Raw genomic sequence first — 42,033 nt, 5'->3', positions numbered from 1 at the left:
TCATTTGTCTTTTTTCCATAAAATAAACAGCAAATTTCACTACTTTGCTGATCTTATCCTATGCCATGGGCTGTGGATAAGCAGCCTTTAAAAACCCCTTTTGAAAAAAAATTCTGGTTTTGCAAGAATTTCACCTCATCTGACACTCGCTATTTATCCTAAATGGATTTAATTGGCTTCATTTTGATTCTTTTGAAGAGAATCAATCAGTAGAATATATTGTCATGGAGTCTGTTCTTTATGTCTCACCCTCTTTATTCTGATAATAAACACGTTTCTTTACGCTCTCTCTTACAATCCTATCGTGAACAGGCAACTTCAAATACTCTACGAGGGAAAGTGTTTGAAGATTTTGTGACAAAATATCTTATGCATGCCCCTCTTCATTATGGACGCTATGAAAAGGTAGAAACCTATTATGAATGGGCAAAAGAGCATGGGGAAGATGGGCGTGATATCGGCATTGATCTGGTTGCTAAAATTCGTGATGAAGAAGGATATGCCGCTATTCAATGTAAGTTTTATAGTGTAAATCATCAAATCAAGAAGGAAGATATTGATAGCTTTATTGCTGCCTCGGGAAAAAAGATCTTCACACGCCGTATTCTGGTTGATAGCACCGAAGGTAATTGGAGTAACAATGCCGATCTCACCTGTGAAGGACAAGGAGTCCGCATTCAACGGATTAATCTTTTTGATCTGGAAAACAGTCAAATAGATTGGTCAACCTTTGAAAGCAAAGGGGAAGCTACTCTTAAGAAAAAAGAACCGAAAAAGCTTTTAGATCATCAACAAGAAGCGCTTAAAGCTGTTTGTGACGGTTTACAAGAAGCAGACCGCGGCAAGCTGATTATGGCGTGTGGAACGGGAAAGACCTTTACCAGTCTGAAGATAGCAGAAGCTCTTGCTGGTCAAGGTAAACGTGTTTTATTCCTTGTCCCCTCTCTTTCTTTAATGTCACAAACAATAAGAGAATGGACAGCAGATACAGCAATACCCTTGCGTTCCTTTGCGGTGTGTTCTGATACACAAGTTGGCAAGCGTCGTAAAGCCCAAGATGATGCTGCCGAACTCGATGTCTCGGATCTCGCTCTACCAGCAACAACAGATTCTCAAAAGCTTGGAGAAAAAGCCAATAAGACTTCTCCTGATGCCATGACAGTGGTCTTTGCTACCTACCATTCGATCCAAGTGATTTCGGATGCGCAAAAAAACCATGATTTACCCGAATTTGATCTAATCATCTGTGATGAAGCCCATAGAACCACTGGGGCTTCATTGGGAACAGAGGACAATGAATCTGATTTTATCAAGGTTCACGATAACAGCATCATTCAAAGCAAAAAACGTCTGTATATGACAGCAACGCCCAAGATCTTTACCGATGATGCCAAAAAGAAAGCCAATGAGATCAATGCCGTTCTAGCATCTATGGATGATGAAGAGCTCTATGGAAAAATCCTTTATTCTTATAGTTTCTCCCATGCTGTAAAGAATGGACTTTTAACGCCTTACAAGATTATCGTTTTAGGTGTTGATGAAGGAGAAGTGAGTAAATCTATCCAGCATCTGATGACAGATGAGAATTATGAACTTATTCTTGATGATAGAACAAAGATCATGGGTTGTTATCAAGCTCTTACCAAAATGGATCTGAAAATTGATCTTGGAGATGATACAAGCCCCATGCATCGGGCTTTGGCTTTTTGTAGAAATATTGATACTTCTGAACGCATATGTAGAACATTCAACGATGAAGAAGTTAAGAAAGATTTACGTGATCTTCATGAAAACCATAAAAATATTCCTCCTCTTAACTGTCAAGTAGATCATATTAATGGAAAATCTGGTGCCAAAAACCGTACGATAAAACTTGATTGGTTGAAAGAAGATGCGGGTGAGAATGTCTGCCGTATATTAACCAATGTACGCTGCCTTTCAGAAGGTGTTGATGTTCCTTCCCTTGATGCGGTTATGTTTTTACACCCGCGTAAAAGCCAAGTCGATGTGATACAAGCAGTGGGACGTGTGATGCGTCGTGCAAAAGGCAAAAAGATGGGTTATATCATTTTGCCGGTTGGTGTTCCTGCTGGTGTTTCACCAGAAGAGGCATTAAAAAACAATAAGAGATACAGTGTTGTCTGGCAAGTTCTCAATGCTTTGCTTGCCCATGATGAGAATTTTAGTAAAACCCTTAACCAGATGGTCTTAGGACAAGACGTAAGCTCTATCATCGACATTGTTACAGTTTCTAAAAAGACCGAATTAGAGAATGTCACCACGGTTATTGACGAAATCACGCTCCACGAAAAATCAGAAAAATCCGGACTTCGTATTGGGACACAAGCTCATGAACCGCAACATAGTCATAGCGTAACAGGAAGATTACCCTTTTTTGTTGAGTTTCCCAATGCTCTCAAAACACTGATTGTTAAAAAATCTACTATGAGTGATTATTGGGGCATTTGGGCGAACAATGTTGCTGAGATTGCACAAAACCATATCACACGCCTTCAAACTCTGCTTTCTGATCAAACAAGCGGAGCTTATCATGCCTTTGATGCGTTTCATAAGGAATTAAAAAACAACTTAAACAGTGAGATAAAGCAAGAAGAAGCGATTGAGATGTTAGCGCAACATCTTGTAACGCGTCCCGTGTTTGAAGCTTTGTTTGAGGGCAATGAATTTGTGCAAAACAATGCCATTTCGCAAGCAATGGAAAAATCTTAACAGAACTCGATAAAACAAATATTGAAGAGAAAACGAAAGATCTTGATAAGTTTTACAACAGTGTCACGTTCTGTACAGCAGAGATTACCAAAACTCATGCAAAACAGAATCTTATTATAAACCTTTATGAAAGTTTTTTTGTAGTGTAGCTGCAAGAATTTGTTTAACTCTTTATTTGAAGAAAAAAGAGTTAACTCTATAGGAATCAAAATTCCAAAATATTGCTTATTTTGTTAAATCTGATTTTTAGAACGTGGGTTAGGAATATTCTGAAAGTCGTTTTCAGAATCAATCACTTCAGGATTATAAAGACTATTTTCTCCCGTTAAAACATAAATCCAATAGCAGATCTTCGAGTTAACAGAAAACTTTTCGATTATTAAGGTAGCACATTGATTATCACAGTTAAAATCGTATCTCCCTTCCTCTAAAAATTTATCAGCATCATTGATATTAACTAATTCTGAGGCTGGATCTATTTTATATTTATAAGAAAGGAAGTTAATGGTATTCATAAAGTTAACATAATTACAATGTCTATGTCTTATCAGACGGCAGGTGTTGCCTAAGTTATCTTAGTGACAACGGGAGGGTAGTGTATCCCAAATATACTGCGTCGTTTAGAATCGTTTGGCTGAAAATTAAGGCTATAAAATTTTAATTGCAAAAGCAATACGAGTTTTAGAGAACTCTGCAGTGAAAGCTGCTTAGATTTTTAGAATATGGGCCCCCTTCTCGGCTTTTAAGTGGAGGAGAAATCAGTGCATTGAACGAAGCATGGCATCACGTAAAATGGCGTTAATCCGCTTTTGATATCCTTTCCCTTGACTTTTAAAGTCACGCGCTAGCACGTCTGAATCCACACGCACTGTTGTGACAGTTTTGGGTGGTTTATAGAATGGATTGCGAACGGCATTTTTCCAGAACACATCATTGAGTGACGGAATATCACTATGATCAATTGCACTGTCCGGCATTGCAGCCAGTTTATCAACTTCAACTCTCTGTTTATCTGTCAAAGGTGATAAGTTACCTACATCAATTTTATAACGAACTTTCTTCTTTATAACGTTTCTTTTCTTTCGAGTTGGCTCGTCGTGCTGAAATAATACGGATTACCTCTATGCCATCTTTATCGTCATGGACAGTATGCGCTACGAATATTAATAAAAAACCATCCATGAGCCATAAAGCTTGCTCACCATACTCTCGTTTTCAATACGGTCTTGTTTAACCATAGTGAATGGGGCTGCAAAAACACTTGCAGCTATTTCAAAACTTTACACGGTGCTTTCTAAGATTACTTTTTGTTTTAGCTTCATTCCATTCAAATCTCATTTTTATACCTTATATTAATACATTTACTTATATTAACACATTTATAAGGGTATTATATACATCAAGAGTTTTAGATGAACACTTAATTATCCATGTTTTTGTACAATTAATATAATAATAATTTAAAAATTAGTGATTAATTAACTAAAAATATTAAAAAAATAATAAATTATTCTAAGGCTTTATGCATATAATATGCAAATCGAATAAAACTTACAAGCATGTTGAATAAAATGATATTAATTGGCTATTTGGGAGCTGCTCCTGAAAGCAAAAATGAATTTTGGTGCCGAAACATTCAATTTTCGTATGGCTATCTCTGAGAGCTATGCAGATAAAAATACCAATAAAAAGTAGACAAAACAAAATGGTATTCCGTGGTGCTTTTTAAGCTACATACATTTGGCAAAACTTGTTCTTCAGTACAGAACTGCCCCTTTTTCCGAATGAATGAGAGGAACGGTTTTTTTAATGGTCAACGCTACAAAGGATGCAATCAGCACTTTCAAGAAACCACTAACCAAAAAACCTAATGAACTTATTAAAACTGTCAGCAAAGGGACCTGTGTCATATAAGCCACCCATGGTATTCCAAAAGAATAGACTATCCCAATGCCACCCACAGTATTTATCACAAATAATATTATAAAATTTAACCGGTGCCAAAATAATTCTACCATAAAGCCAATAAAAAATGCAGCAAATGGAAAACTAATCAGATAACCACTCGTAACTCCTGAAAAAACACTAATTCCACCACGACCACTAGGCAATAGAGGTAACCCAATCGCAATAAGAACAAGGAAAAGAAGTGATGCTAAAGCTCCCCTTTTCGCTCCAAGTATAGAGCCTGCTAACATCGGAGCCATAGACTGAGCTGTAATAGGGACGCCCAGCAAAAAAGGAAGATAAATAGGAGGAAAAAGACTCAAAACAGCGTAAATAGCGGCAAATAAAGCAATATAAACTAAATCTTTTGTATTCACTGAATTATTCCTTCACTAGGGAAATGCTTTCGTTATTGTTGTACAATTAATAAAAAGTATCAGATTTATAAAAGTACACTTTAAATGCCTTAGATATAGAGAAAAATACTATAATAATTTATTTTAATAACATCACTTATATGAATCATATTAGATTCTACAGTGTTTAATTACATCATAAATTACTATAGTTAAATTCAATAATAGTGATATATGAATATTATATAATAACAATATAACAAAATAATACATTTATTTTAGTTATTATGCTTTGAATGAATGAGAGGAACAGATCTTTTAATCGCGAGTGCAATAAAGGATGCAATCAATACTTTTAAACAATCGCCTATCAAAAAAACTGATGAAGCCATTAAAACCTTCAGTAAAGAAACTTTGGTCATATAAGCTGTCCATGGAACACCAAAAGAATAAACTATCCCAATGCCACCAAAAGTATTTATTATAAATAATGTTATAAAATTTAACCGCTGCCAAAAAAACTCTACCATTAAACCAATAAAAAATGCGGCAAATGGAAAACCTATTAAATAACCACTTGCAATTCCTGAAAAGACACTGATTCCACCACGACCACCAGGCAACAGAGGCAATCCAATCGCAACAAGAACAAGAAAAAGGAGTGACGCTAAAGCACCCCTTTTTGCCCCAAGTATAGACCCTGCTAGCATCGGTCCCATCGATTGAGCCGTAATAGGTACCCCTAGAAGAAAAGGAAGATAAATAGAAGGGAAAAGGCCCAAAATAGCATAAATAGCGGCAAATAAAGCAATATAAACTAAATCTTTTGTATTCATTTGATTCTTCTTTTACTATAAAAACTTTTATTATTATGAGATGCTATATCAATAGTATCAGCATCATAAGAACGCGCGTCCAATGCTTCAGCCACTTCTGAAGCCATTCTTATGGTTCGTATAATTAAAGGTATCGCAAGAGCAACAATGTTAGTATTAAGTCCTCGTGCTTGCTGTGCTTCATGTACCTCATTAAACTTTTCACCCAAAAGAGGAATAAACCTGATCGCCATAGAGATAACCATACTCACTTTTGATGGATTTATACCAAAACAACGAAAGGGCTGGAGGCCTGCTTCAATTGCATCCACCATATCTGACACTTTTGTTGTGAATGAAATAACTGATGATAAAGAAAAGAGGATAACAAGACGTAATATGACCTCAACCCCCGTAAGCCAACCGCTAAAAATAGTTTGAAATACAAATAGAAGAACTAAAAGCAATCCCATCGATTTAAATTGCTTTATCACAGTTTTGAAAGGGATTTTGGCGACTCTATAGAATAAGATGACCAACAATAAAAATAAACCAAGAAGCGCTATGGAAGAAACCATTATTATAAAAGTTCCACAGGCCGTAAGAAATAATAACTTAACTCCAGGACTTAACCTATGAATAAATGTATCCCTCGGAATATATAAACCGATCATGACATTCTTCTTATATACTCCTTTATAGCAACAAAAGGTACATCATCAATTGCTATCTCCCCCTTATCAAAAACCAGCACTCTATCAAACTTTTTCAAAAACTCTAAATCATGCGATACAACTATTGCCGTTTGCGGTAATTCTTCTATCACTTGCGTAACGCGATGCTTATTTCGCAAATCAAGTAATGTCGTCGGCTCATCAAAAATAATGTAGTCTGGTTTCATTGCAACTACACTAGAAATAGCAACAAGTTGTTTTTGCCCACCACTTAATAAATGGACAGCGTGATTTCTGAAATCTTGAAGTTCATAGCGCTGTAAAATTTCATCTACACGCTCCTTAATTTCATCTTTATTAAGCTTTAAATTTTTGAGACCAAAGGATAAATCCTCTTCAACTAATGGTAAAACAATCTGATTATCGGGATTCTGAAAAACAAATCCAACTTTACGTTTTACTGCTTTTGCATCGCGTTTTGTATCAAGCCCATCAACGCTTACAAAACCATGAGATGGTAATTGGAGCCCATTAATAAGGCGAACAAATGTACTTTTTCCAGAACCATTCGCACCTATAATAGCAACTCGTCTTTCGGTAAGCTGTACAGTAATATTTCTTAAAACACACAAATCACCAAAAACTTGTGTTACCTTATCAAATTTTATAATCCCCAAGGTTTATTCCAATCAATCCCTTTTATTAGCTCTTCTTTCTCTATCGCTTCAGTTTATAACCTAAAAGTAATAACAAGCACCATAGAGGAATAATAATGACTGCCAAACTCATATCAGGCATCTGTACAGGAATATATGCTTCAAGAAAAGGCAAGCTTATTCCTATCATATCAAAAAGTCGAGTCATCAATCCATTTTTCCCAAAACCACTGACAAACATAATGCAAAATAATAAAACAAGAAAGCAGAGGCAAAGATAGTTAGCGTAAGGATATAAACCAAACGCATAAATAAAATCGCCCTTTCTGTTCTTATGGGCATTGCGAAATTTCAAATGAACAATAACAATAATAGCCCAAGTAATCACTGCTGCTGCAGTTGCAAGAGCCATGATCCGCATGAAACTATTATCAGGAACAAGAGCATTAACAACGACAATCAACGCCGTACATAATGAAGAAAAAAGGATAGCAATATAAGGAACACGAGCAGCACTCAGTTTACTAAAAATATGTGGTGCATTTTTTTGTACAGCTAAACTATAAAGCATACGGCCATTAGAATAAATGCCACTATTGTAAACAGAAATAGCAGCCATAATCACCACAAAATTCAAAATATGACCAGCAGCAGGAATTCCTATAGTCTCGAAAATTGTGACAAAAGGACTACCATTTTTTCCAATCATATTCCAAGGGCTGATTATCATAATAATGCTGATAGATCCAATATAAAAAATTATAATCCTCCACATAACTTGACGGATAGCCGCTGGAATTGTTTTTTGTGGATTAGATGCCTCTCCAGCAGCAATACCAATAAGCTCCGTTCCTCCAAAAGAAAACATTACTACAGAAGTTGCTAAAACAACCCCTACTGCTCCATAAGGGAAAAAACCACCATGGTCCCAAAGATAATGAATATTCGCTTGATTTTCCCCTAGTCCAGTGACAATGAGAAAAATTCCAAAAATAATCATACCAATAACAGCAGCCACTTTGATCAAAGCGCAAACAAATTCAAATTCTCCATAAAAACGAACATTAAACAAATTAACAAATGTAACAAATAAAAGAACAATGAAAGATGTCTTCCAATGATCAATCAAAATCCAATGATCAAGGTAAAACCCTATCACTGTAAGTTCAGCCATGCTCACAAGAATATAAAGAAACCAATAATTCCAACCTGTTATGAAACCAGCTAATCTCCCCCAATATTTATAAGCAAAAAAACTAAATGCTCCTGAAGACGGTTCTTCTACTGACATTTCACCAAGCATTCGCATAATGAAATACATAATAAGCCCGCCGACAAGATAAGATAAAATAACTGAGGGACCAGCTAATTGAATTGCCTCGGTTGACCCATAAAAAAGTCCCGTCCCAATAACGCCACCCAAAGCAATCATTTGAATATGGCGATTTTGAAGGCTACGCTTCAATTCCTCGTGCTTTTTTTCAGACATCATGCCTCACTACTTTTGTTGAACTTAACCTCAACTTTTATTGAAAAATTAGGCACCTCTTTCAAAAAACACAAAACAAACGTAAACTTATTTTCTTATCATAATGCAACTCCTTATTTTTTTGTGCATTATACGTATGTCCCGTTGAAGTTTTAAGAAAAAATATGCTCCACCCTTTATTTAAATTAATGTCCTTCATTTTCGTTACACTAACCATTATAGCATTGGTCATTGATAACGCACACTCTGTAATCACATCACATTGGACAACAACCCCCTTTAATAAAATTTTAACAAACCTTCTGCAAACAGATATCTATCACCTTAATCAATCTCTATGCAAGGTAATGCCTGATTTTCTGTCCTCAATTTGCATTACTCTCACTTATTTACCCGCATGGTCTATCTTTGGTGCTTTAGCAATAGTATTTTGTATCTTAAATTACGAAAAACAAAAGCCTTTTCACAAAATATCATATACATATAACGAAGAGTACATTTGATCTTGAAAAAAACTTCTAGAGCTCTCTGTACTATAACATAATCGATGTCGCTTAAAACCCCTCACTCTATTAAAACAACTGAAGATCACTTGATCATCAGAAAAAATTAAAACGCTTCATTATAAATATAGGCGCTCACTTATGATTTCTATAGATAACAATAACATCACTTTATTTGTATCAATTTAAAAAAATTAGCGAATAAATCTACCTCCCACCTATAAGAAAACTCTGTACAGAAAAAACTTAAAATATTGCAGTTCATATATTTTTCTATGGCTGTTTCTTTAATACTCTACAAAAACTTTTCTTAATTTTCGTACTAGAAACCCCATATAAAAAAACGTCTTCTAATATCAGCTCTCCTTATAAGATTGGAACTTATTAAAATTAATGAAGAAGCTTATAAAAATTATTCTACAAGTCTAACAAAATGCGTGAAATAAAAACTCCTCTGTAAATAATTGCAATTGTGATAAAAAATATTTCGCACCTTCTCCCTATTGAGAAAATGGTAAGATAACAGCTTCAGTAACACTCTAGTTCTTTTAAATCTGAAAATCGTCTCGCTAAAATATCAACTTTTTTAGATATCTCATCCAAACTTTTCCATTGATTAGTTACCTCTCGAGAAAGTTCCTCAATGAATTTTTCTTGGTAAGCTAGCTTCATTTCTAGTTCTATCAGCCGATCTTCATCCGACATGATTTTTACTCCCTCTTAAATAAAAAACGTGATTAATTTTATTAATCCTCCTCCCTTTTTCTTCCCATAAAAATGAGAAGTAACTTCTCAACTAATTCTACTCATCTATTTGCACATTATAAAAGGTTTATGATGATCTTTATTTTCCCAATCACTCTATGCAACAAATTTCTTTCTTAAGAATCAGAAAATGTTTTTATCTTTACTAAGTTATCTTGACACCATTTTTCATCCTAAAGATCTACATTCCCAGCTTCTTAATTTAAGTGCTATCGTAAATTGAAAAGCATTTTATAGCATTAAGGTCAAAAAATACTTTCCTCTGACTTTTACATAATTCTCCTTCAAATTATTATCATATGTATAAATTATTGAAAAAATGCATTCTTGCTTTTATACGTACTTTTAGCTATTACCCTCAAATTAGTTTTGTCTCATTGACTTACAAACCTATGCCGCATTAGCTCAGTTGGTAGAGCACATCATTCGTAATGATGGGGTCGCTGGTTCGAATCCGGCATGCGGCACCATTTTATTTCTTAAACATATTGAAATATATATTTTTTTTAATTAATTATCTGTTTGAAGACCACCTTCTAGGGTTTATACAATTTTATCTAATCTGTTGTTATTTGCTCCGTATTTTTCTCTGGAGTAAATGCTAAAATCTCTTTCTTTCTCCACCTCACTGCTCTCCCTAGCTTATATGGCTCCGCCCCCCCTCTGAAGCACCCAATTGCGAATCGTTGTTGTGGATATACTAAAAAGCTGTGCACACTCACGTATTGTTACATATCTATTGCCATCATCAAATATCATCTCATTGCCTTTTTATTTTTTATGTTATGTGAATGGGCTGGGATGCTAGGAGGAGAGAGCTTCCTATATTGTCAAGCAGCTTTTTGTCAAAATCTTTTGTGTCTCTTGTGCTATTGCCTCTAAAAAGATTTCAATAGCTTGATTGATTTGTTTAAGAGGCTGCTGGAAACGTAGCCAATACAACACCAGACAAAGATGATACCATTGGACCCGAACGCCCTACCAAATGCTTCATATGAAAAAGAAAATATATGAAACCGAACTAATTGTTCAAATTTATTACAGTACAATATTCTTAAAAAAACTATCAAATATCATTGGTCTATATATTGAATATGCTCCACTAATATATTGTTTCAGTTGGAAACAGACTGTAAGAGAGGAGAAATATCCATTATGTTTTTTATGTAACAGTTTATTTAAAATCCTTCATAAAGTTATTTTTTAATGAAATTAAGCAATTAGGGGAAAAAACAAAGAATAATTAAATTAACTATAGATTTTTTTATTAAATATGTATAACACGTTATGTATATGTTTCATTGATTCTAAGATAATTTTTAGATATATAATGTTAAATTATAATGTTTTTTTGTTTTTATAAAAAAATTCTGTGGTGCAATTTATGACTTTTGAAATTACTTAAAAATCAACACCTAATTATTTCATTAATTATTATGTCTCTTATTTTTTGTTAAAAATGCTTTTTGTCATTGGAATTATTGAAGTTTTTTCAAGTAAAGTTCTTCTAAATCATTCTGGATCAACTGTAAGAATTTGTGAGTGAAATCTATCTGATTATAAATGGAATTATTATAAAGTTATTGTCTTTAGATGGAGATCAATTGCTGCAAAATGAATAGTATTTAGCATAATCTTTATTCAAAAAAATGATATAGATCTTAAAATAATCCACTATGGATGTTTTGAATTTATTATGCCCTTTCGCTGTTCTGTTCTTAAAAATGAGTAGATGTAAGTTTTTAATTCATATCCTGCTTTGTGTAGTTTTTTATAGGTAAAAATAATGCGAAAAATATCAAAAGAAGGGCTTGTATTGATTAAGCAATTGGAAGGCTTGCGTTTATCAGCTTATGAAGATTCTGGTGGTGTCTGGACAATTGGTTATGGACATACAAGTGCTGCTGGTGCCCCAAGCGTTCACAAAGATATGCAAATTACGGAAAAAGAAGCTGAAAAAATCCTTTGTCAGGACTTGAGGGAGTATGAAGCTGTTGTTGAAAAAGCCGTTACCGTTCCTTTAAACGATGAACAATTCGCGGCATTAGTATCATTTTGCTATAATGTAGGAATCACAGCATTTCGTAGTTCTACACTTTTAAAAAAGCTTAATAAAGGTGAATATGAAGCGATACCAACCGAATTGCAAAAATGGACAAGAGTGGGAGGAAAACGTATCCAAGGTCTTGTCAATCGCCGAGCAACCGAAGCAGGATTGTGGGCAAAAGGAGCTCATGTTGCCCCCAATTATCATGTAGTAGAACCAGAAGGCGTAACAGGTATTTGCAAAGTAGAAGCTCTTGCACCAATCATAGGTTCTTTTTCAGGGCTTGGAGGTCTTTTTGCAGGAAATGGTCCTGTTCAATGGGTTCTAGCAGGCATTATGGTTTTAGCCGCTTGTACGGCTATGATATACATTGCTAAACGTTTTCAGGAACACCGTCTATGATTTTATGGATAAAAAAATATCTGACAATGACGTCAGCGCTCATAGCAGCTTTTCTTATAGCTTTAGTCAAAGCCTTTTTTCTTGGGAAAAAAGTTGAGAAGCAAAAGCAAACAAAAGAAGATTTCAAGATAGCGACAACACGGCTTGAGGTAGAAAATGAAATTAATAAGAAAAGTGATGCTGATGTGCGCACTAAGCTTTCTAGCTGGTTGCGCGACGAATGAACGAACTTCTTGTATTGGATGGCTGCCAATTTATTTGAATCGACAAGATATCAATGTCATTAGTCCAAATTTGGCGAGAGATATTTTAAAACATAACGAACAAGGTGAACGTTTATGTGGTTGGAGAGATAAACGGAAAATAAAGTGATAAAAATATAATTCCTCTGAAACATCAATCAATGAAAAGATTTGAAAGAGGTGGGTACATTCAGATTAAAAGTAAAAGCACTTAAAGGATTAAAACACTCTGGTGGTCAATTAGATTTAATTAGAGTGACTGAGGTGTCTGAATTGAAACTAAAGGATTCAACAGATTATGTTTGTGTAAAATGATTGAGTCTATTGATGTATTCTAAGGGCATCTTTGTTATCCTATCAAAAGAAGATGAGAAAAGATTTTATGGATTGCACTACTATCGTCGTTCAAAGAACTGATCATACACAAAGGCTCTGTTTTCAACAAAAATAACATCTAGGGGCTGGCATGCTTGAAGAAAAGAAATCTACGGAGCTATATAATGAATAATGGTAAGGCTTTTATGTGATTTGTAAATGACGTTGCTTCAACTTCCTAATTATAATAATGGTGTTGACGATAAGGCAAATACTTTCGCACTGTATCTGCTTTTTCATGCTAAAGTGGCGGGAAAACATTGTGAATGATCTTGGCTTTTAATTTTTCTATAGGTAAATTCCCTATGTGGGAAATGACATGCAACTCCAGTCGAGAAAACCAACAACCATTTTTGCTTTTATTTTTTAACTTAGCTTTTTTACTTTCAAAAGTCGCCTAGCAATTTCTTGAAAAATATTGCTTTACTATTTTAAGATAATTTTTTTCTGAAATAAAATCCTTCTTTTAAAATATTACGGTAATATCTTGCAAACTCATGTACTGCTTTTAGAGAAAGTTTGTAATAAGACCGTGCCTTTCACGGCTTTTATTGTGATGTGTATAACGGAAAAATTAAGAGTGCGTATTATCTTTTCGAACATTCAACTACAATCTTATTTCATCACAATATTTATCTTGAGAAGATACTTTTAGAAAGATACTGATAATCTATAAATCGCTCTCCCCTAATTCACCTTCTCGCTCATCCTTCCATGCATTGCCCGTCCACCTTTTAAACCACCTTAAATTTTTGATATAAAATTTTTTCTTTAATTTTTATTTTTTATTGAATCATAAAAATGATATGTCTCAATCTCACCTCTATGCATCTTTATACGCTTTGATTCTTGTTTCTAAAGCCCAGATTGCCTACATATCGTACTGTTTTTATATTTAATATATATTTTTAGATTTATTCCTAACTTGTTAGAAAAGTTGCTATATTTTGATAGGAATATCTTCTATCAGTTCACTTTTTTCAAAAGATTTTGAAAGGATTCTCAAAAAGTCTGCAAAGTTAAAGTCTATTTAATACGTATTATTTCTTTTTTAGAAATCAAAATTGGTGATGCCCCATTCCTTACCAGCAATTGTGTTATTTGCAGAGCAGTCTATATAAGATGGTGTAACCTCTTTTATAAAGTTAACTAAAGTTTTTTGAATTTCTAGCATATTGTTTAAAGACAAAAAACTCCCTCTTATTATGCAAGCAGCTTAGACATCGGCTGATAATCCTCCCGCTTATAAAAATCCTTTCTTTAATAACCTTCAAAACCACAATTAAAGTGGTGAAAGATAAAACAAGATTTTTAGGCGATCATAACGCACAATAAAATCAGACCAGTCTAAATGTTCAATGCTAACACCTGCTAAACAGTGGAAATAAGTTTTAGCACGCATTCAAATTGGAAGGGCTTAAGCCCCCCGCGCGCTACGATGGTTTTCTACTCTCATCGTACGATTTACATTCCCTCTAAAACTTAATCGCTGTAAATATAAAAATCTTGAAGCCCGTTCTAAATCCGTGAGAGTTTCTGGATCTTGCTGTATTAAACGTTGAAATTCCTCACAACTGCTCATCTGAAATGCTAACATTTTCATAAAAGGACGATAGTGGCGTTGTAACATCCCTAAAAAGTTTACGACATAACCTGAGAGATTATTGCTGATTTCAGGAGATAGAATCAATTTCTGCTCAAAGAAAATCTCACCCATACCAACAAAAAGGTTTAATGCTACATGCCATGAGGAATGTTCTCAAATAATTTTGATATTTTTTGATCAAATTTCTTTTGCCACCAATATCGGCAGCAACTGGTGTAGAATTAACAAAATTATAATTTTTTATCTTAAAATGTATCCATCATTTTTTACATTCTTTCATCTATCTTAGCCTTCTTTTCACAGCTTCAAATGATAAAAAGTAACTGCAATGTTAAGTCGTTTTGCATCGAACAAATTTCTCGCAAACTATCCCTATTGGCTAGATGACAATCCATCCTCTATTTAAAGAGAGAAAAACTTTTCTTTTTTATTCAGCGATAAAGTAAATATTATCCAATTACTTATGAGTAGTAATTCGATCAAATGGAAACTGTAATTCTTTCTACTCTAAGTAATCTTGTACCCATTTATATAGGTTTAGGAAAGCGTGTTGTTATAAATATTCATAAAAATGCTTCAAAAATTGATATCAGCAAAACTTCTGTTTAAAAAAGGAAAAGATGTTCTCTTACCTACTACTGAAGAAACTATTCAGATTTGTCTTGATGTTGCTGAAGAGCTTCAAAAAACATGAAGTTATCCCAACGCTTACAAGTGTGCCAACAATTCAACTTTGAGATAATAGATCAGTGAGTTATGCCAATCTCACCAATCTGTTGTTGTCTGTGAAGAGCATAGTATCAAAGGAGAAGCTTGGAGATGCAATTGTTAAATCGCTTATGGAACAAAACATTCTATGCCAATTTGTATCATTGCCCCCCCCCACCATCCCCATCTGCAATAAAAACGAACTGGATATTTTAACAAGTTGTAAAATCAATCGAGAACGCATAAATAGTGTTAGAAATGACATACTATACAAAAAATATTCAACTGCTTCCTAATATGCTCGTCAGTTCAAAAACATCATAAATCATTGAGAATACAAGAAAATAAGAAAGAAAAGCACATTAATTCACGCAGTTTTGCTCTCAGTAAACGAGCTTTTTTAAAGATAGTACGGATATTTTTTTCATTGCTTAAAAATGTACTCCATAAAAACAATATCATATCCATATAATATATTATCCAATGATAATTAATATAAATAATATATAGATTATAGAAATATTATCTATTAGATACATTTTTTATTATAATTATAGATTAAAATAAATACATATTGACATTTTTAATAATTTTATTTATATACTATAATTAATATTATTTATATTAAAATAAAACTAAATGGATTTTATAAATTTACGTTTTATGCCAATATGGAAAAGAAGTAATTAACATATTATATTTTAATGTTTTTTATATACAGGAGGGAAAAATGCTCACAGCATTATTTATAGCTATTTTTTCTATATCAACAGTTGTTTTACCTTTAATATCAGCGCTTGTTCCTTTTTATCCGTAGAATGAGCTTTTAATAAAGTAAATAAAATATGTATGCAATGTTATTATTGTTTTTTTTCGTGTTTATTATTATTAATACTTAATATTATTGTAGTTACTGAGTATTTTCTGTGATTTTATAGAGGAGCTTATTGATCTTTTCTATTTAACTTTAACTGTCAACATATTTTTTAAAATATATAATTATGCTCCTCTATAAAAAGACTTTCTTTTTCTGAAAAAAGTATAACATATTGCTTTCATTGCTTAAAAACATCTATATTTACTAAACTCTTGCGTGTAATATCTTTGATTGTCTGAGTACCAGTCAGTGTCATAGCTACCCGCATTTCATTGGCAAAAAGATCAAGGAGATGCATAACACCTTTCTTACCTGCTGCTGCAAGCGCATAAACAAAAGCACGGCCAATCATAACAGCATCCGCACCTTGTGCTATCATGCGTACAACATCAAGACCAGAACGAACACCTGAGTCCACTAAAATAGTCAAATAATCCTTTACAGCATCCGCAATTGCAGGCAACGCTCGTGTTGTTGATAATACACCATCAAGCTGACGTCCGCCGTGATTAGAAACAACAATACCATCCGCACCAAATTTTACTGCTTCTCGTGCATCTTCTGGATCAAGAATACCTTTCAAAATCATTTTTCCTTTCCAAAAATCGCGAATCCATTGTAAATCATGCCAACCAATTGATGGATCAAAATTTGCACCAAGCCAACCAACGTAATCATCCAATGCAATTTTCTTTTTGAGATAAGCAGAGACATTTCCAAGATCATGAGGGCGCCCCATAACACCAACGTTCCAAGCCCAATATGGATGAGTCAAAGCTTGTAAAAAACGACGTAAACCAGCATAAGGACCAGACATTCCCGAATGCGCATCACGATAACGTGCACCAGGAATTGGCATATCAACTGTAAAAACCAACGTGCGTACACCAGCCAACCAAGCCCGTTCTAGTGCATCACGCATGAAACCGCGATCTTTGAGAACATAAAGTTGAAACCAAAATGCACCTCCAACCGCTTCTTGCACTTCCGCAATAGGACAAACTGAAACAGAAGATAGAGTAAAAGGAATCCCTTTTGCCGCTGCGGCACGCGCTGCTTTTACCTCTCCACGACGTGCATACATGCCCGTTAGCCCAACAGGCGCAAGTACAATCGGTAAATCAAGTGTCTGATCAAAAAGCTTGATTGAAAGATCAACTTCACCAACTTGCCTTAGAATCCTTTGACGCAATGCAAGTGCTTGAAGATCTGTACAATTACGTTGCATCGTTTCTTCAGCATAAGCCCCACCATCAATATAGTGAAAAAGAAAGGGAGGAAGACGACGCTTTGCTGCCTTACGATAATCAAGTGTTGAAGAAATAATCATTGATGGCACCATTGTTCCTAAATGAAAAGAGAAAACATCCTAAAACGCATAAAAGCGAATCCATGTACCTACCTATTCGCTATTCTCCCAAAGCACTCTATTGAATAGATAGAAGCAACAGAGACTGCAACTTTCTAAAAAAACTAATTGATAAAAACAACGTCTTTATTGCTCTTATCCAAATTTAAAATCTCATAGTATGAAGTATCATTAATAACGTATCTACTCATATATTCTTCATGTGCAATTAAAATGTTATACTCTCTTTAAAGCAATCCCTCTTCGAAAGCGATTACTCCGTAGCTTAATTAGTTATAATTTAAAGTCGCTTCTCCCTCCAAAGATCCTTACATTATCAGTTATTAAGAATATAGAGTGTCATTAAGTATAAATCATAATCTCCTCCAAAAGATGAAAAAATCCTTTATTAATACTGGAAATAAAGCTGTCGCATACATGCAGAAATCTTCTTATATCAATATTCAAAACTGAGATCTGTTACTTATTCATGAAAGTTTATAAAAATATATAGTGCCTAATTCACATAAAGCATAAAAACTTTTAATGTTCATACCAATAAAAACCTTCATATTTAATTGAATAATTTTCTAGCAATATTATATCTTGAGGCTATAAATGAGTTACTAAAATTAGAACAATGTTTATTGAAAATAATTGTTACTAAACTGGAGTGAAAACTTATTTATTAACTCTTAAGGATAATTTTTATACGGAATAAAATATACTGGTTATTACACTCTAGAAAAATTGAGTCAATTGCAGCATCCAATCTCGCATATTTACTTTGAAAAGTGAGTAGCTACTGTTATATTGAATTTTATTAACCTATTGATTTATTATAATAAATATGAATAACATATTGAATATAGTAAAATTCTTTCATTGTAAATTTTGTCATGATGAAATAATCAAAACTATTCTTTTGCACATCATAAATGGAGTTCGTATAGATAGAACCTCTTGAAAAAAGAAGTAAAAATGCCTCTCATACCCTCTCAAATGCAAGAGATGAGATAACCTTGGAAATTAAAAATAGAATGCATGACGCCAGTTTTGCGAAGCACAAAATTTTCTTTTATCTAAAATACGCTTTCTGTATACATGTTATCAAAATTCGTGGTTCCCAACTCATTTAAAATGCTTGGACAACTTTAAACCCTGTGCTTGATAATGTGATCCAACATCATGTCCATAAAGGGTTGATGGTCGATTAAGCATATGCTCATAGACCAAACGGCCAATAATTTGACCATGCTCTAAGATAAAAGGAACTTCATGGCTCCGCACTTCTAAAACCGCTCTTGCTCCTTTTCCACCCGCTTCCTTATGCCCAAATCCTGGATCAAAAAAGCCTGCATAATGCACCCTAAACTCGCCAACTAAAGGATCAAAAGGTGTCATTTCTGCGGCATAAAGCGGAGGCACATGAACAGACTCTCGTGAAACTAAAATGTAAAATTCATCAGGATCAAGAACCAACTCCCTTTGACCACGATCAAAAAGAGGTTCCCAAAAATCTAAAACGTGGGCAACGGCACGTTTATCAATATCAATAACACTTGTATGATGTTTACCACGATAACCTATAAGCCCGTTTTCGTCTCCCTTTAAATTAATGGAAAGACCAATACCACCAACACTAATATTAGGAAAATCATCCGATATCAGTGTTTCTTGCCTTTGCAAAGTGTGCAACTCTATTTCATTTAAATAACTTTGCCCTTTTCTAAACCGAAGCTGTGATAAATGTGAGCCTGTATGCACCAAAATTGGAAATGTGCGTGGACTAATTTCCAAATAAAGTGGACCATGATAACCAGCACAAATTTTATCAAACTCCTGAGCATTATCCGTAATGACACGTGTAAAAATATCTAATCGTCCTGTAGAACTTTTGGGATTGGCAACAGCAGATAAGAATTCTGGTAAAGCTAAACTTTCTAAAAGAGGAACAATATAAACACACCCCGTTTCCAAAACGGCTCCGTCTCGTAAATCAAACTCATGCAACTTTAACCGTTCAAGCTTATCCAAAACTTTTGTATCAGGTCCCGGCATAAAAGAAGCACGTATACGATAAGCTTTCTCCCCTAAACGAAGATCAAGGCTTGCTGGTTGTATTTGAGATCTATCAAATGGATACTGAGCCTTGAGAAAGTTATTCTCAATCAAAGCTTGTATATCACTATCTGCTAAAATACCGCTTATACGCGCCATATATATTGCCTTCCCTTTTTACATTGTTTCTTTTTTGACCTAGATGATAAACTGGTGCAAGCTATTTTAAAGTGATAAAAACTATTTTTATGTTTTTTCCAACCGACTTGTTAACATAAAATAAAATAGGAGGTATTGTAAAAATAATACCTCTCATGCTCTCTTATTCTTGAATGTCTCGCAAATGATGTTATCATAATTTTCTATAGAACCCTTAAGATTCCTGTTAGAATTTATTATGATTATACGCCATCTTAGCGAAAATATTATTAATCAAATCGCCGCCGGTGAAGTTATTGAACGACCAGCAAATGTTGTCAAAGAACTTGTTGAAAACGCTATTGATGCTGGTGCAACACGCATTGAAATTATTACAGCAAATGGTGGAAAAAATTTTATAAAGGTGAGTGATAATGGTTATGGAATTCCTGCAGATCAATTAACTTTAGCAGTTTCTCGCCATTGTACCTCAAAGATTACCGATGACGTACACAATATCTGCTTCCTTGGATTTAGAGGAGAAGCCCTCCCCTCTATTGGTTCTGTTGCTAAACTTAAACTCATTTCACGAACAAAAGATGCTGAGAGCGCTGCTGAAATTTCCGTTACTGCAGGAAAAATTGTAGGACCCAAACCAGCTGCTGCGAATCTTGGAACAATTGTTGAAGTTCGTGATCTTTTCTTTGTCACGCCAGCACGATTAAAATTTATGAAAACTGATCGGGCTGAAACAAATGCTATTAGCGATATGATTAAGCGAATTGCTATCGCATTTCCACATATCCGCTTTTCTCTTTCAGGACTAGACAGAACATCTATGGAATTGTCTGCTACAGAAAATAATATTCAAGGACAATTACAACGTATTACGCAGATTATGGGAAAAGAATTCGCCCCTAATAGCATTGCGCTGAATGCTGAACGCGAAGCGGTGCGCTTAACAGGTTTTGCCTGTTTGCCATCTTTCAACCGAAATAACAGCCTTCATCAATTTGCTTATGTTAATGGACGTCCCGTGCGTGATAAATTTCTATGGGGCGCTATCCGAGGCGCTTATGCTGATGTCATGACACGAGATCGTTATCCTGTCGCTATTCTTTTTATTGACCTCCCACCTGCTGAGGTAGATGTTAATGTTCACCCAGCCAAAGCTGATGTACGATTCCGTGATCCAGGATTAATTCGTGGTTTGATTGTTGGAGCTATTCGTGAAGCATTGCAGCAATCTGGTATTCGTCCTACTTCAACCCGTTCTGAAGCAATGCTTGCTGCATTTCAAACACAACAATCATTAGCACAACAACCATTAGGCAGTTTTAAGAACACGCACCAGTTCTCTTCTTACAGTTCACAACCTCATCATTTTACCAGTGCTTCAATGGTCCAAAAACCATTGGATAGTACTCACTCTTTTGATTTAAAAGAAGATGCCGCTCCTATTATGGAGGGCTTAAATACACCAAGTGGGGATGCATACATTCCAAGCACGACATCTTCATCAGAAGAGTTATCTTATCCATTAGGAGCGGCCAGAGCACAAATCCATAAAAACTATATTATCGCCCAAACACAAGATAGTTTGATCATTGTCGATCAGCATGCAGCTCACGAACGATTGGTTTATGAAGCACTCAAAAACGCACTTTATTCCAAACCACTTCCTTCACAGTTATTACTTATTCCTGAAATTGTAGAACTCTCTGAAGAGGATGCAACATGCCTTTTAACGCATAAAGATGCTTTGCAAAAATTTGGATTAGGAATAGAACCATTTGGACCAGGAGCAATTGTTGTGCGTGAAACACCTTCCATGTTAGGAGAGATCAATGTCCAAGCCCTTATTAAAGATCTCGCAGATGAGGCTGCTGAGTATGATACAACAAATAATTTAAAAGCAATGCTTGATTATGTTGCAGCAACGATGGCCTGTCACGGCTCAATACGGTCAGGGCGCCTTTTACGCCCCGAAGAAATGAACACACTATTACGACAAATGGAGGCAATACCTAATACAAGTACATGTAATCATGGACGCCCTACTTATATTGAACTCAAATTAGCAGATATAGAACGGCTTTTTGGCAGAAAATAAGCCCTTCTTCATTTTTACAAGAAAAATATTTTAAAATTAACTCTCGACTTTATAATATATTTTATGGCACTTTTCTTGAATCTCTTGTATCAAGTAAAAAGGAGTTGTAATGTTTCCCAATGGTGAACGCGAAGCAAAAATTTATTATTCTAATAACGGATATGACATTATAGAATATGGTACCTATACCATTTGTGCTGTTAGCGGGCAAAAAATCCCTATAGATGATTTAAAATATTGGAATCATCACCGCCAAGAAGCATATGCTAGTTGTGAAATCTCCTATCAGCGCGAACTTGAGTGCAACCCATATCTCAAGCAATTGTTAAAAACAAAAGAAAAATAACCCCTCAAAGGCTATAAATTTAGCCTTTGCCTTTTAGACAAGAAAATTCAAGGGAACGTTTTCTAAAGCGGGTTATGACCTCTTCAAGGACCATACGACAGAAGTCTTTTTGAACAAAATCGACATTCACATCAAAGATAATAAGATTTTTCAAATCCTTTTGCATGTGAATTGTCTGTATACGGGTATAATCTTTAGCTGTTGTTGCGAGCCATAAATTGTGCATTTTAGCCTTTTGTATAAGGCTTTTTAAATTTTTATCTGTGAAAAAATAGTGGTCTGGATATATGTAAGTTTGCTCCACATGACCAGACAATTCTTTAATAGATTTAAAAAATTTATCTGGATTGCCAATACCAGCAAATGCCAAAAATGATTTTCCTGAAACCTCATCAGAGGCACTGGCTTTAAGATGAGCACGATATAAAGGCTTTCCAGTACGCGAAACAAAAAAAGCGACATTATCAGGCGCATCGGAGTGACCAATCAATAAAACACTATCCATAAAAGAAAACTGCGTTTTTAATGGTACGCGCAAAGGTCCTGCTGGAAAGACAGCTCCATTACCAAAACCGCGCATCGCATCAACAACGAGTAACGCATAATCCATATAAAGACGGCGACTTTGAAATCCGTCATCCATTAAAATAAGATTACATCCCTCTTGTTTAAGCCGTTGTGCCGCTGCATAACGATTAGGTGATACAGCTACAAAAGCATGCCGTGCAAGTAAAAGTGCCTCATCTCCAACATCGCGTGCATTGTCATATTTTTCATTTACAAGATGTACCCCTTTAACTGATCCACCATAACCACGAGATATAATACCAGGTACGAAACCAAGTTCTTTAGCCACTTTTGTAAAAGCAATAACAACCGGCGTTTTACCCGCACCACCACATGTAAAATTTCCAATACACAAAACTGGCAGATCAATCACGGGAGGCTGTCTTGTCATAAAACGACTTGAAAAATAACCATACCCCCATGAAACTGGAGCTAACACAAAACGCAAAAAGCTTTTATTTTTCCACCAAAAACGAGGGGCGCTAATATGCATATCTACCCTGACGCTGACGTAAACCTGTTTGTATTACAAGGGGTTGTAAAAATGGATCTAAAATCTTTAATGTGCGCTCAAATGCACCTGCCATACCTGTTGCCACTTCATGAGCCTTATCAACCATTTCTTGCCGCAATGTTTCATTTGTTAAAAGCTTATACACCTGAATAGCAAGCTGTTTTGTATCTTGAACCATATATGCTGCATCACGCGTTAGAAATTGTTTGAACATCTCTTGAAAATTTGAAACATGAGGCCCTGTCAAAATAGCGGAACCAAGCAAAGCCAATTCCAATGGATTGTGTCCACCATTTCCACATAACGATTTACCAACGAAAGAAACTTTCGATAAGCGAAGGAAAAGTCCCATTTCTCCAATGGTATCTCCCCATAAAATATCGGTATTCATGTTTGGAACAGCATCTCTACTCCTACGAATAAAACTTAACCCCTTATTATCGCATTTTCTGATAAGATCTTCTGAACGTTCTGGATGACGAGGCACAATAATTGTTAATAAATCTGGCAAATAATTTTTAACAATTTTATGGACCTCAAAAGCAATCTCCTCTTCCCCTTCATGCGTTGAAACAGCTGCCCAAACTGGGCGATTGCCGATAGCATTACGATAACGTGCAAGCAATTCTTGATTTTCAACCAGAAAAACATCAGCCTTGAGATTACCAGAAAACGTAACAGATTTTACGCCAAGTGTATGGTAATAAGCTACATCTCTTTCATTTTGACCAATCGCCAAATCAATATCCTTAAAAATATGTTTGGCAAGAACACGTCGTTTTTGCCAAGCTTTAAAAGAACGTTCAGACATATGGGCATTAACCAAAATCTGCGGAATACGCATTTTTGCAAGTTCTTTAATACGAAGAGGCCAAATTTCTGATTCACAAATTAAGACGAGATCAGGCTTCCAATGACGAATAAAACGGCGCACTGCAAAATCTAAATCCAAAGGAGCATATTGATGAATCAACCTATTACCAAAATATTTTTTCACAAGAGTAGAAGATGTCACCGTCCCAGTTGTCATTAATACATTGATTTCCAATGATAAAATATAATTTATAAGTGGAACAAGTGCAAGTGTTTCTCCAACACTTGCTGCATGCAACCAAACTAACGAACCTTGGGGGCGTATATGAGAACTTTTACCTAAACGCTCTTTTTTGCGACACCACTCTTCTTTTCCACGAATAGCACGAAAGAACAAATAAAAAGGAATAACAGGACATAAGCAAAAACCAATCATTCGATAGCTTAAAAGAGCCGTATGTGCCTTTAATTCTACCATTTAAAATCACCTCATCCAGCTATTTTAAGATATCTATATACTTATTTTGTTAAAAAATTCATCAACACTATTGGTTGCATCCATATTTTTTAATATCATTCATATCTTAAATAAAAAAAGCTTAATCCATGAGAAAATTCAATACATATACACATTATTTAAATCTCTTTTAATTAAATTTTGTAACTTATATCGATTTTATCACTTCATTCTGCACCCTATAAAAAATCTTACTCAAAAATAACAAAACTACATTTCAGTCGATTATAATTTTTAAAATATAAATGATAAACCTATGACATAGATTGTATCAATTTTTTCAACTCACTGAATAAATACTTCTTATGATTTTAATGAGACTTTGAATTTTGCACGTTGGTATTTTAGAGAAAAAGCTTATTTTTACATATGTTAGGTATTGTCAATTTTTCAAAAAAATAACCCATATAGACATTACAACCTAATATAAATACAACAAATAAAATGTGTTTAAAAGAAAGCTCAATCTCTATTATTTCATTTCAATAAAATGAATATGTCAAACTAATCTTAAAAAACTTTTGAATAGTATAGAGTTCTCATTTTAAATTGTGATATAATCTCTTAAAGGTAATCCAGAAAAATCTAATCTTGTTTAATAGAGAATTTCTTAAAAGTCTTAAAGCAATTTAAATAAGAGTTTTCAAAATTTTAAATCCTCTCTTTTCAGGAGGTCGCAATGATATATTATTCCTTTTAAGATTGTATATAATCAACACAAAATGATTAACTTATAGATTTTAGTTTTAAATGAGTACTCAAGAAATCCTTATGAGGTAAGTTAACTTCATAAATCTATTCAGTTTCTCTAAGTTTCTAATTTTGGTAAAGTTTCTAACGACTTTCATGGTTTCTAAGCTTATAGTAATAACTCGTTGAAAAAATTCCAATAGATAAGTAACGAGTGCTAATAATCTCAACAGAGTAATAATTGCTATCATTAATAATGCTACTCTTTTTATTAATCTTAACGCATTAGTGTCTCATACCCCATTCAAAAGCAGAGTGACTATTCACAATATAATCATAAACTTCGAGTGATAGCTGTCATGATAATATTGCTGTTGTAAATAGGTTGATAGAAACTGTCTTGCATTTTTATTAAGCGTAAAGATGGTGGTGCAATAATGGATTTTATACCTTGCACGATTAGAAGGAATGGGAGTGATATCGACTGATCAAAACTACAGTGGACCACGGCGTTCGCGGCCTTTTGACCGGCATCGTAGCGGATTTGTTTTAGCGGAGGGTGCAGGTCTGTTTGTTATTGAAAAATTATCTAACGTATTGGCGCGGCAGCGTGAGCCGTTGGCCTATTTATTGGGTTACGGCGGTGCACTTTGCACACAGCATATTGTAGCGCCGCATAAAGATGATCTCGAAATGCAACTGTCGATGGAGCGGGCCATCGAACATGCGGATGTTGACCGTACCGCTATTGATTTTGTGAATGCACATGGGACATCGACAGTACAAAATGATCAGCACGAAGCCAGTGCAATCAGAACGGTTTTTGGCGCGCACAACCCGGCGATTGTGGCGACAAAATCTTGGCACGGGCATCTGATTGCTGCTGCCGGTGCGATGGAAATTTTGGGTGTACTGGTTTCTTTTCGGAACAATGTTTTGCCCAAAATTTTGAATTGTGATGAAATCGATCCTCAATTGCCCGCTGGTATTGCGCTTGTGAGGGAGCATCAGTACCGACCGCTTAAATACGCATTGAAAAACTCATTTGGTATGGGCGGTGGCGCAAGCAGCTTGGTTTTAGGGAATCCACAATATCTGTAAGGGACACCTCATGCTAACAATATATTCCTTATTAGAAAGAAACTGGCAAGTGATTTGTCATCACAGTCATTATTCGGCAGAGGATGTCAGCATGATGACAAAAGGGTGTGCAGATACAGTAGTTAGATATTGTCGTGATCGCCCGCAAGGGGAGCAAAATAAGCTGTTTGTTTTTGTGATTAGAAATAATTTCGAAGGCATGATTAGCTATTTTGTTGCGTCTGTGCTAAAATTGAAAGCTTGGATCGTCAGTATTCATGATTTAGACATTGTTGATATACTGGTTGATGCTGATTGCATTGCGGCTGTTGTAATGAGCCATGAAGTCAGGGATATTAATATCATCAGTCACCGGATTAATATCGCGTTTGATCACTGTCTTTCAACTGTGAACGAAAATCTGGCTGATTTTACAGCATATCCGTGCGCGCATTTCTATTTTTGTACCTCCGGAACAACCAGTAAACCCAAGTTGATTCAATATCATGAAAATATTCTGATTGAGAATGCCATCGCGGTGAGCCAATCTCTTGGACTAAGTAATGAAGATTGCTCATGTGTTATTTCCCAGTGCAGTATATGTATGGTCTCTCTACTATGCTATGTGCCTTCTTATCGGATAGCAAACTGGTATTTGAAAAATTTCAAATAAGTAATATTGGTGAACTCGTTTCGCACTATAGCATTACCAACTTGCCTTTAATCGGTGACTGGATGCTGGTAGTAAGCGACAATTTTTACCAAAAGCCGAATCCATGTGCAAAATATCTTGAATGCATCCGATCGTTTGCTCACCGTACAAGCATCGGGTATCCTCTCATCATGTACGACGTTATGGAATAACTTCGGTCAGACCGAATCCGGACCGCGCTTGTTTCATAATAAGATCTGTTCGCTACACGATTGAAAGAACCAGTAAATATGGCGTTGTAGCGCCGGGTAAGGCTTTGGTGAGTGATATAAAAATTGATTTGCGCCCCATTGATCGGGCGGATGCTTCTGATTCAGTGCGCCGTACGTTTTATAAAACGCCTTTCGCGTGTGATGGTTATGTTGATAGTTCCTTGCAATTAAAGCCGCGTGATGAATGGTTTGATTCCGGCGACCTGTTTGTTAAAGATGAATCCGAATGCTATTACTGGATAGCCAGAGCCGTTAATGAATTTAAACACAATGGTAAGTTTATCCCAGTTCAACTGATCTCAAATGACATTATTAAGTATGCCGGATGTTTAAGGCATTACTTTTCAAAAGCACAGAACGGCGATCTTTATCTCAACCTTGATATGTCGGCAAATAGTGAGCAGGTTAAAGTCGTTACTAAACTATTGACTGATAAATGGTATCAGTATGCATTTAAAGTAAATATCAGAAAAATTGCCACGACAAATACAGGGAAAATAAAATGTACCGTGTAGATAAAGCTCATGGTATGAGCAGAGTGTATGTTAATCGCCGTGCAAACAATTATCTGTGCATTGTGAGCCATTCTTTTTATACCTATTTTTTAGCTATTGATAGGCTTCATCGTTATTTGCCTGTATCGACGAGACGTACATCGAGAGTGATATTGCACCGTGAAATGGCGAAGGTACTTTTTATCGATATATTTAAACGGATTTTGCCAGATGTAAAGATGTCACACAGTTCTGTGAGCCATGGACGGAGTAAAAGTATTATGTTGCTTAATAATGATCCGCGGATTCAGTCTGTCGTGGTTGATATCGAATTTATTGAGAAAAAAAACTACCGAGGCCATTTATGCTAGATTACTGTGAAAAATGCGCGAACTTTCCAGAAGGGCAGGTGCTGGATAATCGGCTATGCACCACAATATTTAGCTGCATGGAGAGCTTGTATAAGGCATTATGCGCCATCTCGGCGTGTACTTTTGATATAAATGATTACTTTTTAGTTGAACATGACAGGACGCGATGTGTTTTTCGGTACGTTGGGAATACATTTGTGTTTAAAGGGATGACGTTTATTTGTAACTGCTATTATCTTTGTCAATCTGTGATAACCGTTGTTTTGCTGGATGCATGTTTGCAATCAATTATTTTAGATGACCTCTTATATGAGGACGTAACCGTTTCTATACCCAGTTAGTTTTTAACGAGTTTATGGCAATGCCATAACTAGCTTCATTTAGAGGAATATGTGATGAATGATTTACTGGTAAATATCACCCCTGAGCACTATGAAAGGTATGCTACTGAAGGTACATCACCGTGGAATGCGTATTTGATGGAAAGAGTTCTGGAAGAAGCATCTGGTGTTACTTCTGCGAAGAAAAAATTCTCGATATTGGCATGGGAACTGGCCACATGCTTTTCAAGCTTTACCGCTCCCAAAAACTCACAGACTATTTCTTTTACGGGGTTGATATTGATCCCCGTATGGTTCAGTTTTGTGTTAAAAAATGTACCGAGTTAAAATACCAGCATGCATTCAACATCATTGAAGCCAGCGTCAGCAATTTACCGTTTCCCGATAACTCCTTTTCAATGATTTATGCCCGTTCCGTAATTCATCACTGGGCTGAACCTAAAAAAGGATTACAGGAGTTGTGCCGTGTTTTAGATCGCGGCGGTCGTATTATCATCCATGAACCCCTAGCTGATGCAGAAGAAACAGCACTGGGTGTTTTTAACCAATCACGTCGTGAATGCGGTGTGGCAGCTATGTCCACAGAAGAAAAATTCACATTAGCCGGTATCACCGATTTTTTATATGGCTGCGATCTTAGTGAGATGAGCTGGACAGTGAGACGTGGAGAAGGTCTAGCAGCTCTGGGCTGTGAAATTTTCATTAAAAAGGTCTGAGTTATCATGGATTATTTCTGTGCTGAAATGTATGCAAAAATGCAACCACGTATAACGGCAATAACTGGCTGCCATGCACTCGATTACATTGCTTTTCGCGATTCGGTTAGGATAAGTACACGCGTTTATTCGACCACTGGTGATAGTGGTTCTTTGACTCAACTGGACTCTACGGCTGAACACTTACCCATGCTGCTTGGTGCTACAAGCGGCACCACCGGGGCGATGAAAATGGTCAGCGTTCGTCTAAAATCCAGTAAGGAAGCGGTCAGCTCATCAGAGCATAATTTAATTCGTAACCTGCGCGCGCGGCAATTTTTTTCCCCAGGGGATGTTGTTGGCAACCTGTTTACGATTAATCTGTTTTCATCTTTACACTACTTGGCGTGTGAAATTGTAAAACATTGCCGTGCACATGTCGTGCCGGTTGGCGATATGCCCTGCTGCTGAAGAGTCATTTCGAGTTTCTGGCTGAAATACGGCTCTCGGTACTGTTTGGCGTGCCCAGCACCATCGTTCAGTTCGTTGAAGCTATGCTCAGCCTTGGGGTTCCACTGGCAATTAAAAAAGTGCTCTTTACCGGTGAATCGATGCTGGGTGTGCATGAAAACTATCTGCGCGAGATGCTGGGCGCCGATCTGCGGATAATTGGTTTATATGGTTTGTCGGAGTGCGGTTTCATTGGTATGTCCTCCGAAGGGCGGCTTAATCGGCACCTGCTCTTCAGCGATGATTTTTTCTTTGAATATGAAGATAAGAGAGGGCTGCTAGTGACATCGCTGGATCCCGATGTCTCGCGCAAACTTATCAGATATTCCGTGGGCGATATGGGCACATTATCCGTTGAAAATGGTGACCTCTATTTTGAAGGTATTAAACGCAATGCTGTTGATTTTAATTTCATGGGAAATTTGATTAGCCATGAAAAAATATTCAAAATTATTAATCGAAGATTGCCCGATGTGATTGTTCAAATTGTATTGTCTTTATCCGCGGATAGACAAGAGATTATGGATATTAAAATCTGCTGCGAAGTATTTCACAACCTTGATTTGTCCGAACTAACTGAGGAAATCTATCATTTGTCGGATATTTATGAAGCCTATATGAAAAAGCGCGGGCGTATTAACCTCACCCTCGTCGAATATAGCGATTTGCTTTTCTCATCCAGAGGGAAATGCCTGCTAGTTTATGACGCAAGGGAGTCCTGTAATGCAACTTGATAATTTGTGTAATGAAATTGTATCAGGGAATTCGCATACGATAAATGTCAACATAAGGTTTTATAGCGTGTCACCGGAGCAGCAGGAGTAAATCACGTCAGATGATGTTATTGATAATTATGATTTAGATAATAACGTATTGTTTATTCGTGGATGTAATTTGATTGATATTGCCGATGAAAACCTTTATTTGCAGAACGCATGGTTTGCACTGACCGGCAACCTTCTTAATGAAGAACAGATGGATCGGCTGATTCAGAATGCTAGCGCCGAACTGCAAAAGACGAACCCTACAGCCAAACTGCAGGCGATGCATCAACTGATCAATGCATTGCCATCTTTGAGTTTAACGCAGCGCTTTATGATGTTATTATCGCAAGTTGAGGTTTCGGCGGCTCAGGGTAAGGTCATGGCTCCCGTAAGCGACGGTGGTTGTCTTAAAATTATCTTGCTGATGCCGCGGATTATTGCATTGGCGCGCTCTTCCCAACAGTTTTCCGATTCGCCGGAGATCGAAAATTGCAATACCTTTGAGCGTGCTTTGTGGTTAGCATTAACTAGCAAGGAAGCTTCTTCCGACTGGGATATTGATATGCTTTGCCGGTGCATGTCTCTACTGCTGGGCGGGTTTGGTATTGTGACACCCACAACCACCACGATAAGATTTATTGCCAGTACCAAGAGCGACGTCATTTCTGCACTAATCGGTGAGTTTTGTGCCACTGGCCCCGGCGCATATGGGAGCCTGCAAATATGCTATCATGCGACTTTCTAGTGTCCTCCATGAGATTGAAGCCGGGAATCTTGAGGCCGGCGGTAACGCATTATTGCAAAGACAAACCCTGGCTAGGGTTTGGTCACCCGATTATGCAACGGGATGTCCGAGTTGATTTCTTTTTTTCACGCTTTCAGATGCCTATGCGCCCCTTCAGTTCGCTTGCGCGATCTATTTCGGACAATACAGGACTGCAACCCAATGTCGATTTTCTAATTGCAAGCATCATGAGCAAACATCGGGCTTCTCCTGAGCTGGGATTGTTGGCTTTTTTCGTTTGTCGTATGCCGATACTTCTCGCGCACTATCAAGCGCGGTTTAGTGCTCATTCCTTCGGTTTATCATCAAAGGATTTAAGAAAAAAATATAAAAAAGTCCCCAAATTATGGCTATAAAGCATCGCACCGAGCCAAATTTCTTGAGTATATGTCAGAGTATCACCTTAACCGCACCGATGCGTGCTTGCGGGCAAATCAATATTTCTCACTGGAATTTAGCCCATAACTATTTGAAACAGGGCTTGTTACTCGAAGCCTTGCATCAGTTTTCAGTTCGATTCGCCACCGTGGTGGCTAAAAACTCGGATCTCACTTATCGCTATCTCCCTGTCATGGTTGAACAGTTTTTCTCTACCACCCATTTTGATAGCGATCGGTTATGCGTTGAAGGACATATTGAACGCATTAATGAGGCCTACCGTATTCACTGTAAGGCTAGCACATATGACAATGGAAAGGCCGTTATTGCGCAGGCAATCATCATGGTCAGTAAGGTCTGCTTCTTTAGCTCGTGTTCTGAGAAAGCCGCTCTTCCATTACTAGGCGATTTATGTAAGATTTCTTCCGTAACCGGAGATTCTTGTACTTTTTCCTTTAATGCGCATCACCCGCTTTTTGAGGAACATTTCCCCTCCCACGCCGTATGTCCTGGTTCACTATTGATTGAGATGGTTCTGGCTTTGGCCACGCAGGGTAGGGCGAAAAATATCGCATCTGTTGCGCTGAAAAAAGTAAAGTTCATTGAAGCAGTTTATCTGGGAGATACCTATCAGTTGACCATTAAACAGGATACAGAGTGTGAACCGGGTGGCGTTTTTTATATTCATACGGAAACTAAAAAACGAAGCACTTGCGGTAAGTTTTCTATCAAATATAAAAAGGAGGATGCGCCATGTTTAACATAATAATCTCTTTTATTCCGTGGAGTATTTACTCCTGGGTTATCAATGGAAACGTTTTAACTCTGGTCGAACGCTCTCTCATCTTAACTGTGCTTTATCATTCATTCTGTTGATGATGTGTTGCGTAATGAGTTTGGAAAAAGCTTGGGGTCACGAGGAGTCTCCATTCTCGACCCTTTTACGGGAACGGGAACCTTTATCACAAGGCTATTACAATCCAATCTCATCAAACCAGAGGATATGGAATATAAATTCCGTCATGATATCCATGCCAATGAAATTGTTTTACTTGCCTATTACATAGCAGCGATTAACATTGAATCGACCTATCATAGTATCATGAAAGGTGAGTATATCCCTTTTAAACATATTGGTTTGACCGATACGTTTCGGATGCTTGAAGAGAAGAATCTGCTGCAAAAATTATTTAAAGAAAACAGTGAATATTTAGAACATCAAAAGAAACTGGATATCGAGGTTATCTTTGGTAACCCTCCTTATTCGGTAGGACAAAAAAATGAAAATGATAATGCAAAGAACACTCCCTACCCGATATTAGATAAACGGATCAGTGAAACTTATGCGGCTCAATCTAAAGCAAGTAATATACGAGCGCTTTATGACAGTTATATACGTGCTATTCGTTGGGCGAGTGACCGTATTCATAATGCTGGGGTAATCGGTTTTGTTTCTGGTTCAAGCTATATAGAAAAGCCAGCAATGGATAGTTTACGAAAATCTTTAGCCAAAGAATTTACGAGTATTTATGTACTTAATTTACGAGGTGATATCCGTAAAAATATGATGAATAAAAATAACGCTCAAGAAGGTGAGAATATTTTCGGCAATGGTAGTATGACGGGTATTGCCGTAACATTATTTATCAAAAATCCGAATGCTATTGGACCTTGTAAAATTTATTATCATGATATTGGAGATAATCTTTCTACCGAAAAAAAACTTGAGATGCTTCAATACCTTGGTAGTGTTGGTGGTATTACACTTGAAAACGGTTGGAAAATAATTACACCAGACAAGTACGGTGATTGGATCAATCAACGTGATGACAGTTTCAAGACATTCCTAGCTCTAGGTGTTAAAAAAGGGGATGATAAAAAGCTATTTGAAACTTATTCTCGCGGTATTATGACGAGTCGGGATGCTTGGGCATACAATTCAAGTCGTGAAACTCTCGCGAAGAATATGAGTAATATGATTGCTTTTTACAATAGTGAAGTGGAGCATTTTAATGGTGCTTATACACATAATGACGGTAAAACACGTACTAAAACTGTAGACAATTTTGTTAATGCTGATGAAAGAAAAATAAGTTGGAGTCGCGCTCTTAAACAAGAATTGGCAAAAGGAAAGAGCTTCAAATTTGAAGAATCTTATCTCATGCAAAGTCTTTATCGTCCATTTGCACAACAATGGCTTTATTATAATCGCAGCTTTAATGAAATGGTTTATAAAATGCCGCATATATTTCCGATAGGACGAGCGGTTGAAAATAAGGTAATACAAATTTCAGGCATGGGAACTCAATCAGGTTTTTCTGTTTTGATAGCTAAGTCTATACTTGATCTTCATGTTGTGCATAATGGTCAATGCTTTCCACGCTATATTTACGAAGACACTCTAGTTTCAAAAAATAAAAGTGAAAAACAATCCCATTTATTTGCAAATTCTACAGAGAAAAACACAACATCTGGTTTACAGAGACGTGATGCCATTACTGATGAGGAGCTAGCACATTTTAAAGCCGCTTATCCTAATGAAAAAATCACTAAAGATGATCTATTCTATTACGTTTACGGTTTGCTTCATTCGGAAGATTATCGCTCTCGTTATGCTGATAACCTCTCTAAAGAACTGCCTCGTATCCCTTGTGTAAAGAGTGCTGATGACTTTTGGAAATTTGTAACAGCAGGACGTGAACTAGGTCATTTGCATGTGAATTATGAAGATGTAGAACCTTATCCAGTGACCTTTAAAAAGGGTAATCCAAAACAGACAGAGATCTCTAATCCCGAAAAATTCTATTACGTGACTGAAATGAAATTCGCAAAAGCAGATAAAGAGAAAGATAAAAACACTGTTATTTATAATAGCAATATTACCATAACAGATATCCCTCTTGAAGCTTATCAGTATATCGTCAATGGCAAGCCCGCTCTTGAATGGGTTATGGGGCGTCAATGCGTAAAGACTGATAAAAAGAGTGGCATTGTTAATGATGCCAATCGTTATGCTGTTGAAACCATTGGCAACCCTGCCTACCCTCTAGAGTTATTTCAGAGGGTTATTACCGTAAGTTTAGAGACAATGAAAATCGTTAAGAACCTACCAAAATTAGAACTAAGAGAAACTGAATAACTTATAAAGCATGTTCACATGATAGGCATGCTAAATTCACAAGGGGTATAGAGCTTATAACCATAATCTATACCTCTCTTGTTAAGTTGATTACATACAATCTTTAAAAAGAGTGCTTATATGCGTTATTCTAAAAAGAAGAAACTTGCACTTTTAGATACTTTTATTTGGATTGCCTTTAAGACTTTTAAGAAACCCTATCTAAAGTGAATTAAATTTTTTTACATTGCCTTTAAGAGGTTATACCGTAATCTAAAATGATAGCTTTGTTTAAAGAGAGTTATGTATATTCATTTTCTTATATTACTTATAGGTTTTGAAGGTTTCTCACACCCTCAAAATACCTTCAAAAATCCTTTTTATATATATTACAGATTGTATTTACGTGTTGTGTGTAATATGGATTGTTTATTTAAAACATTAACATATTGAAATATAATAACTTTTATTTTTTGATTGAAAAATAATATATAAAGGGGCGTAAAAGGAACCCTCAAAATACTCAAAATCTTCAAAACTCATAACCATAATGATCTTGATAGCACTTCTTATGAGTTACAAACTATCTTTTGAAAGGCTTTAAAGGAGCATATGCTTTTCATAAAGCACATTTTAATCACTCACTAAAATAATCTATTTTGTCAATTCAATTTACTGACACATAACTGACAAATATATATTTACAGTTGTATTTATGGGGTGTATCTTAATAAGGATTGTATCATTAAAATACTAACATATTGAAATATAATGTTTTTAATTTTCTCTCATTAAAAAAAATAATATAGGCTCTAAAAAGAACTGACAACACTGACACGGTCTATTAAAAGGGATTTTGCTAATCTTTATAATGATCAATCTCTTTTTAGATGTTTTCATAACAAGAAATAAATCGCAATTATCCTATTTATCAACTAGTTGTATAACATCATCTAAGGTATAAGTTTTCATGAATCTTCCCCTGCATACTCTTTAATTCTTTTGCAGAGAAATTCATAAAAATTACTTGCGTAATATTCAGAATCTTCAGATGTATACTTGAGATAGAGTGGGCATTCACCATCCCGAAACTGCTTATAATCAAAATAAAAGGTTTCACCAAAATCAGTTGTGCAGATAACAAGTTGTTTGGGGTCCGTAAAGCCATCTCTTCTATCGAGCAAATTTCGGTAAACAATATCACCAGCAGGAATACCTGCACAGATTTCATAAATACTGAATATTTCTTCACCTCCAATTTCTCCTCCTCCATAATTTTTTAAAAAATTCTTATAGGAAGAGGTAAATTGTAAACCAAGAGTGTTCTCAGCTGTTTTAATCCGTACATCATCAGGGGCATTATCTTGAGTACCAAAATTAATAACATGACTATGCATATCAACATATTGTGCAACATCTGATAAAGTATAACTTTTCATAAATTTTTCTCCATAAGTCACAGCGTGTTTTTACTCATAATGAGTGCTCCTAATGATCAATCTTTTTCTACTATAGCCAATGGAATTGAGATGAGATTGATAAAATCATAAGAGATATGTTCTTGACGGAGCTCTTTTCTCATCTGTCTCTGTACAATCATCTCGCATTTACAATATATGATGGAATTAAAGGAGGTGATCATTAAAGTTTAGAGAGCGCCTTTTAGGGATATTATTTCAATATTTGCAATAATTACTCTTTCTTTTTTCCTACTTAGGAATTTTTTTTTGAAATCCAACAAATAACTTTTCTGATAAAATTTGTCTTTGGATTCATAGGAGCAACCAAACTCCTGCCTTGATAAAATGAGTAGAGAACCTCAACGAGAGGACTATCTTGTTCTTGTGTCACAGGATGTAACATAATAGGTCTAAAATCGACTCCAATAGGTGCTCTTCCTGATACCATTCTTTCCACATTTGTACCCGTTACTATCTGTCCTTCTTCTTTCCAAGAAGAAACTGTTTCGGGCTCAAACAGTTCATCTTCCTGATAAACTTTTTGACTTTTAAATTCCACCGGCTCAGCTGCCCCCATACTTTTTTTCTTTATCCATTTCATGATTCATAATCCCCTCAATTTTTTCAAAATAATCAATTTATTCTTTGTTCTAAATAGACTTAAATAAACTCTCCTTCCAAGAGCGAGGTTATTCCTCGCTAGAAAGCTCTGAGTGATCATCAAAATCTTTTGCTACCCGTTCAATCAAAGCGTAGCTCACTTGCTTCACCTTTGCTACTTCTTTGGCTAAAGCTAATGCACGTTCAAGGTGGGTTTTGTTGATGCTTTCGTCAAAGCCTAGGTGATCACCTGCCGTAAAGCTTTGCTGATAAGATTGTAAGGTCTCAATATTGCCCAATAAGGCAAGAGCGCCAAGATGAAGCAAAGCATAATCCGTATCATCTGCTTTAGACGTTGCATCCCGTTGCCAAGGAGAAGTGCCATAATCAAAGCGTAGCCTTTTAGAAAGGTCAATGTCTGTTACCGCCCATTCTAGCGCATCATCAAGCGCCTGTGTTAAACGATCCGTAGTGACCTCTGGTTCAAAGATTTCCAATCCCTTGGCTTCAAAATTAAGCTGTATATCTGGAATATCTTCCGTGTAGGTAGGATCAATGAATTTACAAGCAGCGGAAAGAATGCCCGTGCTAATCAAAAAGGCGCTATCAAATTGCGGACAATCTTTGGCAATTTCGTCGTTATAAAGAATGTCTACTTCACGATCAGCCAATTGATAGCTTGCCATATGATCATTCTCATTGATTTTCTCGGTTGACCAACCTAAGCTTTTCAAAAGTGCATGAGCACTTTCCATGGTGAGACGATCATCATTGTCATCCACTTCCTCTGCCACTTCAACAGAAGTTGTTTTAGAAGCAACAGATGCTATTTGCGGATCCAAGCTCAAAATCGGTGCATTTTTCGGAAAACCTGCTCGATAACCCCGTGCAAGAGTGAGGAGATTATCAATTCTATATTTTGAGATTTCTTCCACAAAACCTAAAGAATTTCCCTTTCTAAAATTCTCCTTATAAGATTTGAGCTTTTCAACATCCCCAATCAAAACAAGCGCAATAAGGTGACGCGCTACAAGATCAAGTTCACTGTCTGGGGAAAAAGCCGCATAATCATAAATGATTTGATTAACATTTTGCCGATCTGCCCATTCAAGTATATCTGTACAAATCTCCTTTAGCTTGCCTCTATCCAATTCAGTACTAGAAACTGTATAAACTTCTTCTGCTTCTTTGAGGGCTATATATTGAGGCATATTATAGAAAATCTCTTTATGAGCAGAGGAAAAGCCAAGTGTTGAAAGTGAAGCCTTAAATACAACAATCGGCTCTTCTTCATCACTTTGAAGGTTATACATTATATTGATGATACGGTCTTTACTTACAAAATAAGCATTGCGATCATAGTTCTTATCTCGATAAACTGTCCACCCCATCCTTTTTAAGTCTTCAGAAACTGTATTAAGAAAAGACAAATCTTGCAAACTAAGACGATCATCTATGGCTTTTCGCTCATTAAAGATTTTCAGATGTTTTTCAGAAAATTCAACGGCATGGTTAACATATTTTTCTACGTCATCATCATCCAAATGTTCAGAAATCGTACCTGCTTTTAGAAAACTTTGATAAGATTTCAGGATATCAATTCGACCTGTCAACGCTAAACAAGCCAAATGCCAGACTATATCTATATTGTAGCTATACTTTTGAACACGTGTTTTGCTTTCTATTGATGCTTGTAAATCTTGGGCGCGTGCCCATTGTATTATCCGCTCAGAGATTTTTATCAAATCTTCCTCATTCAACGTCTCTACACAAATATCAATCCCTTTATCAAAACCGCTAAAAATCCCTCCCCCAATCGTATTAAAAGACTGATAAATATCCGTAGGTCGTATCCAATTATATTCTCCCCTATAGTGAATATACTCGCAAGCTACAGAAATCTCTTCGTTAGAGATCTCAGCTTCAAGACGGACATTGTAATTGTTATGGAGATGTACAAAACCAAAATCAAACTGAATAAAGCGATCTGGCAAAGAGAGCCACATTTTTCCAGGTTCCGTAGAAAACCACCCTTGGGTTTTAAGAATACGGCTTGCTGCAGTAAGGCTTATCGAGCGCTGTTTGGGCTTTTTACGCGTTAGAATATCGTCTAACTCCCCATTTGTATAAGCTTGCGCAAAAAGAATGAGGCGCTCATACCGCGTCATCGCTTTGTAATCTGCAAATTCTGGTACATGTAATTGAGGTGCCGGCTTATCAGACCTTAAAGCATCAATATCGCCAAGCAATGCTTGTGCAACAGCAGAATGATTGGCGGCTTCTTCACGCAATTTTTGTTCAATATTCTGCGTTTGTGCCCAAAAGATTACTTTGTTTAAAACAGCTTCGATATGACTTTCTGAAAGATTCTGTGCCACAATTCCGAAATTTTCTTCTGCATAAATCAACGTATCACCATATTCATAGCGCGACTGTTCGCCATTATCATATTCCTCAGCAAGACAATAAGCGGCGGTGGTAAGAGCAACTGATAGCCGCAACCTTCCACCATCCTCTCCATAATCTACAACATCATAGAGAATGCGTATTATACGATCGGAGAAATGATAATAAGCAAATGTATTTCCAACTTCATCGCGATAAATCTCCCAGCCCAATCTTTTTAAAATCTCTGTTACGTCTTTCGTTTTCATTATGCTTCACTTCCCTTTTAAATAGCTTGGATGTCGATCAACTCCATGGTGCAGTGTCCCCTCATTCCACTTCTTATCTAGCTGATTTTTAGCCCAATTCTTGTTAAATTTATCTAATTCTTTCTCCAATTCTTTTACACTGCCTTTAAAATTATCTATAGTACCTTTAAGATCTTTTTGATATTGATCAAATTTTTCTTTATTTTGCTTAAGATACTTTTCAGCTTCAGAACCACAAAATTTTATGCTTCCTGTTGTTTTACATATTTCTCTTAAACCTTTCTGCCCTTTACTTAATTTGGCTTTACCTGTTTTCGTCTCATCAAACGCTGGTTTTCCATCCTTAATAAATGTGTTATCGGGACGTGTTCTTACCTTAATTGTGCCTTTATCTGTCGTAATTTCAATTTCAATCGTTAATTCTTTTTCGCTGGGTGAAAATCCTTCCTCCTCTAATTTTTATTTTTTCTCATCGCGTTTTTTGTCATGATGTTCCCTAGCTTTATTAAGTTTTTTACCTTTTCCATCATTGTCATCGTCATTATTGTTTTGTGGGTCTTTAGCATTCGCCTGAGAAGCTTTGTTTTTTTCTTCTTGTGAGTTTTGATTTGTTTTTTCGCTATCTTCTTCTGCATTTTTTGATGCAAACCAATAGGTAAGGAAATCAGCTATAGCGGTTCTATTGTTAGGAGATTGAACAATAGTTGCTCCACCAGCCATAAAAAGAGACAGAGCTGCCAACTCTTGTGGCGTAAGCGACACAATGAACGCTACAGCAGCTGCTACCGCAGGAAGAAAATTATTTTCGGCAGCATTACCTGCGGCATCAGCGCCAGTATTGACATCACCACCAGCAAGGGCAGCAGCAAAGCCCCCCGCTATGCGCGCGATATCAATGGCATGATCATTAAAATCAGAAAACTGTGCTTCAATCTTTGCATTGATACGCGCTTGTTCTTCTGCCGTTGGAACACGACCATCCAATGCTGCTATTTCTTTTTGTATAAAATTTTTGGTCGACAGTTTAAACTGGAGCATAGCAGTGGCTTCGCCCACAGCACCCCCCACAGCACCGGCCGTGCAAGCACCACTCGCAAACAGCGCCTTTTAAGCAGCCAAGACCGGCGTGGGCAACGATCTGCGTGACCGTGTCTATTTTGCCTTCTGCCTTGGCGGTACCGATTTCTTCCGCCAACGATTTGCCAACCGTATCAGACAGGGCGATGCGCAGATTGTTAAAAAAGTTCTTGTCAAGAGAGCCACCCTCAAGAGCCGTTTGAACGCCTGTGCCAATGGCGGCTTTGATCAGGTTCTTTTCCGCTTCACTGGCGATACGATCGACAAAAGGAGCGGTTTTTGGCAAAGATTGTCCAACACCTGCCATTTCCGTTATTTGGCTGGTTAAGCCCGCCGTTAACATCGACGAGACAATGCTGAGAACATTCTTTGAAGAGCCAAGCTCATGCAAGGCGCCGGCAATATTGCCGCGATTGTTAACAAGAGCCACAGCGCTTTTGTTAATCAGCGCTTGGACACCAGCCTGTATCGCCGCATTCATGGCGGTGCTCGAGCCAAGCCCCAAAGCACCGGTAATGGCACTGGCAGCGCCCGAGGCTGCTCCACCCGTAACCGCCGTGACAGCCAATGCCACGAGAGCCGCACCGGCTTCTGTCAGCCCTTGGGCTTTATAATCCCAGTCTTTAAATTCAGCCTTAACTGCTTGCCAATCAACTTGCTTGGATAATTCTGGATCATCACGCAGTTGCTTGATCCATGCCATGCTTGGAGAGCGAGACAATTGCTCAAGGGATTTGTCTAAATCACCGGTTGCCTGATACTCAACAACAAAGCCATCACCCGCATCAAGCTTTATGCCACCCTTAGCATCTATGGTGACATGTTCGATGGTCTCCTTAAGGTAACCTTTATCGCTCTCACTCCACCACACAAGGTTTTCATTACGCTGATAAACATCCTTAAAATCTTGATCCTTGTTGGTGAGAAACTTGATTTTTCCCGTATCTGATGCCAAATGCGTCTGACCACCACTTGATAGCCCTGCCGCATCAAGCGTGAGATCCCCATTTTGCGCATGCATGGAGAGGTTGCCCTCTGTTTCTATCGTGGTTTTGTTTGTAGTAACTTCTGTTGATTGTTGACGAAACTTATTCTTTTGCTTCGATTTGTCGCCTTCTTTGCCCCTCAGATCCAAATCAAAACTGTTAAAATCTTGCTCTGAAATCGCGTTGAGAGCGCCACCACTGGTGAAATCTCCATTGCTCTTGGTTTTAAACTTTCCCTCAAGGTTCAGTTCACCACCTGTGACAATGGTCAAATCTCCATCACTGTTGACTTCTGTCAAACGGTGCTCACTGCTTTGGGCGTTATAATGCCCTTTTTCCAATGTCTCCTTATGGTCACTCTCTAGTACTAATGAACCAAACGTAGCAGAACCATCGACAATCACCGTCATCGGACCGCCACTGCTCCATTGGCCACCAGTCATGCTTAAATCGCCAAGGGAGTGAATGTTTAAATCCTGTATAGAAATGATTTGAGCC

30 protein-coding genes, 1 tRNA gene and 4 pseudogenes are annotated in these 42,033 nt (G+C 36.6%); 17 read left to right on the top strand and 18 right to left on the bottom strand.

Translation table 11 applies throughout. The features are described 5' to 3' along the window. Positions 1 to 240: 240 nt before the first annotated feature. Positions 241 to 2,870: pseudogene (locus tag ACFIMS_RS01695) on the top strand (DEAD/DEAH box helicase family protein); the annotation flags it as partial. A gap of 93 nt (positions 2,871 to 2,963) precedes the next feature. Here ACFIMS_RS01695 and ACFIMS_RS01690 read toward each other — a convergent pair. The 8 genes from ACFIMS_RS01690 to ACFIMS_RS01655 form a co-directional block, all read right to left on the bottom strand. After that, positions 2,964 to 3,245 carry a hypothetical protein gene (locus ACFIMS_RS01690; RefSeq protein ID WP_375638593.1) on the bottom strand — a complete coding sequence of 94 codons (282 nt, stop codon included), beginning with the start codon at positions 3,243 to 3,245 and terminating at the stop codon, positions 2,964 to 2,966. A 243-nt stretch (positions 3,246 to 3,488) separates the two neighbouring features. Continuing rightward, positions 3,489 to 3,797, bottom strand: a complete 309-nt coding sequence (locus ACFIMS_RS01685; protein WP_375613812.1) for a BrnA antitoxin family protein — start codon at positions 3,795 to 3,797, stop codon at positions 3,489 to 3,491. A 690-nt stretch (positions 3,798 to 4,487) separates the two neighbouring features. Continuing rightward, positions 4,488 to 5,054 carry a biotin transporter BioY gene (locus tag ACFIMS_RS01680; protein ID WP_375629706.1) on the bottom strand — a complete coding sequence of 189 codons (567 nt, stop codon included), beginning with the start codon at positions 5,052 to 5,054 and terminating at the stop codon, positions 4,488 to 4,490. 257 nt (positions 5,055 to 5,311) lie between these two features. Continuing rightward, positions 5,312 to 5,869: a biotin transporter BioY gene (locus tag ACFIMS_RS01675; protein ID WP_375629709.1), complete on the bottom strand. Its 558-nt coding sequence runs from the start codon at positions 5,867 to 5,869 to the stop codon at positions 5,312 to 5,314. Continuing rightward, the gene (locus ACFIMS_RS01670) at positions 5,866 to 6,522 is read right to left on the bottom strand and encodes an energy-coupling factor transporter transmembrane component T family protein (RefSeq protein WP_375613809.1); all 657 of its coding nucleotides are present in this window, start codon (positions 6,520 to 6,522) and stop codon (positions 5,866 to 5,868) included. Before ACFIMS_RS01670 ends, ACFIMS_RS01675 begins: the two co-directional genes overlap by 4 nt. Beyond that, positions 6,519 to 7,199 (bottom strand): energy-coupling factor ABC transporter ATP-binding protein, encoded by a 681-nt coding sequence (locus ACFIMS_RS01665; protein ID WP_375613810.1) that lies wholly within the window; start codon positions 7,197 to 7,199, stop codon positions 6,519 to 6,521. Before ACFIMS_RS01665 ends, ACFIMS_RS01670 begins: the two co-directional genes overlap by 4 nt. A 40-nt stretch (positions 7,200 to 7,239) precedes the next feature. Next, complete coding sequence (locus tag ACFIMS_RS01660) at positions 7,240 to 8,667, bottom strand: amino acid permease (RefSeq protein ID WP_375629712.1); 1,428 nt, start codon at positions 8,665 to 8,667, stop codon at positions 7,240 to 7,242. Positions 8,668 to 9,698: 1,031 nt separating this feature from the next. Further along, a complete protein-coding gene (locus ACFIMS_RS01655; RefSeq protein WP_375612388.1) occupies positions 9,699 to 9,875 on the bottom strand; it encodes a SlyX family protein in 177 nt (58 codons plus the stop codon). 454 nt (positions 9,876 to 10,329) lie between these two features. Here ACFIMS_RS01655 and ACFIMS_RS01650 point away from each other — a divergent pair. Then, positions 10,330 to 10,405 (top strand) — tRNA-Thr (locus ACFIMS_RS01650). Between the two features lie 87 nt (positions 10,406 to 10,492). On the opposite strand, the pseudogene ACFIMS_RS01645 reads toward ACFIMS_RS01650, so the two are convergent. Further along, positions 10,493 to 10,694, bottom strand: a pseudogene (locus tag ACFIMS_RS01645) (helix-turn-helix transcriptional regulator). Positions 10,695 to 11,721: 1,027 nt separating this feature from the next. On the opposite strand from ACFIMS_RS01645, the gene ACFIMS_RS01640 reads away from it, so the two are divergent. Both ACFIMS_RS01640 and ACFIMS_RS01635 read left to right on the top strand, forming a co-directional pair. Further along, positions 11,722 to 12,384: a lysozyme gene (locus tag ACFIMS_RS01640; RefSeq protein WP_375612387.1), complete on the top strand. Its 663-nt coding sequence runs from the start codon at positions 11,722 to 11,724 to the stop codon at positions 12,382 to 12,384. Then, complete coding sequence (locus ACFIMS_RS01635) at positions 12,381 to 12,608, top strand: hypothetical protein (protein WP_375618608.1); 228 nt, start codon at positions 12,381 to 12,383, stop codon at positions 12,606 to 12,608. Before ACFIMS_RS01640 ends, ACFIMS_RS01635 begins: the two co-directional genes overlap by 4 nt. 1,810 nt (positions 12,609 to 14,418) lie before the next feature. On the opposite strand, the gene ACFIMS_RS01630 is transcribed toward ACFIMS_RS01635, so the two are convergent. The 3 genes from ACFIMS_RS01630 to ACFIMS_RS01620 form a co-directional block, all read right to left on the bottom strand. Next, positions 14,419 to 14,691, bottom strand: a complete 273-nt coding sequence (locus ACFIMS_RS01630) for a hypothetical protein (RefSeq protein ID WP_375638585.1) — start codon at positions 14,689 to 14,691, stop codon at positions 14,419 to 14,421. A 1,679-nt stretch (positions 14,692 to 16,370) separates the two neighbouring features. Then, positions 16,371 to 17,522, bottom strand: coding sequence for an FMN-dependent L-lactate dehydrogenase LldD (lldD, locus tag ACFIMS_RS01625; RefSeq protein ID WP_375696317.1), 1,152 nt, complete (start codon positions 17,520 to 17,522; stop codon positions 16,371 to 16,373). Between the two features lie 1,149 nt (positions 17,523 to 18,671). Continuing rightward, positions 18,672 to 19,760 carry a 2'-deoxycytidine 5'-triphosphate deaminase gene (locus ACFIMS_RS01620; RefSeq protein ID WP_375612382.1) on the bottom strand — a complete coding sequence of 363 codons (1,089 nt, stop codon included), beginning with the start codon at positions 19,758 to 19,760 and terminating at the stop codon, positions 18,672 to 18,674. Positions 19,761 to 19,998: 238 nt separating this feature from the next. Between ACFIMS_RS01620 and mutL the strand changes: the two genes are divergently transcribed. Then, positions 19,999 to 21,852 (top strand): DNA mismatch repair endonuclease MutL, encoded by a 1,854-nt coding sequence (mutL, locus tag ACFIMS_RS01615; protein WP_375613514.1) that lies wholly within the window; start codon positions 19,999 to 20,001, stop codon positions 21,850 to 21,852. A gap of 109 nt (positions 21,853 to 21,961) precedes the next feature. After that, positions 21,962 to 22,198: a DUF2093 domain-containing protein gene (locus ACFIMS_RS01610; RefSeq protein WP_375612380.1), complete on the top strand. Its 237-nt coding sequence runs from the start codon at positions 21,962 to 21,964 to the stop codon at positions 22,196 to 22,198. A gap of 19 nt (positions 22,199 to 22,217) precedes the next feature. Here the strand turns inward: ACFIMS_RS01610 and lpxK are convergent, their stop codons facing one another. Together lpxK and waaA are read right to left on the bottom strand one after the other, a co-directional pair. Then, positions 22,218 to 23,258 (bottom strand): tetraacyldisaccharide 4'-kinase, encoded by a 1,041-nt coding sequence (gene lpxK / locus ACFIMS_RS01605; protein ID WP_375681464.1) that lies wholly within the window; start codon positions 23,256 to 23,258, stop codon positions 22,218 to 22,220. Further along, positions 23,248 to 24,570: a lipid IV(A) 3-deoxy-D-manno-octulosonic acid transferase gene (waaA, locus tag ACFIMS_RS01600; protein WP_375638580.1), complete on the bottom strand. Its 1,323-nt coding sequence runs from the start codon at positions 24,568 to 24,570 to the stop codon at positions 23,248 to 23,250. Before waaA ends, lpxK begins: the two co-directional genes overlap by 11 nt. A gap of 1,203 nt (positions 24,571 to 25,773) precedes the next feature. Here waaA and ACFIMS_RS01595 point away from each other — a divergent pair. The 11 genes and pseudogenes from ACFIMS_RS01595 to ACFIMS_RS01545 form a co-directional block, all read left to right on the top strand. Next, positions 25,774 to 26,400, top strand: coding sequence for a hypothetical protein (locus tag ACFIMS_RS01595; protein WP_375638579.1), 627 nt, complete (start codon positions 25,774 to 25,776; stop codon positions 26,398 to 26,400). A 10-nt stretch (positions 26,401 to 26,410) separates the two neighbouring features. Further along, positions 26,411 to 27,052 (top strand): hypothetical protein, encoded by a 642-nt coding sequence (locus tag ACFIMS_RS01590; RefSeq protein ID WP_375681465.1) that lies wholly within the window; start codon positions 26,411 to 26,413, stop codon positions 27,050 to 27,052. Positions 27,053 to 27,350: 298 nt separating this feature from the next. Further along, positions 27,351 to 27,818, top strand: a complete 468-nt coding sequence (locus ACFIMS_RS01585) for a hypothetical protein (protein ID WP_375638575.1) — start codon at positions 27,351 to 27,353, stop codon at positions 27,816 to 27,818. Further along, the gene (locus ACFIMS_RS01580; protein WP_375638573.1) at positions 27,806 to 28,168 is read left to right on the top strand and encodes a hypothetical protein; all 363 of its coding nucleotides are present in this window, start codon (positions 27,806 to 27,808) and stop codon (positions 28,166 to 28,168) included. The genes ACFIMS_RS01585 and ACFIMS_RS01580 overlap by 13 nt, the downstream gene beginning before the upstream one ends. 463 nt (positions 28,169 to 28,631) lie before the next feature. Further along, positions 28,632 to 29,225, top strand: a complete 594-nt coding sequence (locus tag ACFIMS_RS01575; RefSeq protein WP_375681466.1) for a methyltransferase domain-containing protein — start codon at positions 28,632 to 28,634, stop codon at positions 29,223 to 29,225. A 6-nt stretch (positions 29,226 to 29,231) separates the two neighbouring features. Next, on the top strand, positions 29,232 to 29,675 hold the full coding sequence (locus ACFIMS_RS01570) for a hypothetical protein (RefSeq protein ID WP_375681467.1): 444 nt from the start codon (positions 29,232 to 29,234) through the stop codon (positions 29,673 to 29,675). 50 nt (positions 29,676 to 29,725) lie between these two features. Beyond that, positions 29,726 to 30,448: a hypothetical protein gene (locus tag ACFIMS_RS01565; RefSeq protein WP_375638567.1), complete on the top strand. Its 723-nt coding sequence runs from the start codon at positions 29,726 to 29,728 to the stop codon at positions 30,446 to 30,448. Between the two features lie 91 nt (positions 30,449 to 30,539). Further along, positions 30,540 to 31,223, top strand: coding sequence for a citrate/2-methylcitrate synthase (locus ACFIMS_RS01560; RefSeq protein ID WP_375696318.1), 684 nt, complete (start codon positions 30,540 to 30,542; stop codon positions 31,221 to 31,223). 92 nt (positions 31,224 to 31,315) lie between these two features. Next, entirely contained in the window at positions 31,316 to 31,618 is a 303-nt protein-coding gene (locus ACFIMS_RS01555) for a hypothetical protein (RefSeq protein WP_375652970.1), read from the top strand. Then, positions 31,609 to 32,406, top strand: a complete 798-nt coding sequence (locus tag ACFIMS_RS01550; protein ID WP_375638563.1) for a beta-hydroxyacyl-ACP dehydratase — start codon at positions 31,609 to 31,611, stop codon at positions 32,404 to 32,406. The genes ACFIMS_RS01555 and ACFIMS_RS01550 overlap by 10 nt, the downstream gene beginning before the upstream one ends. Before the next feature lie 90 nt (positions 32,407 to 32,496). Then, positions 32,497 to 34,779, top strand: a pseudogene (locus ACFIMS_RS01545) (type ISP restriction/modification enzyme); the annotation flags it as partial. Between the two features lie 947 nt (positions 34,780 to 35,726). Here ACFIMS_RS01545 and ACFIMS_RS01540 read toward each other — a convergent pair. The 4 genes and pseudogenes from ACFIMS_RS01540 to ACFIMS_RS01525 all read right to left on the bottom strand — a co-directional run. After that, positions 35,727 to 36,197 (bottom strand): SMI1/KNR4 family protein, encoded by a 471-nt coding sequence (locus ACFIMS_RS01540; protein WP_375610943.1) that lies wholly within the window; start codon positions 36,195 to 36,197, stop codon positions 35,727 to 35,729. A 274-nt stretch (positions 36,198 to 36,471) separates the two neighbouring features. Then, positions 36,472 to 36,819 (bottom strand): HNH/ENDO VII family nuclease, encoded by a 348-nt coding sequence (locus ACFIMS_RS01535; protein WP_375610944.1) that lies wholly within the window; start codon positions 36,817 to 36,819, stop codon positions 36,472 to 36,474. Positions 36,820 to 36,907: 88 nt separating this feature from the next. Continuing rightward, positions 36,908 to 39,472: a DUF6990 domain-containing protein gene (locus ACFIMS_RS01530; RefSeq protein ID WP_375681468.1), complete on the bottom strand. Its 2,565-nt coding sequence runs from the start codon at positions 39,470 to 39,472 to the stop codon at positions 36,908 to 36,910. 774 nt (positions 39,473 to 40,246) lie between these two features. Beyond that, positions 40,247 to 42,033 (bottom strand): annotated as a pseudogene (locus ACFIMS_RS01525) (DUF637 domain-containing protein); the annotation flags it as partial.

Origin of the sequence: Bartonella sp. AP331QHHD (assembly GCF_042195905.1) — a bacterium.
Taxonomy (GTDB): domain Bacteria; phylum Pseudomonadota; class Alphaproteobacteria; order Rhizobiales; family Rhizobiaceae; genus Bartonella.
Note: the sequence above shows the minus strand (reverse complement) of the source record. Positions and strands in the feature narration are given on the sequence as shown.

Coding starts and splice junctions, on each gene's coding strand:
- ACFIMS_RS01610 (WP_375612380.1), top strand. CDS start 21,962: ATGTTTCCCAATGGTGAACGCGAAGCAAAAATTTATTATTCTAATAAC.
- ACFIMS_RS01540 (WP_375610943.1), bottom strand. CDS start 36,197: ATGAAAAGTTATACTTTATCAGATGTTGCACAATATGTTGATATGCAT.
- ACFIMS_RS01675 (WP_375629709.1), bottom strand. CDS start 5,869: ATGAATACAAAAGATTTAGTTTATATTGCTTTATTTGCCGCTATTTAT.
- ACFIMS_RS01590 (WP_375681465.1), top strand. CDS start 26,411: ATGCTAACAATATATTCCTTATTAGAAAGAAACTGGCAAGTGATTTGT.
- ACFIMS_RS01620 (WP_375612382.1), bottom strand. CDS start 19,760: ATGGCGCGTATAAGCGGTATTTTAGCAGATAGTGATATACAAGCTTTG.
- ACFIMS_RS01535 (WP_375610944.1), bottom strand. CDS start 36,819: ATGAAATGGATAAAGAAAAAAAGTATGGGGGCAGCTGAGCCGGTGGAA.
- lldD (WP_375696317.1), bottom strand. CDS start 17,522: ATGATTATTTCTTCAACACTTGATTATCGTAAGGCAGCAAAGCGTCGT.
- ACFIMS_RS01690 (WP_375638593.1), bottom strand. CDS start 3,245: ATGAATACCATTAACTTCCTTTCTTATAAATATAAAATAGATCCAGCC.
- ACFIMS_RS01550 (WP_375638563.1), top strand. CDS start 31,609: ATGGCTATAAAGCATCGCACCGAGCCAAATTTCTTGAGTATATGTCAG.
- ACFIMS_RS01655 (WP_375612388.1), bottom strand. CDS start 9,875: ATGTCGGATGAAGATCGGCTGATAGAACTAGAAATGAAGCTAGCTTAC.
- ACFIMS_RS01580 (WP_375638573.1), top strand. CDS start 27,806: ATGTACCGTGTAGATAAAGCTCATGGTATGAGCAGAGTGTATGTTAAT.
- ACFIMS_RS01570 (WP_375681467.1), top strand. CDS start 29,232: ATGGATTATTTCTGTGCTGAAATGTATGCAAAAATGCAACCACGTATA.
- ACFIMS_RS01640 (WP_375612387.1), top strand. CDS start 11,722: ATGCGAAAAATATCAAAAGAAGGGCTTGTATTGATTAAGCAATTGGAA.
- mutL (WP_375613514.1), top strand. CDS start 19,999: ATGATTATACGCCATCTTAGCGAAAATATTATTAATCAAATCGCCGCC.
- ACFIMS_RS01660 (WP_375629712.1), bottom strand. CDS start 8,667: ATGTCTGAAAAAAAGCACGAGGAATTGAAGCGTAGCCTTCAAAATCGC.
- ACFIMS_RS01530 (WP_375681468.1), bottom strand. CDS start 39,472: ATGAAAACGAAAGACGTAACAGAGATTTTAAAAAGATTGGGCTGGGAG.
- ACFIMS_RS01555 (WP_375652970.1), top strand. CDS start 31,316: ATGCAACGGGATGTCCGAGTTGATTTCTTTTTTTCACGCTTTCAGATG.
- lpxK (WP_375681464.1), bottom strand. CDS start 23,258: ATGCATATTAGCGCCCCTCGTTTTTGGTGGAAAAATAAAAGCTTTTTG.
- ACFIMS_RS01670 (WP_375613809.1), bottom strand. CDS start 6,522: ATGATCGGTTTATATATTCCGAGGGATACATTTATTCATAGGTTAAGT.
- waaA (WP_375638580.1), bottom strand. CDS start 24,570: ATGGTAGAATTAAAGGCACATACGGCTCTTTTAAGCTATCGAATGATT.
- ACFIMS_RS01635 (WP_375618608.1), top strand. CDS start 12,381: ATGATTTTATGGATAAAAAAATATCTGACAATGACGTCAGCGCTCATA.